General features: G+C 63.9%; 53 protein-coding genes (1 of these 53 cut by a window edge). 32 read left to right on the forward strand and 21 right to left on the reverse strand.

Going from position 1 to position 55,525, the window contains the following annotated elements:
- From cysT to BLR66_RS17830, 4 genes are all read left to right on the forward strand, one after another.
- Positions 1 to 3, forward strand: partial view of a sulfate ABC transporter permease subunit CysT gene (cysT, locus tag BLR66_RS17815; protein ID WP_093290000.1) — the end only. 834 nt of this gene lie to the left of the window's left edge; 3 of the gene's 837 nt are visible here — the last part of the coding sequence; the start codon falls outside the window, past its left edge; it ends in the stop codon at positions 1 to 3.
- A 1-nt stretch (position 4) separates the two neighbouring features.
- Positions 5 to 973 carry a sulfate ABC transporter permease subunit CysW gene (cysW, locus tag BLR66_RS17820; RefSeq protein ID WP_093290001.1) on the forward strand — a complete coding sequence of 323 codons (969 nt, stop codon included), beginning with the start codon at positions 5 to 7 and terminating at the stop codon, positions 971 to 973.
- Between the two features lie 10 nt (positions 974 to 983).
- Positions 984 to 2,033: a sulfate/molybdate ABC transporter ATP-binding protein gene (locus tag BLR66_RS17825; RefSeq protein WP_093290155.1), complete on the forward strand. Its 1,050-nt coding sequence runs from the start codon at positions 984 to 986 to the stop codon at positions 2,031 to 2,033.
- A gap of 164 nt (positions 2,034 to 2,197) precedes the next feature.
- Positions 2,198 to 2,980, forward strand: a complete 783-nt coding sequence (locus BLR66_RS17830; RefSeq protein ID WP_093290002.1) for a TorF family putative porin — start codon at positions 2,198 to 2,200, stop codon at positions 2,978 to 2,980.
- Between the two features lie 171 nt (positions 2,981 to 3,151).
- Here BLR66_RS17830 and tdh read toward each other — a convergent pair whose 3' ends face one another.
- Positions 3,152 to 4,186, reverse strand: a complete 1,035-nt coding sequence (gene tdh, locus BLR66_RS17835; RefSeq protein WP_176943958.1) for an L-threonine 3-dehydrogenase — start codon at positions 4,184 to 4,186, stop codon at positions 3,152 to 3,154.
- Positions 4,187 to 4,331: 145 nt separating this feature from the next.
- Between tdh and BLR66_RS17840 the strand changes: the two genes are divergently transcribed.
- The 7 genes from BLR66_RS17840 (at position 4,332) to BLR66_RS17870 (ending at position 13,084) form a co-directional block, all read left to right on the forward strand.
- Positions 4,332 to 6,497: a S46 family peptidase gene (locus BLR66_RS17840; protein WP_093290156.1), complete on the forward strand. Its 2,166-nt coding sequence runs from the start codon at positions 4,332 to 4,334 to the stop codon at positions 6,495 to 6,497.
- Positions 6,498 to 6,692: 195 nt separating this feature from the next.
- Positions 6,693 to 7,337, forward strand: coding sequence for a histidine phosphatase family protein (locus BLR66_RS17845; RefSeq protein ID WP_093290004.1), 645 nt, complete (start codon positions 6,693 to 6,695; stop codon positions 7,335 to 7,337).
- A 4-nt stretch (positions 7,338 to 7,341) separates the two neighbouring features.
- Positions 7,342 to 8,745, forward strand: coding sequence for a bifunctional folylpolyglutamate synthase/dihydrofolate synthase (locus BLR66_RS17850; protein ID WP_093290005.1), 1,404 nt, complete (start codon positions 7,342 to 7,344; stop codon positions 8,743 to 8,745).
- 68 nt (positions 8,746 to 8,813) lie between these two features.
- Complete coding sequence (locus tag BLR66_RS17855) at positions 8,814 to 9,824, forward strand: SPOR domain-containing protein (RefSeq protein WP_093290006.1); 1,011 nt, start codon at positions 8,814 to 8,816, stop codon at positions 9,822 to 9,824.
- Between the two features lie 69 nt (positions 9,825 to 9,893).
- Positions 9,894 to 10,652 (forward strand): CvpA family protein, encoded by a 759-nt coding sequence (locus BLR66_RS17860; protein WP_093290007.1) that lies wholly within the window; start codon positions 9,894 to 9,896, stop codon positions 10,650 to 10,652.
- 20 nt (positions 10,653 to 10,672) lie between these two features.
- On the forward strand, positions 10,673 to 12,142 hold the full coding sequence (gene purF / locus BLR66_RS17865) for an amidophosphoribosyltransferase (protein WP_093290008.1): 1,470 nt from the start codon (positions 10,673 to 10,675) through the stop codon (positions 12,140 to 12,142).
- Positions 12,143 to 12,277: 135 nt separating this feature from the next.
- Entirely contained in the window at positions 12,278 to 13,084 is an 807-nt protein-coding gene (locus tag BLR66_RS17870; RefSeq protein WP_093290157.1) for a ferritin-like domain-containing protein, read from the forward strand.
- Positions 13,085 to 13,175: 91 nt separating this feature from the next.
- Here the strand turns inward: BLR66_RS17870 and lpxH are convergent, their stop codons facing one another.
- Entirely contained in the window at positions 13,176 to 13,922 is a 747-nt protein-coding gene (lpxH, locus tag BLR66_RS17875) for a UDP-2,3-diacylglucosamine diphosphatase (protein WP_093290009.1), read from the reverse strand.
- A 151-nt stretch (positions 13,923 to 14,073) separates the two neighbouring features.
- On the opposite strand from lpxH, the gene gltX reads away from it, so the two are divergent.
- On the forward strand, positions 14,074 to 15,480 hold the full coding sequence (gltX, locus tag BLR66_RS17880; protein ID WP_093290010.1) for a glutamate--tRNA ligase: 1,407 nt from the start codon (positions 14,074 to 14,076) through the stop codon (positions 15,478 to 15,480).
- Between the two features lie 13 nt (positions 15,481 to 15,493).
- Entirely contained in the window at positions 15,494 to 15,979 is a 486-nt protein-coding gene (locus BLR66_RS17885; protein ID WP_093290011.1) for a transcriptional repressor, read from the forward strand.
- Between the two features lie 69 nt (positions 15,980 to 16,048).
- Here BLR66_RS17885 and BLR66_RS17890 read toward each other — a convergent pair whose 3' ends face one another.
- From BLR66_RS17890 to BLR66_RS17900, 3 genes are all read right to left on the reverse strand, one after another.
- The gene (locus BLR66_RS17890; RefSeq protein WP_093290012.1) at positions 16,049 to 17,299 is read right to left on the reverse strand and encodes an MFS transporter; all 1,251 of its coding nucleotides are present in this window, start codon (positions 17,297 to 17,299) and stop codon (positions 16,049 to 16,051) included.
- A complete protein-coding gene (locus BLR66_RS17895; RefSeq protein WP_093290013.1) occupies positions 17,296 to 17,742 on the reverse strand; it encodes a MarR family winged helix-turn-helix transcriptional regulator in 447 nt (148 codons plus the stop codon). The genes BLR66_RS17890 and BLR66_RS17895 overlap by 4 nt, the downstream gene beginning before the upstream one ends.
- A 112-nt stretch (positions 17,743 to 17,854) precedes the next feature.
- Positions 17,855 to 19,912, reverse strand: coding sequence for a TonB-dependent receptor (locus BLR66_RS17900; RefSeq protein ID WP_093290014.1), 2,058 nt, complete (start codon positions 19,910 to 19,912; stop codon positions 17,855 to 17,857).
- Between the two features lie 87 nt (positions 19,913 to 19,999).
- On the opposite strand from BLR66_RS17900, the gene BLR66_RS17905 reads away from it, so the two are divergent.
- Both BLR66_RS17905 and BLR66_RS17910 read left to right on the forward strand, forming a co-directional pair.
- On the forward strand, positions 20,000 to 20,413 hold the full coding sequence (locus tag BLR66_RS17905; protein WP_093290015.1) for a MerC domain-containing protein: 414 nt from the start codon (positions 20,000 to 20,002) through the stop codon (positions 20,411 to 20,413).
- Positions 20,414 to 20,476: 63 nt separating this feature from the next.
- Entirely contained in the window at positions 20,477 to 20,662 is a 186-nt protein-coding gene (locus BLR66_RS17910) for a 30S ribosomal protein THX (protein ID WP_093290016.1), read from the forward strand.
- Positions 20,663 to 20,830: 168 nt separating this feature from the next.
- On the opposite strand, the gene hutI is transcribed toward BLR66_RS17910, so the two are convergent.
- Entirely contained in the window at positions 20,831 to 22,066 is a 1,236-nt protein-coding gene (hutI, locus tag BLR66_RS17915) for an imidazolonepropionase (RefSeq protein WP_255402770.1), read from the reverse strand.
- On the reverse strand, positions 22,056 to 22,235 hold the full coding sequence (locus BLR66_RS17920) for a hypothetical protein (RefSeq protein WP_093290018.1): 180 nt from the start codon (positions 22,233 to 22,235) through the stop codon (positions 22,056 to 22,058). The genes hutI and BLR66_RS17920 overlap by 11 nt, the downstream gene beginning before the upstream one ends.
- A gap of 65 nt (positions 22,236 to 22,300) precedes the next feature.
- Between BLR66_RS17920 and BLR66_RS17925 the strand changes: the two genes are divergently transcribed.
- From BLR66_RS17925 to BLR66_RS17940, 4 genes are all read left to right on the forward strand, one after another.
- Positions 22,301 to 23,560: a formimidoylglutamate deiminase gene (locus BLR66_RS17925; RefSeq protein WP_093290019.1), complete on the forward strand. Its 1,260-nt coding sequence runs from the start codon at positions 22,301 to 22,303 to the stop codon at positions 23,558 to 23,560.
- A 116-nt stretch (positions 23,561 to 23,676) separates the two neighbouring features.
- Positions 23,677 to 25,302, forward strand: coding sequence for a serine hydrolase (locus tag BLR66_RS17930; protein WP_093290020.1), 1,626 nt, complete (start codon positions 23,677 to 23,679; stop codon positions 25,300 to 25,302).
- Positions 25,303 to 25,325: 23 nt separating this feature from the next.
- Positions 25,326 to 26,522, forward strand: coding sequence for a sensor histidine kinase (locus tag BLR66_RS17935; protein ID WP_255402771.1), 1,197 nt, complete (start codon positions 25,326 to 25,328; stop codon positions 26,520 to 26,522).
- A 13-nt stretch (positions 26,523 to 26,535) separates the two neighbouring features.
- Positions 26,536 to 27,297, forward strand: a complete 762-nt coding sequence (locus BLR66_RS17940; RefSeq protein WP_093290021.1) for a LytR/AlgR family response regulator transcription factor — start codon at positions 26,536 to 26,538, stop codon at positions 27,295 to 27,297.
- 86 nt (positions 27,298 to 27,383) lie between these two features.
- Here the strand turns inward: BLR66_RS17940 and BLR66_RS17945 are convergent, their stop codons facing one another.
- The 3 genes from BLR66_RS17945 to BLR66_RS17955 form a co-directional block, all read right to left on the reverse strand.
- Positions 27,384 to 27,905 (reverse strand): methylated-DNA--[protein]-cysteine S-methyltransferase, encoded by a 522-nt coding sequence (locus BLR66_RS17945; protein ID WP_093290022.1) that lies wholly within the window; start codon positions 27,903 to 27,905, stop codon positions 27,384 to 27,386.
- Between the two features lie 139 nt (positions 27,906 to 28,044).
- Entirely contained in the window at positions 28,045 to 29,541 is a 1,497-nt protein-coding gene (locus BLR66_RS17950; RefSeq protein ID WP_093290023.1) for a DNA-3-methyladenine glycosylase 2 family protein, read from the reverse strand.
- A 281-nt stretch (positions 29,542 to 29,822) separates the two neighbouring features.
- On the reverse strand, positions 29,823 to 31,079 hold the full coding sequence (locus BLR66_RS17955) for an alkaline phosphatase family protein (protein ID WP_093290024.1): 1,257 nt from the start codon (positions 31,077 to 31,079) through the stop codon (positions 29,823 to 29,825).
- 72 nt (positions 31,080 to 31,151) lie between these two features.
- On the opposite strand from BLR66_RS17955, the gene BLR66_RS17960 reads away from it, so the two are divergent.
- Both BLR66_RS17960 and BLR66_RS17965 read left to right on the forward strand, forming a co-directional pair.
- Positions 31,152 to 31,685 (forward strand): YybH family protein, encoded by a 534-nt coding sequence (locus BLR66_RS17960; RefSeq protein WP_176943959.1) that lies wholly within the window; start codon positions 31,152 to 31,154, stop codon positions 31,683 to 31,685.
- Between the two features lie 106 nt (positions 31,686 to 31,791).
- Positions 31,792 to 32,130 carry a hypothetical protein gene (locus BLR66_RS17965; RefSeq protein WP_093290026.1) on the forward strand — a complete coding sequence of 113 codons (339 nt, stop codon included), beginning with the start codon at positions 31,792 to 31,794 and terminating at the stop codon, positions 32,128 to 32,130.
- 154 nt (positions 32,131 to 32,284) lie between these two features.
- On the opposite strand, the gene BLR66_RS17970 is transcribed toward BLR66_RS17965, so the two are convergent.
- Positions 32,285 to 33,019, reverse strand: a complete 735-nt coding sequence (locus BLR66_RS17970; protein ID WP_093290027.1) for a ThuA domain-containing protein — start codon at positions 33,017 to 33,019, stop codon at positions 32,285 to 32,287.
- A 140-nt stretch (positions 33,020 to 33,159) separates the two neighbouring features.
- Between BLR66_RS17970 and hutU the strand changes: the two genes are divergently transcribed.
- From hutU to BLR66_RS17985, 3 genes are all read left to right on the forward strand, one after another.
- On the forward strand, positions 33,160 to 34,827 hold the full coding sequence (hutU, locus tag BLR66_RS17975) for a urocanate hydratase (RefSeq protein WP_093290028.1): 1,668 nt from the start codon (positions 33,160 to 33,162) through the stop codon (positions 34,825 to 34,827).
- 91 nt (positions 34,828 to 34,918) lie between these two features.
- Positions 34,919 to 35,203 carry a nuclear transport factor 2-like protein gene (locus BLR66_RS17980; protein WP_143014696.1) on the forward strand — a complete coding sequence of 95 codons (285 nt, stop codon included), beginning with the start codon at positions 34,919 to 34,921 and terminating at the stop codon, positions 35,201 to 35,203.
- 301 nt (positions 35,204 to 35,504) lie between these two features.
- On the forward strand, positions 35,505 to 36,731 hold the full coding sequence (locus tag BLR66_RS17985; protein WP_093290030.1) for a DUF1444 domain-containing protein: 1,227 nt from the start codon (positions 35,505 to 35,507) through the stop codon (positions 36,729 to 36,731).
- 97 nt (positions 36,732 to 36,828) lie between these two features.
- Here BLR66_RS17985 and BLR66_RS17990 read toward each other — a convergent pair whose 3' ends face one another.
- Entirely contained in the window at positions 36,829 to 37,281 is a 453-nt protein-coding gene (locus BLR66_RS17990; protein ID WP_143014697.1) for a hypothetical protein, read from the reverse strand.
- 285 nt (positions 37,282 to 37,566) lie between these two features.
- On the opposite strand from BLR66_RS17990, the gene BLR66_RS17995 reads away from it, so the two are divergent.
- The gene (locus tag BLR66_RS17995; RefSeq protein ID WP_093290032.1) at positions 37,567 to 39,090 is read left to right on the forward strand and encodes a M20/M25/M40 family metallo-hydrolase; all 1,524 of its coding nucleotides are present in this window, start codon (positions 37,567 to 37,569) and stop codon (positions 39,088 to 39,090) included.
- Positions 39,091 to 39,129: 39 nt separating this feature from the next.
- Here the strand turns inward: BLR66_RS17995 and BLR66_RS18000 are convergent, their stop codons facing one another.
- Entirely contained in the window at positions 39,130 to 39,921 is a 792-nt protein-coding gene (locus BLR66_RS18000; protein ID WP_093290033.1) for a hypothetical protein, read from the reverse strand.
- A gap of 567 nt (positions 39,922 to 40,488) precedes the next feature.
- On the opposite strand from BLR66_RS18000, the gene BLR66_RS18005 reads away from it, so the two are divergent.
- Complete coding sequence (locus tag BLR66_RS18005; RefSeq protein WP_093290034.1) at positions 40,489 to 41,286, forward strand: FKBP-type peptidyl-prolyl cis-trans isomerase; 798 nt, start codon at positions 40,489 to 40,491, stop codon at positions 41,284 to 41,286.
- A 381-nt stretch (positions 41,287 to 41,667) separates the two neighbouring features.
- On the opposite strand, the gene BLR66_RS18010 is transcribed toward BLR66_RS18005, so the two are convergent.
- The 3 genes from BLR66_RS18010 to BLR66_RS18020 all read right to left on the reverse strand — a co-directional run bounded on the left by BLR66_RS18010 (position 41,668) and on the right by BLR66_RS18020 (position 42,956).
- Positions 41,668 to 41,898: a hypothetical protein gene (locus BLR66_RS18010; protein WP_093290035.1), complete on the reverse strand. Its 231-nt coding sequence runs from the start codon at positions 41,896 to 41,898 to the stop codon at positions 41,668 to 41,670.
- A 141-nt stretch (positions 41,899 to 42,039) separates the two neighbouring features.
- Positions 42,040 to 42,456, reverse strand: a complete 417-nt coding sequence (locus BLR66_RS18015; RefSeq protein ID WP_093290036.1) for a VOC family protein — start codon at positions 42,454 to 42,456, stop codon at positions 42,040 to 42,042.
- A complete protein-coding gene (locus tag BLR66_RS18020; RefSeq protein WP_093290037.1) occupies positions 42,453 to 42,956 on the reverse strand; it encodes a helix-turn-helix domain-containing protein in 504 nt (167 codons plus the stop codon). The genes BLR66_RS18015 and BLR66_RS18020 overlap by 4 nt, the downstream gene beginning before the upstream one ends.
- A 156-nt stretch (positions 42,957 to 43,112) precedes the next feature.
- Here BLR66_RS18020 and BLR66_RS18025 point away from each other — a divergent pair, with 156 nt between their 5' ends.
- Positions 43,113 to 44,447 carry a tetratricopeptide repeat protein gene (locus tag BLR66_RS18025; RefSeq protein WP_143014698.1) on the forward strand — a complete coding sequence of 445 codons (1,335 nt, stop codon included), beginning with the start codon at positions 43,113 to 43,115 and terminating at the stop codon, positions 44,445 to 44,447.
- Between the two features lie 123 nt (positions 44,448 to 44,570).
- On the opposite strand, the gene BLR66_RS18030 is transcribed toward BLR66_RS18025, so the two are convergent.
- Positions 44,571 to 46,208 (reverse strand): trehalase family glycosidase, encoded by a 1,638-nt coding sequence (locus BLR66_RS18030; protein WP_093290039.1) that lies wholly within the window; start codon positions 46,206 to 46,208, stop codon positions 44,571 to 44,573.
- A gap of 317 nt (positions 46,209 to 46,525) precedes the next feature.
- Here BLR66_RS18030 and BLR66_RS18035 point away from each other — a divergent pair, with 317 nt between their 5' ends.
- Entirely contained in the window at positions 46,526 to 47,974 is a 1,449-nt protein-coding gene (locus BLR66_RS18035) for an MATE family efflux transporter (protein WP_093290040.1), read from the forward strand.
- A gap of 48 nt (positions 47,975 to 48,022) precedes the next feature.
- Here BLR66_RS18035 and BLR66_RS18040 read toward each other — a convergent pair whose 3' ends face one another.
- The 3 genes from BLR66_RS18040 to BLR66_RS18050 form a co-directional block, all read right to left on the reverse strand.
- Positions 48,023 to 49,087: a hypothetical protein gene (locus BLR66_RS18040; protein WP_093290041.1), complete on the reverse strand. Its 1,065-nt coding sequence runs from the start codon at positions 49,085 to 49,087 to the stop codon at positions 48,023 to 48,025.
- 155 nt (positions 49,088 to 49,242) lie between these two features.
- Positions 49,243 to 50,307, reverse strand: a complete 1,065-nt coding sequence (locus BLR66_RS18045; RefSeq protein WP_093290042.1) for a DUF1615 domain-containing protein — start codon at positions 50,305 to 50,307, stop codon at positions 49,243 to 49,245.
- 281 nt (positions 50,308 to 50,588) lie between these two features.
- Entirely contained in the window at positions 50,589 to 51,035 is a 447-nt protein-coding gene (locus BLR66_RS18050; protein ID WP_093290043.1) for an SRPBCC family protein, read from the reverse strand.
- Positions 51,036 to 51,236: 201 nt separating this feature from the next.
- Between BLR66_RS18050 and BLR66_RS18055 the strand changes: the two genes are divergently transcribed.
- From BLR66_RS18055 to BLR66_RS18070, 4 genes are all read left to right on the forward strand, one after another.
- Positions 51,237 to 52,094, forward strand: coding sequence for a TolB family protein (locus tag BLR66_RS18055; protein WP_093290044.1), 858 nt, complete (start codon positions 51,237 to 51,239; stop codon positions 52,092 to 52,094).
- Positions 52,095 to 52,310: 216 nt separating this feature from the next.
- On the forward strand, positions 52,311 to 52,925 hold the full coding sequence (locus BLR66_RS18060; RefSeq protein WP_093290045.1) for a hypothetical protein: 615 nt from the start codon (positions 52,311 to 52,313) through the stop codon (positions 52,923 to 52,925).
- A 99-nt stretch (positions 52,926 to 53,024) separates the two neighbouring features.
- Positions 53,025 to 53,918, forward strand: coding sequence for a hypothetical protein (locus BLR66_RS18065; protein ID WP_093290046.1), 894 nt, complete (start codon positions 53,025 to 53,027; stop codon positions 53,916 to 53,918).
- Positions 53,919 to 53,955: 37 nt separating this feature from the next.
- Positions 53,956 to 54,801 carry a glycoside hydrolase family 16 protein gene (locus BLR66_RS18070; RefSeq protein WP_093290047.1) on the forward strand — a complete coding sequence of 282 codons (846 nt, stop codon included), beginning with the start codon at positions 53,956 to 53,958 and terminating at the stop codon, positions 54,799 to 54,801.
- A gap of 88 nt (positions 54,802 to 54,889) precedes the next feature.
- Here the strand turns inward: BLR66_RS18070 and BLR66_RS18075 are convergent, their stop codons facing one another.
- Positions 54,890 to 55,261 carry a DUF1428 domain-containing protein gene (locus BLR66_RS18075; RefSeq protein ID WP_093290048.1) on the reverse strand — a complete coding sequence of 124 codons (372 nt, stop codon included), beginning with the start codon at positions 55,259 to 55,261 and terminating at the stop codon, positions 54,890 to 54,892.
- Positions 55,262 to 55,525 lie beyond the last annotated feature (264 nt).

A 55,525-nucleotide genomic window follows, 5' to 3' on the forward strand; every position in this document is an offset into this window, starting at 1 on the left:
TAAGATGAGCGAAGCTATTTCCGCCGTCATCGCCCTGCCGCCCGAGACCCTCTTGGTGACACCCGCCAACGCCCGTCGTACCAACGCGACTCCCGCGATCACCGAACCGCGCTGGGTGCAGCTGCTGTTGATCGGCGCCGCGCTGCTGTTCCTGCTCGGGTTCCTGCTGCTGCCGCTGGTGCTGGTATTCGCCGAAGCGCTGGGCAATGGCGTGCAGGCATTCGTGAATGCGATTACCGAAACCGATGCCCTGGCCGCGATCGAGCTCACCTTGCTGGTGACCGCGATCGTGGTGCCGCTGAACCTGGTCTTCGGCATCGCCGCGGCATGGGCGATCAGCAAGCACGAGTTCCGCGGCAAGCGCTTGCTGGTGAGCCTGATCGATCTTCCCTTCGCGGTCTCGCCGGTGGTGGCGGGCCTGGTGTTCGTGCTCATCTTCGGCGCGCAAGGCTGGGCCTGGCCGTTGATCGAGGAAGGCTGGCATTTCGACCTCCCATTGCTGGGCGCAACCACGCTGCAGTTGCCCAAGATCATCTACGCCGTGCCGGGCATCGTGCTGGCGACGGTGTTCGTCACCTTCCCCTTCATCGCCCGCGAGCTGATGCCGCTGATGGAGCAGCAGGGCACCGACGAAGAACTGGCCGCGTTGAGCCTGGGCGCCAGCGGCTGGCAGACGTTCTGGCGCGTGACTCTGCCCAACATCCGCTGGGCGCTGCTGTACGGCGTGCTGCTGTGCAGCGCGCGCGCGATGGGCGAGTTCGGCGCGGTATCGGTGGTATCGGGACATATCCGCGGCCGCACCAACACGCTGCCGCTGCATGTGGAAGCGCTCTACAACGACATCGGCCAGAGCCATGGCGCCGCGTTCGCGGTCGCCTCGCTGCTGGCCATCACCGCACTGATCACGCTGGTGGTCAAGGCATACCTGGAATGGCGGCATGGCGAATCGCTCGCCGCCAATCATCGTCATTGAGGCCGCACCCATGACCATCCGCATCGAAAACCTCAGCAAGCGCTATGGAGACTTCACCGCGCTGGACGACATCAGCCTGAACGTGCGCGATGGCGAATTGCTGGCGCTGCTGGGTCCCTCCGGTTCCGGCAAGACCACCTTGCTGCGCGCGATCGCCGGCCTGGAACAGGCCGATGGCGGCCGCGTGCTGCTGGGCGGCGAAGACGCTTCGCAGTTGAGCGTGCAGGCCAGGCGGGTGGGCTTCGTGTTCCAGCACTACGCGTTGTTCCGGCACATGAACGTGCGCGAGAACATCGCTTTCGGCCTGCGTGTGCGCCGCGGCGAAAAGCGCTGGCCCGACGCGCGCATCCGCGAACGGGTCAGCGAACTGCTCTCGCTGGTGCAGTTGGAAGGACTGGAATCGCGCTTTCCGTCGCAACTCTCCGGCGGCCAGCGCCAGCGCGTGGCGCTGGCGCGCGCGCTGGCGATCGAACCGCGGGTGCTGCTGCTGGACGAACCCTTCGGCGCATTGGATGCGCAGGTACGCCGCGACCTGCGCCGCTGGTTGCGCGAGATCCACGACCGCACCGGACTGACCACCGTGTTCGTCACCCACGACCAGGAAGAAGCGCTGGAACTCGCCGACCGCGTCGCCATCCTCAACCAGGGCCGCATCGAGCAGTTGGGCAGCCCGGCCGAAACCTACGACGAACCGGCCAGCCCGTTCGTGTATTCCTTCGTCGGCGCGGTCAATCGGTTGCCCGGGTACTCAACGCAAGGGCGCCTGCAGGTCGCCGGGCTGGATCTGGACCTTCGCGACAAACCGGAGTTGCAGGGTCCGATCGAACTTTATGTGCGCCCGGAGCATCTGGCGGTGACCGATTCGGGCGATACCTGGCTGGCGACCGTACTGGCCAGCCAGCGCAGCGGACCCAGGCAGCGGTTGTGGGCGCGTCTGCAGGAAGGCGATGCGGAAGTCGAGGTGGAACTGCCCGGAGGGGCGGGGCTACCGGCCTATCCGACGGGTTCCCAGATCCGGCTGGCACCATCGCGATTCGGCGTGTTCGCCGCGGAGAAATAGTTCCATCTGAAAGCATCCGAAGTTTTGCGAGAACTTTACGGCGCGGACACTTGACGACGCGAATGTTGCGTCGCAATATCAATTCGGTTAAAAAATCGTGAACCTGCGATTGCGCTTTTGTTTAAACCCGCGCCGAAGCCCACCGTCCACTTAGGAGAACCCGGATGAAGCCAGTCAAACTCAGTATTGCCCTAGCGGTCGCGTTGTTGGCGACGCCGTTTGTGTCGTTTGCTCAAGAAGCCGAGGCGCCTGCCGCCGAAGAAGAGGCTTCGTCGCCTTTCAGCGCCACCTTCGCGGTCACCTCCGACTACGTGTTCCGCGGCGTGTCGCAGACCGATGAAGGCCCTGCCTTCCAGGCGGGCGTGACCTACTCGGCGCCCTTCGGCCTGTATGCGGGTATCTGGGGCTCCAACGTGGATTTCGGCGATCCGGATCCGGAAGCCGGCATTCGCGGCCCGAACTATGAGCTCGACTATTTCGTCGGCTGGAACAAGGACCTGAGCGACGCGTGGAATCTCGATCTCGGCGTGACCCGCTACGCCTACGAGGACGACAGCAGGTTCTACGGCAACATCAACTACAACGAATACATCGCCAAGCTGACGTGGAGCGGTCCGGTGACGATCGGCGGCATCCTTGCCTATGCCGATGACTACGGCAATGCCGATATCGAAGAAGTCTATAGCGGTCTGTCTGCCTCGTACGACATCGGCGAAAGCGGATTCTCGCTGGGCGCCACGACCGGTTATACGTCGCTGGAATATCCAAGCGACGGCGGCCGTGTCGATTACTTCGATGGTTCGGTCACGCTCAGCAAGAGCTTCGGTCCGGCCACCGCCACGGTGGGTTACTACGACACCTTCGGTTCCGATGCCGACGAACTGAAAGATGGTTCGGACATCTACGACGATCGCGTGGCGGTGACCATTACCGTCGCGGTGCCGTAAGCGGTCGCTACAAACCGCTAGAGCAAAAAAACAGAAGGGCGCCGAAAGGCGCCCTTCTTTGTAGCCGTGCTGGTGAGCGCGGAACCTGCGTCAATTCCAGCAGCAGGTCGGGGCTACGCCCCCGACACCCGGGAAGGTCGGTTCACGCGTCGGCCACGTAGAGTCAACCGCTCAGTTCCAGCTCAATACCACCTTGCCGGCCTTGCCCGCTTCCATCAGGTCGAAGCCCTTCTGGAAATCGTCGATCGGCATCTGGTGGGTCAGCACCTTGCCCAGCGGAAAACCGCCCAGCACCAGCTGCGTCATCTTGTACCAGGTCTCGTACATCTTGCGGCCGTAGATGCCCTGCACGGTGAGGCCCTTGAAGATGATGCGGTCCCAATCCACGCCCGCACCCTTGGGCAGGATGCCCAGCAGCGCGATCTTGCCGCCGTGGTACATGCAATCGAGCATGTCGTTGAAGGCGGTCGGGTTGCCGCTCATTTCCAGGCCCACGTCGAAGCCTTCCATGTGCAGGTCGGCCATCACGTCCTTCAGCGACTGCTTGGCCACGTTGACCACGCGGGTGGCGCCCATGTCGGCGGCCAGCTTCAGGCGGAAATCGTTGACGTCGGTGACCACCACGTTGCGCGCGCCGATGTGCTTGCAGATGCCGGCGGCGATGACCCCAATGGGGCCGGCGCCGGTGATCAGCACGTCCTCGCCGACCACATCGAATTCCAGCGCGCAGTGCGCGGCGTTGCCGTAGGGATCGAAGAACGCGGCCAGCTCGCTGGGGATCTGGTCGGGAATCGGCCACAGGTTGCTGGCCGGCATCACCATGTATTCGGCGAAGGCGCCATTGCGGTTCACGCCGATGCCCACCGTGTGCGGGCACAGGTGCGGACGGCCGCCGCGGCAGTTGCGGCAATGGCCACAGACGATGTGGCCTTCGGCGGAAACGCGCTGGCCCAACGCATAGCCGCTGACGCCCGGACCCATCTCCACGATGCGGCCCACGAACTCGTGGCCGATCACCAGGCCCGGTTTGATGGTGCGCTGGCTCCAGTCGTCCCACAGGTAGATGTGCAGGTCGGTGCCGCAGATCGCGGTCTTCTCCAGCTTGATCAGCACTTCATTGGGGCCGGGCTGGGGCACGGGCACCTGTTCCATCCAGATCCCTTTGCCCGCTTCCCGTTTGACCAGTGCTTTCATCGTTTGCGCCATGACGGTGCAGGCCCTGCCTTGAGAGAGGGCGCGAATTATACGCCGCCGCCCATGACCGGCCGTTGGTCCTCCCTGCCATAATCATGGAGTCGCCGGCAAACAGGCTGGCTACAATCCAAAGTCCATGATCTGCAAGGAATTGCCCGTGCGTTTGAACCTGCTTGCCGTTTCGCTAGCCGTCGCCCTTGCGGCCCAGACCGGCACCGCCCAGGCCGCCGAAGGCATGTGGGTGCCACAACAGCTTCCCGAAATCTCCGGGCCGCTGAAAAAGGCCGGCCTCAAGCTCAACCCCAGGCAACTGGCCGATCTGACCGGCGACCCGATGGGCGCGGTAGTGGCACTGGGCGGCTGCACGGCAAGTTTCGTTTCCCCGGGCGGCCTGGTGGTCACCAACCACCATTGCGCTTACGGCGCCATCCAGCTGAACTCGACAGCGGAGAAGAATCTGATCAAGCAGGGCTTCAATCCGGCTACGCCCGCCGATGAAGTCAGCGCCGGCCCCAACGCGCGCATCTACGTGCTCGATTCGATCAAGGACGTCACCGCCGAGGCCAAGACCGCCATCGGCTCGGCCGGAGACGATCCACTGGCGCGGACTCGCGCGCTGGAAGCGTTCGACAAAAGACTCACCGCCGAATGCGAAGCCGAAGCGGGCTTCCGCTGCAAGCTCTACAGTTTTTCCGGCGGCAATACCTATCGCCTGTTCCGCAATCTGGAAATCAAGGACGTGCGCCTGGCCTATGCGCCGCCCAGCGGAGTGGGCAAGTACGGCGGCGAAATCGACAACTGGATGTGGCCGCGCCATACCGGCGACTTCGCTTTCTATCGCGCCTATGTGGGCAAGGACGGCAAGCCGGCCGCGTTCTCCAAAGACAACGTGCCTTACCGGCCGAAGCACTGGTTGAAGTTCGCCGACAAGGCGCTGGGCGAGGGCGATTTCGTGATGGTGGCCGGCTATCCGGGATCCACCAACCGCTACGCGCTGGCCAGCGAATTCGACAGTACCGCCAGCTGGACCTATCCGACCATCGGCAAGCACTACAAGAACCTGATCGCATTGGTGGACGCGGCAGGCAAGAAGAATCCCGATATTCAGGTCAAGTACGCCAGCACCATGGCCGGCTGGAACAACACCAGCAAGAACTACGAAGGCCAGTTGGCGGGCTTCGAGCGCATCGATGCCGCCTGGCAGAAGCATGCCGATGAAGAAGCGGTCCTGGTGTGGCTGCGCGGCCGCGGCGCGCAGGGAAATGCCGCGCTGGCGGCGCACGACAAGCTGATCGAACTCGGCGAGGCGGCCAAGACCACGCGCGAACGCGATCTGGTCGTCGGCCAGCTCAACAACACCGCGATGCTGGGTACGGCGATCCAGTTGTACCGCCTGTCCATCGAACGCGAAAAACCCGACGCCGAGCGCGAGGCCGGCTACCAGCAGCGCGACTATCCTTCCATCGAAGGCGCACAGAAACAGCTGGAGCGGCGCTACGTACCGGCGATGGACCGGCAGTTGCAGCAGTATTGGTTGCGCCAGTACGTGCAGCTGCCTGCAGCGCAGAGAGTGGCTCCGATCGACAAGTTCCTGGTCGGCGGCAAGGAGCAGAACCTCACCCGTGCGCTGGATCGCCTCGCCAAGACCAGGCTGGGCAGCACCGACGAGCGCATGAAATGGTTCAAGGCAGACCGCAAGGCGTTCGAATCCAGCACCGATCCCGCCATTCAATACGCCGTCGCGGTGATGCCTTCGCTGCTCAAATTCGAGGAGGAGCGCAAGACGCGGGCCGGCGAGGCCTTGCTGGTGCGGCCGGTTTATCTGCAGGCGGTGGCCGATTACCGCAAGAGCAAGGGCGAGTTCGTGTATCCAGACGCCAACCTTTCGCTGCGCATCACTTTCGGCAACGTAGTCGGTTACCAGCCGAAGGACGGAGTGGAATACACGCCGTTCACCACCGTCGAAGGCGTCGCCGCCAAGGCGACCGGCGCGGAGCCGTTCGACGCGCCGCAGGCCTTGCTCGATGCGGTCAAGGCCAGGCGTTACGGCGGTTTGGAAGACAAGCGCCTGGGCACGGTGCCGGTGGATTATCTGTCCAATCTGGACATCACCGGCGGCAACTCCGGTTCTCCGGTACTGGATGCGCACGGCAAGCTGGTGGGGCTGGCGTTCGACGGCAATTGGGAGTCGGTCAGTTCCAACTGGGTATTCGATCCGAAAATGACGCGCATGATTTCCGTCGATGGCCGCTACCTGCGCTGGATCATGCAGGAGGTCTACCCGGCGCCGCGATTGCTCAAGGAAATGGGTGTGGCGCGCTGACCGGCACGGGTATCGTCCCGCCAAGGGCAGTCGATTGCCTCAACTGCCGGACCTGAGCTTTGGTTTGTCGGCGCGCTGCGGCGCGTTCTTAGGTCATGGCGCTTTGGGTTTGTCGCGGCGCGGTATCATTCGCTCCCGTCGTCGTTTCAACCCTTGGAACGCCCGGCTTCACTTCCCCCACGGAACCACTCCCGCATGCGCATCCTGCTTGCCCGCCACGGCGAAACGCCGTGGAACGCCGAAGGCCGCTACCAAGGCCAGATCGACATCCCGTTATCGCCCATCGGCGAGTCGCAAGCCGCCGCGCTGGGCGTGCGCCTGGCGGATGTGGATATCACCCGCGCGGTGGCCTCGCCGCTGTCGCGCGCGCGCCGTACCGCAGAACTGGCCCTGGGCGAAGCGCGCGTGCCTATGCTCGCCCTGGATCCGGACCTGCAGGAAATCGCGCACGGCGAATGGGAAGGCTTGCTGGCCAGCGAGATCAACGACAAGGATCCGGCACGGCTGCGCGCGTGGCGCGAAGAGCCCGAAACCGTGCTCATGCCCGGCGGCGAATCGCTGCGCCAGGTGCTGGACCGTTCCTGGCAGGGCCTGGCGCGCGCGGCCGACGGCCTGGGCGAGGGCGACACGCTGCTGGTCGTCGCGCACGATGCGGTCAACCGTGTGATCCTGTGCCGCATTCTCGGCCTGCCGTTGTCCAAATTGTGGAGCTTCCGCCAGGCGCCGACCACGCTCAATCTGTTGGAAGGCCCCGACGTGGACCACTTGGAAATCGTCCGCCTCAACGATTGCGCACACCACACGCCGTTCTTCGGCGAAGCGGTGCACCGGGCGCTGTAAGTCCATGGCGCGCACGCTACAGGAGTGGCTCGATTACATCGAGCAGCAACACCCCAAATCCATCGAACTGGGCTTGGAGCGCACGCGCGAAGCGGCGGAGAGGCTGTCGCTGGGCAAACCCGCCGCGCACGTCATCACCGTTGGCGGCACCAACGGCAAGGGCTCCACGGTAGCGTTCATCGAGGCCATCGCCCACGCGGCAGGATTGAAAGTCGGCACCTACACTTCGCCGCATCTGCTGCGCTACAACGAACGCGTGCGCATCGAGGGACGCGAGGCCAGCGATGAAGAACTGGTCGCTGCGTTCGAAGCGGTGGAGGCGGCACGCTCGAGCCCCTCTCCCATCGGGAGAGGGGTTGGGGTGAGGGTACGGCGCAGCGGGGATTCCCCAGCTGTCGGACAAAAACCATCCTCACCCAACCCCGTATCAAGTACGGGGCAGGCTCCTCCCCTTGAAGGGGAGGGCTCAGACATACCGCTCACCTATTTCGAATTCGGCACGCTGGCCGCGCTCTGGCTTTTCCAACAATCGAATCTCGACCTGGTAGTGCTCGAAGTCGGCCTCGGCGGCCGCCTCGACGCGGTCAACATCGTCGATCCGGACGTCGCCGTCATCACCACCGTCGATATCGACCATGTCGACTGGCTGGGCAACGACCGCGAAAGCATAGGCTTCGAGAAAGCCGGCATCGCCCGCGCCTGGAAGCCGCTGGTGCTGGGCGAAAGAGATTCGCCTTCCAGCGTACTGCGCCACGCCTACGCCATTGGCGCCAATGCAGTGCGGCTGGGCAGCGACTTCATCCATGAGCCTGTGGATGAATCGCACTGGCGCTGGCGCGATGCCGGTTTCGAGATCGAACTGCCGAATCCGAAGCTCAGCGCGCCGGTGCAGCGCGCCAACGCGGCGACCGCAATCGCGGCATTGCGCGCGCTGGATATCGAGTTGCCAAGCTCCGCATTCGCCGCAGGTATTGCTTCGGCAACGCTCCCCGGAAGATTGCAACGCTTCGACCTGCATGGCACGCCGGTGATCGTGGACGTGGGCCACAATCCGCAGGCCGCGCGCGAACTGTCGGCATGGCTGCGGGCCGAACCTGTGCCTGGACGCACACTTGCCGTGTTCGCTGCGCTGGCCGACAAGGACGTGCAGGGCGTGGTTGCAGCGCTTGAGGGCGAAGTCTCGGATTGGTTTCTCGCCAGCTTGGAAAGCGTGGGCACGCGCGGGCAATCGGCGGATGAGCTGGCGTCGAAGGTCAGCGGCGCGGCAGCCGCGGGCTCGCGCCACGCCGACGTGCGTGCCGCGCTGCAGGCAGCTCGAGCGCAGGCGCATGCGGAAGATCGAATACTCGTATTCGGCTCTTTCCACACCGTTGCCGAAGCGCTGGCGATCCTGCATTCAGGTCAATGATGGAGAAGCCGTTTCGCGGCACCGTATAATTCGCACGGCATTCCCGCCGCGTCGTTTTGCGAGCCCGCATGGATACCGCCCTCAAACAACGCCTGATCGGCGCCGTCGTCCTGGTGGCGCTGGCGGTGATCTTCCTGCCGATGCTGATCAAGGGCCCGGCGCCCGACAGCGGCGTATCGGACGTACCGCTGGAGGTGCCGGCCACGCCAGGAGGGCAGTACGAAACCCGCGAACTTCCCTTGGTGGCGCCCGGCAACGCCCCGGCGGGCGGTGTGGTGGGCCTGGATGAGAAGCCGGCCGCCGCGCCGGCAAGCGCAAGCGAAGCCGTTCCGCTCGGTACTGCCCCAGCCCCCGCAGCGGGCGTCATGCTGCCGGCCAGCACCGCAGGCGGCAACTACGCGGTCAATTTCGGCGCTTACGCCACGCCGGCCGACGCCGACGCGGTGATCGCACGCCTCAAGCAGTCCTCGCTTCAGGCTTTCCGCGAACCCGCCACCATCAACGGCAAAACCGCCTACCGCGTGCGTATCGGACCTTACGCCGAGCGTGCCGATGCCGAAGCAGTGCGCTTGCAGGCTTCGCAAGTGCGCAGCGACGTGAAAGCGCAGGTGGTGACGCTGGATGCCGCTCCTGCAACGGCACCCGCATCGACCTCGGTGCCGCTGGCCGCGACCGCGCCGCCGGTAACCACGCAAACCTTGCCCGAATCTCCTAAACCCGCACAGACCCCGCCTGCGGCAACTCCGAAACCGGTGGCTACGGCGCCGAAACCGGCGGTCGTCACGCCCAAGCCGGCCGAGCCGGTGGCCAAGCCGGCAGAAACTCCCAAGCCAGCCGCCGCCAATGTAGGTTTCGCCGTGCAGCTCGGCGCCTTCTCCAAGGCCGCCGACGCCAATGCCTTGCGCGACAAATTGCGCGCCGGCGGTTTCAGCGCTTTCGTCGAACAGGTCAAGACCGACAAAGGCACGCTGAGCCGGGTGCGCGTCGGTCCGGTCGCCAGCCGTGCCGACGCCGACAAGCTGAAGGCGCAGGTTGCGGCCAAGGTGGGCATCAACGGCATGGTCCGTCCGCATCCGTGATCGCCTGACACGTGACCGGGGCCCAGGGATGAAAGGCCGACTCGCAGCAATCGGGGGATATCCGTCACGATGATCGACATCGTTCTATTGATCATCATCGGCGGGTCCGCTTTGCTCGGCCTGATCCGGGGGCTGGTGGGCACGCTGGTGTCGACGGCCGCGTGGTTGCTGGCCGGCTGGGTCACTTTCGAGTTCGGCGGACAGGCCGCCTCCTGGCTGTCCGACGACGGCAACCCCACCATGACCGAACTGTTCGGCGGCTACGCGTTGAGTTTCGTGGTGGTGATGCTGGCGGTGGCGCTGATCGGCGCCCTGGCCAAATCGATGGTCCGTTCGGTCGGCCTGTCGGGCGTGGACCGCATGCTGGGTACGGCCCTGGGCCTGCTGCGCGGAGCTTTCCTGGCCTGCATCCTGGTGCTGCTGATGGGCTTCACGCCTTTGCCGCGCGAGCCTTCCTGGCGTCAATCCAGCGTAGTGCCGGTGTTGCTGCCGGCCGCGGGCTGGATGCGTTCCAAGCTGCCGGACTGGTCCGTTCCGGAAATGGATTTTCGCAATCCCCTCCACTCAGGCGATAATGGCGCCCCGGATGAAGCGTCCGGGCCTTTGCTGGACGGTGTCGTTCAGCAAGTCATCGACAAGGCCAAAGGTGGCGTGTCGCAGCGGCAGGCGGTGGGAAGCGTCCCGGCAGGCAAGGATCCGGCGAACATCGAGGCCGGCGGGCAGGAACCCGCGAACATCGAAGCGAGCGGGCAGGCCCCGGCAAGCGGTCCCGCCAACCTCGAATCATCGAAACGTCCCACCGGCCAGAAACGGCCCAATTCGCAATAAGCAAGCGGAGTACGCAAACCATGTGCGGCATCGTCGGAATCGTCGGCAACCAGAACGTTGCGGGGCAGCTTTATGACGGGCTGACCGTCCTGCAGCACCGTGGGCAGGATGCGGCCGGCATCGCCACCGCCGACGGCACGCGCTTGCGCGTGCACAAGGACAACGGGCTGGTGCGCGATGTGTTCAACCCCAAGGCGATGAGCACGCTGGAAGGGCGCGTGGGCATCGCCCACTGCCGCTACCCGACCGCCGGTTCCGAAGGTCTGGACGAAGCGCAGCCGTTCTACGTGAATTCGCCGTACGGCATCGCCCTGGCGCACAACGGCAACCTGATCAACACCGACGCCCTGCGCCAGGACGTGTTCGCCGAGGATCGCCGCAACATCAATACCGATTCGGACAGCGAAGTGCTGCTGAATGTGTTCGCGCACGAACTAGACCGTCAGCGCACGCTTTCGCCCGAGACCGCGATCCGCGCCGTGGCCGGTGTGCACCGCCGGGTCAAGGGCGGCTACGCGGTGGTCAGCGTGGTGCTGGGCCTGGGCCTGGTGGCTTTCCGCGACCCGCACGGCATCCGCCCGCTGGTGCTGGGCAAGCGCGACCACAACGAAGGCACCGAATACATCGTCGCTTCCGAATCGGCGGCGCTGGACATTCTGGGCTTCCAGCGCGTGCGCGACGTGCAGCCGGGCGAAGCCATCGTCATCACCGCGCGCGGCGAGCTGTTCGCCGAAATCTGCGCCGAACCGCAAGAGCATGCGCCCTGCATCTTCGAGTACGTGTACTTCGCGCGTCCCGATTCGATGATCGACAACGTTTCCGTGCACAAGGCGCGCATGCGCATGGGCGTGAAGCTGGGCGAGAAGATCCTGCGCCTGCGCCCGGACCACGATATCGACACCATCATCCCGATTCCCGACACCTCGCGCGATGCGGCGCTGGAAATCTCCAACGTGCTGGGCGTGAAGTACCGCGAGGGCTTCATCAAGAACCGCTACGTCGGCCGCACCTTCATCATGCCGGGGCAGGGCGAGCGCGTTAAGTCGGTGCGCCGCAAGCTCAATCCCATCACGCTGGAGTTCCGCAACCGCGTGGTGCTGCTGGTGGACGATTCGATCGTGCGCGGCACCACCAGCCAGCAGATCGTGCAGATGGCGCGCGACGCCGGCGCGCGCAAGGTCTATCTGGCTTCGGCCGCGCCGCCGGTGCGTTTCCCCAACATCTACGGCATCGACATGCCGGCGGTGGACGAACTGGTGGCCAACGACCGCAGCATCGAGGACATCGAAAAGTTCCTGGGCTGCGACTGGCTGATCTACCAGGATCTGGAAGATCTGGAAGCCTCGGTGCGCGAAGGCAACCTGGATCTGCAGCGCTTCGATTCTTCTTGTTTCAACGGCGATTACGTGACCGGTATCGAGCCCGGTTATTTCGAGCGCATCGAATCGCTGCGTTCGGATGAAGCCAAGCGCAAGCGTCGGGTGTCGTGAAATCCGTTTTGCTCGAGTCGTCATCCCAGCGAACGCTGGGATCCACTTTGACTTTGCCCTTGAATGTCGAACAGCAAAGGCAAAAGCAAGATCAAAATGGATCCCAGCTTTCGCTGGGATGACGATTCATTTTTCATGTTTTCGTCGCTTTTCGACGCCGCTCGGGCATGCCTTGACACTGCTTCGCCAGACGACAAAGTCGCGCTGACCCAGGAGTACGCCGCTGCGTTCTCCCGTCGTGAACTCCGTGCCGCTCCCGATGCGCCAGCAACGCAGCCCATCCGCATGCCCGGCCGTCCTGAGCGGCCACGACTGGTGCCTGCGCGCGATCTTCCGCAACGCGGCATCGGCAGCGCCGAAGGCCGCGCTGCCTTCATCCACGCCATCGCCCATATCGAGTTCAACGCCATCGACCTGGCCTGGGACGCGGTCTACCGCTTCCGCGGCCTGCCTCCGCAGTTCTATGCCGACTGGGTGTCGGTAGCCAACGACGAGTCCCGGCATTTCGTGTTGCTGCGGGATCGCCTGCGCGATTTGGGTCACGACTACGGCGATTTCGATGCGCATAACGGTTTGTGGGAAATGGCCGAGAAGACCGCCCATGACGGTCTGGCGCGCATGGCTCTGGTGCCACGGGTGTTGGAAGCGCGAGGATTGGATGTCACGCCCGGCATGATCGCCAAGCTGCGCAACCTGGGCGACACGGCCAGCGTGGAAATACTGGAGCTGATCCTGAGCGAAGAAGTGGCCCATGTCGCCGCCGGTTCGCATTGGTATCGGTGGTATTGCGAACGCGAAGGCAGGGAACCGCGTTCGACTTTCCGCGAACTGCTGGCCCAGTACGCCGGACCCGTGCTGCGCGGTCCGTTCAACCATCATGCGAGATTGCAGGCCGGTTTCGACGCCGAGGAAATCGCCGCCCTGGAGCAGCTGGCCCCGTAAAGCTGCGGACGTGCCGAGATGCGTAGGAGCGACGTGAGTCGCGAATATTCACACGCGGAGGTTTCGCGACTTACGTCGCTCCTACGCGCCCCTACGGTTGCAGGGACTCCAGCCGATAGCCATCCGCATTCACGCGCAACACCGACCCTTGCTCATACCAGTCCCCAAGCACAATACGCGTGCAAGGGTGATCGCCCAGTTGCAGCTCGTGCACGGCAGGGCGATGGGTGTGCCCATGGATCATGGTGTCGATGCCGAAACGGGTGAATGTCGCCTCGACCGTGGCGGGAGTCACGTCCGTGACCGTTTCGAAGCGCACATCGTTGCCGCCTTCGCGCAGTTTGGCCTGATGCGCCCGACTGGCCGCACGTGCCTGCGTGGCGAAGGCCAGCCGCGCCTGCAGAGTCTGCGAGAGGAACTGCGCCTGCCAGGCCGGGTTGCGGGTCTGCGCGCGGAAGGCCTGGTAGGCGACATCGTCGGTGCACAGCAGATCGCCGTGCAGTAGCAGCGTCGGCTTGCCGTAAAGCACGACCACGGCAGGGTCCGGCAGGATGCGGAAGCCGGCATGCGCCGCGTAATCCTGTCCGACCAGGAAATCCCGGTTGCCGCGAATGAAATACACCGGCACGCCACCATCGGCCACTTCCCGCAACGCCGAGGCGACATAAGCGCCGACTTCGGAGGGGTCGTCGTCGCCGACCCAGGCTTCGAACAGGTCGCCGAGCACATACAGCGCGTCGGCCGATTTCCCTTCGCGCCGTACGAACTGGCCGAATAGTTCGGTGATGGCCGGCCGGGAGGAATCCAGGTGCAGATCGGAGATGAAAAGGGTGGTCATGGGTCAATTGTAGGTTCTTGTAGGAGCTGCGTAAGCTGCGACCGAAAACGGTCCGGTTACGGCAAGCCGTCCCCGCGCCCCATTCCTGCGGTCGCAGCTTACGCAGCTCCTACAAGGTAAAATTGCCGGATTCCGCTTTATTGGACCTCAAATGACCTGCCGTACCCGTTTCGCCCCCAGCCCCACCGGTTACCTGCACATCGGCGGCGCGCGCACCGCGCTGTACTGCTGGCTGGAGGCGCGCCACCGCGGCGGCGACTTCATCCTGCGCATCGAGGACACCGACCGCGAGCGCAGCACCCAGGGCGCCATCGACGCCATCCTGGAGGCGATGGAATGGCTGGGGCTGGACTACGACGAAGGCCCGATCTACCAGACTCAGCGCCTGGATCGCTACCGTGAAGTGGCCGAGCAACTGGTCGCCGACGGCAAGGCCTACTACGCCTACGAGACCAAGGAGGAGCTGGAAGCCATCCGCAACGCCGCTCAGGCCGCGGGCGACAAGCCGCGCTACGACGGCCGTGCGCGCGAACTGAACCTGCCGCATCGCGACGATCCCAACCGCGTGATCCGCTTCAAGAACCCGCAAACCGGCAGCGTGGTGTTCGAAGACCGCATCAAGGGCCGCATCGAGATAAGCAACAGCGAGCTGGACGATCTGGTGATCTTCCGCTCCGACGGTTACCCCACCTACAACTTCGCGGTGGTGGTGGACGACATCGACATGGGTATCACCGACGTGATCCGCGGCGACGACCACATCAACAATACGCCGCGCCAGATCAATATCTACCAAGCGTTGGGCGTGCCGGTGCCGCTGTTCTCGCACATGCCGATGATCCTGGACCCGGAAGGCGCCAAGCTGTCCAAGCGCACCGGCGCGGCCGACGTGATGCAGTACAAGGACGCCGGCTACCTGCCGCATGCGCTGATCAACTACCTGGCGCGGCTGGGCTGGTCGCACGGCGACCAGGAGCTGTTCACACGCGAGGAACTGATCCAGCTGTTCTCGGTGGAAGACGTCAATTCCAAGGCCGCGCGCCTGGACATGGACAAGCTGGGCTGGGTCAACCAGCACTATCTCAAGAGCGACGATCCGGCCGCCATCGCGCCGCAGTTGGAGTACCAGTTGCGCAAGCTGGGGTTGGAGCCCGCCAACGGCCCCGCACCGGCCGACGTCGTCATCGCCCTGCGCGACCGCGTGCAGACGCTGAAAGAGATGGCCGAACGCGCCGCGGTCTGGTACCTGCCGCTGGAAAATTACGACGAAGCCGCAGTCGCCAAGCATCTGAACGCCGCGGCTTCCGCGCCGCTGGCCGCCGCCCGCGACCATCTGGCCAATGCGGTGGAATGGACCGTCGAATCGGTCTCTGCGGCTCTCCACGACACGGCCGCCGCGCTGGGCCTGGGCATGGGCAAGGTGGCCCAGCCGCTGCGTGTGGCCATCACCGGCACACAGGTCAGCCCGGATATTTCCCAGACCGTGTACCTGGCCGGACGCGATCAGGCCTTGAAACGCATCGATGCAGCGCTTATCAAGATACCTGCGGATTCATAATCCTCATTCGACCATGGCCCAGAAGCACTCCTGCACAGATCCCAAGCACCACGTCGACGACGCCCACGGCTTCGTCGCGGCGGTGGAGCGCGCGTGCCAGGAACGCGGCTTGCGCCTGACCCCGATCCGCTCGCGCGTGCTTTCGCTGATCGCCGACGCCGGCAAGCCGATCAAGGCTTACGAACTGCTGGAGCTGGTACGCGAAAAGAAGGGGGTGGGCGCCGATGCGCCGCCCACGGTCTACCGCGCGCTGGATTTCCTGATGGCCAACGGTTTCGTGCACAAGCTGGAATCGGTGAATGCGTTCGTGGCCTGCCACCATCCCAACAGCGACCAGCACTCTGTGCCGTTCCTGATCTGCGACCGCTGCCATAGCGCCGTCGAGCTGGAAGACCGCGAAGTGGTCACGCAACTGGAAGCCCGCGCCAAAGCGCTCGGCTTCCAGCCGCAGGCGCAGACCTTGGAAGTGCACGGCCTCTGCGCGCGCTGCGCCGCGTGATTCCGTAGGAGCGCGTAGGAGCGACGTAAGTCGCGAACCCATACAGAATATTCGCGACTTACGTCGCTCCTACGCCACGGTAGCGGCTTGCAGGCGCGGCGACTTTTCGCGGATGGGCAGGTTCGCCGCCGCCGCGATCAACGCCAGCGCGATGTCCGCGTACCACATCCAGGTGTAGTCGCCGAAACGCTCGATCGCCACGCCGCCCAGCCATGCACCGAAGAATCCGCCGATCTGATGCGACAGCAGCGTCAGGCCGAACAGCGTGCCCAAATAGCGCGGACCGAACAATTTTCCGATCAAACCCGCCGTCGGCGGCACCGTCGCCAGCCAGGTGAAGCCCAGCGCGGCGGCGAAGATGTAGAACGTCATCGGCGTGGGCGGCGACAGCAGGTAGAGGGCGATCATCACACCACGGCTCGCATACATCGCCGCCAGTATCAGCTTCATCCGGTAGCGCTGGCCCAGTGCGCCCGCGGCCAGGCTGCCCAACACGTTGAACAGTCCGATCAAAGCGATCGAAGCGCCAGCGACGCCCGGTTTCAGACCGCAGAGCGCGATCTCGCCCGGCAGGTGCGTGACCAGGAACGCGATGTGGAAACCGCAGGTGAAGAAACCCAGGTGCAGCATCCAATAACTGCGGTCGCGCAAGGAGATACGCAGCTGTTCGCGCAAGGTGATTTCCGCCGGCGGTGCAGCGACAGCGCTGGCGCCGCTTGCTGCCGCAGCCGCAGGCTTGCGCCGCAACGGCCAGGCCAGCGGCAGTGTCAGCAGCGAAGCGGCGGCCAGTCCGAACATTGCCACGCCCCAGCCCGCAACGCTGATCGCCAGTTGCACCAGCGGTGCGAATACGAACTGCCCCAGCGAGCCTCCGGCATTGATGAAACCGGCCGCGAACGAACGCTTTTCCGGTGCCAGTCGCGAAGCGGTGGCGCCGATCAGAATGGAAAAACTGCCCGCGCCCGCGCCGGCCGCGGTCAACAGTCCAAGGGTGAACATCAGCCCCCACTGCGAAGACATGAAAGGCGTCAGCGCCATGCCCAAAGCAAGCAGGATGCCGCCGGCGACCAGGATGCGCGTCGAACCCTGCTTGTCGGCGATGGCGCCGAAGACAGGCTGCACCGCGCCCCACACGAACTGCCCGATGGCCAGCGCGAAACTGATCGCGGCGATGCCCACGCCGGTGGATTGGTGGATGGGCTGCACGAACAGGCCGGTAGTCTGGCGCGCGCCCATGGTGATCATCAGCATGGCCGCCGCGGTCAGCAGCAATCCCCAGTGCATCGCCGGTGCGGCGCGTCCTTTGGTAGCGGTATTCATGCGGCGATCCCCGATTCATGGCGCAATGCGGTGTCCAGCAGGTCCAGGTCGATGCGCAGGCGGTCGGTCCTGGCGGCGCCGTAGCTGGCTTCGATGCGCCGCTGCGCGCGCAGCCAATGCGGTTTCGCGCTGGCGATGCGCTTGCGCCCGCTGGCGGTGATGGAAATCAGCCGCTGCCGCGCGTCTTCGCCGCGCTCCTCCTTCAGCCATCCCGCTTCCAGCAGCGGCTTCAGGTTGCGGGTCAGCGTGGTGCGTTCCATGCCCAGCGAATCGGCCAGTTCGCCCAGCAGACGAGGGCCGCCGCGCTCGGCATGGCGCAGAATCGAGTATTCGTTGAGGCTCAGGGCCACCGCCGCGAGCTCGTGGTCGTATATCTGGGACACCTGGCGGGCGGCGCGGCGCAGGCGGAAACAGGTGCAGACGCTGTCGGAAGAAGAGGGCATTCGGATACGTCCGCAGTACGATCCGGCCATTTAAGTGCATATGCACCTATGCTGTCAATAAAAAGGCGGCTGTCCTTTCGGCCAGCCGCCTTTGCCGATCACGGCATGACCGTCAGAAGAACACCCGGATGCCGGTCGAGAAGTTGCGGTCCGGCAGCACCACCGAATCCTTCAGGAAGGAAGTGTGCACGCGCGCGGTTTCACCGGTCAGATTGCTGCCGTCCAGGAACAGCTCCCACGCGGTGTCGCCCTGGTCGTGGTGGTAGGCGACATGTGCGTCGACCAGCGTGTAGCCCGCAGTCGGAGTTTCATTGGCAGCCACCTTGTCCTGCTTGTCGTAGCGCACCGCGCCCAGCGAAGCGCGCCAGCCTTCGCGTTCCCAACGCAGCTGCGCGCCGAACCGCGAAGGAGCGATGCGCGGCAGGTTGCCGCCCGCCGCCAGCGTTCCGCGCACCGTATCGCCATACACGCGCAGGTCCCAAGTGCCGTTGTCGTTGTTGGCCAGATGGAAAGTGGCTTCGCCCTCGAAACCGCGGAAGCGCGCATCGGCCTGGCTCCATTGGCGGATCGGCAGGAATTCGCCCTCCTCGAATTCGGTTTCCTCGCCGGTATCGACCAGGTAGATGAAATCGTCGAAACGGTTGTAGTAGACCGAGGCCTTGGCGTCCATGAAATCGGACTGGTACTGCAAACCGAATTCCAGCTGGTTCGCTTTTTCCTTGCCCAGATTCGCGTCGCCGATTTCATAGGCCAGCGTCGCCAGGTGCGGACCATCGGCGAACAGCTCTTCCTCGGCCGGCGCACGTTCGGCATGGTCCAGATTGGCGGTCACGCGCCATTGTTCGTTGAGCCGCCAGCCACCGGCCAGCGACAGGCTCAGTGGTTTGAAATCGCGGGCGGTGCCGGTGACCGGATCGGCTTCGATACTGTCGATGCGTGCGCCGAGATCCAACTGGAAATCGTTCCAGTTCTTGCGGGCCACGCCGAACACGCCCAGCGAACGGGTACTGGTTTCCGGGACGAAGGATTCCTCGCCGATCGCGGCGAACGTCGACTTGCCGCCCTGTACGCCGACCGCGGTTTTCCATCCCGACATTTCCGCGAACGCTGCTTCCACGCGGCCTTCGTTGGCGTTCTTGGCGAAGGTGGTACCGACTTCCTCGCCTTCGAATTCGATGTGGTTGTAGTCGGTGTGGCCGAAGCTGTAGCGCAGGCTGCTGCCTTCGCCCCAGGGATCGGTCAGGCCGCCTTTCAGGTCGTAGCGGTTCTGGCGCAACTTCAGCCAAACGCCGCGTTCTCCCGCGGCCAGATCGCCCGGCTCGCCGGGGTTGCCGTAATCGTCTTCGAAACGCGAAGCCGACACGCCGATGAAACCCCAGTCGCCCAGCAACGAACCACCGACCGCACCGGTCTTGGTATCGATGAAAGTATTGGCCTGCTTGCCGTCGGGCGTGTCGTAGTCCTTGTTGTTGCGGTACACCGCGTCGGCGTGCAGGGCGAAGCGGTCGTTGCCGCCGTCGATGCGCACCAGGTCGGTATTGCCTTCGTTGACGCTGTCGAAACGCACTTCGGCGCGGCCGCTGAAACCGCCTTCGATGGCCGCTTCGGGAATCCGCCCGTCGACCACGTTGACGATGCCGCCAATGGCGCCGCTGCCGTAGAGCAGGGTGGAGGGGCCCTTCAATACCTCGATCTGGTCGGCCAGGAAGGCTTCCACGGCCGGCGAGTGGTCCTGGCTGACGGTGGACACGTCCTGGCTGGACAAACCATTACTCAGTACCGCAACGCGCGGGCCGTCCAGTCCACGCAGGATCGGGCGGCCGACGCCCGGGCCGAAGTTGGAGCTCTGCACGCCCGGCAGGCTGGAGATGGTCTCGCCCAGGCTGGCGGCGCGGCTTTCGTCCAGGCGCTCGCCGGTCAGCACCTCGGCGGGCTTGCTCAGGGCGTCGGCGGCATCGCGCAAGGGGCTGGCGGTCACCACCACGCTGTCCAGGTCCTTGACGTGACGGTCGCTGGGCTCGCCATCGGTATGGCGGGTATCGGTGGGCGGGACGTCGGCGGCGGTCGCCTCCGTGCTATCGGCGCCGGCGGCCCAAGCTAGGGCGGGGGAAAGGGCCAATGCCAGAGCAATGGCTAGCCTGTGGCGGGAATGCGCGGGGCTGGGATTCATCGGGGGGTTATTCCGGGAAGTGGAGGGGGTTGACGAATGTTATAATATACCAATATTGGAAAACGACCCCTCCCGAAAGTCATACTGATGCCCATGGATTCCCGCTTCCGCAGCTTGCTAGACCGTTTCGGCGCCACCGGCTCGATGATTTGCGCCGTGCATTGCGCCCTGACCCCGCTTTTACTGGCGGCGATTCCGTCGCTGGGGATATCGGCCTGGCTGGGCGATGGTTTCGAGCGCGGTTTCGTGCTGTTCGTGACCGTGCTGGGCCTGTTCAGCCTGCTCTGGGGCTATCGCCGCCATCGCGCTTTCCGTGCGCTCACCCTGCTGCTGATCGGTTTGGCGGTGCTTTGGGCCGGTGCCTACTACCCGCCGCTGCACCATCAGGTAGTGGTGCACGCTATCGTCATGACCCTGGGCGGTACGCTGGTGGGGCTGGCGCACATCATCAATCTGCGCCTGAACCACTGGCACATTCACGATGCCAGCTGTGCTCATTGAGGCCTGCGTGATAGGCTTTGCGGCCTCGCGCGCAAGGCGCTACAGCTAAATCAGGAGCAAACCATGGGCAAAGGTGATCGCAGGACCGCCAAAGGCAAGCGCAGTATCGCTAGCTACGGCAACGCACGCACGCACGTTTCCAAAGTCGCCGTCGGCCCGGCCGCGCCTGTCGCGAAGAAGACCGTGACCAAGGCGGCGGCACCGGCGAAGAAGGCCGTGGCCAAGAAGACGGTGGCCAAAGCCGGCTGATCGGCTCACCGCCGTGATGCGCAAAACGCGACGCCTGGCGTCGCGTTTTCGTTTGTGCCGCCGGCAGGCGATTCGTTTCAGTTTGTAGAGCCGAGCTTGCTCGGCTGCTCTTCGCGCAGGATCAAAAGCAGCCGAGCAAGCTTGGCTCTACAAAAAAACGGCGCGCTGCTAAAGCCGGTTTCCTGCCACGTAGGCGGCCATGAGCGGATCGCCGCCAAGCCAGTAGGCAAGTTCGGCCGGCTGGCGGATGTTCCAGTGCGCGAAATCCGCGCGCATGCCTACCTGCAGCGTTCCACGATCCCGCAAGCCCAGCGCGCGGGCTGCGTTGAGCGTGGCCCCACGCAGGGCTTCCTCGGGCGTCAGCCGGAAATGCGTGCAGGCCAGCGACATCGCCAGCCGCAACGATTGCAATGGCGAGGTGCCGGGATTGCAATCGGTGGCCACGGCCATCGGCACACCATGTTGGCGGAAAAGATCGAGCGGAGGCAGCACGGTCTCGCGCAGACAGTGGAAGGCGCCCGGCAGCAACACCGCCACGGTGCCGGCGGCTGCCATCGCCCGCACACCGGCTTCGGAGGTGTGTTCGACATGGTCGGCGGAAAGCCCGCCGAATTCGGCCACCAGCGCCGCACCTTCGCCATCGCTCAGCTGATCGGCATGCAGCTTGACCGGCAGGCCCAGCGCCCGCGCCGTTTCGAACACGCGCCGCGTCTGCGCAAGCGTGAAGCCTATGCGTTCGCAGAAGGCGTCCACCGCATCCACCAGCCCCTCGCCATGCAGGCGGGGCAGCCACTCGCAGACCGCGGCGATGTAGTCGTCCGCACGCCCGGTGAACTCGGGTGGCAGCGCATGTGCGCCCAGGAAGGTGGTGCGCACAGTAATTCCCAGCTCCGCGCCGATGCGCCGCGCCACGCGCAGCATCTTGCGTTCGTTGTCGAAGTCCAGGCCGTAGCCGGACTTGATCTCCAGCGTGGTCACGCCGTCGCCGCGCAAGGCGCGCGCGCGCGGCAGCGATTGGACGAACAGTTCCTCTTCGCTGGCTTGGCGCGTGGCGCGTACGCTGGAAACGATGCCGCCTCCTTCGCGCGCGATCTGCTCGTAGCTGACGCCGCGCAGGCGCTGCTCGAATTCGCCGGCGCGATCGCCCGCGAACACCGCATGGGTATGGCAGTCGATCAGGCCGGGGGTGATGCAACCGCCGGAAGCGCGGATCACTTCCCGCGCGCAGCGTTCGGCTTCGGCCGGCAGATCGGCGGCACGGCCGACGAACCGCAGCACGCCGTCGCTCCACGCCAGGGCGCCGTCCTCTATCGCGCCGTAGCCGCCGTCTCCCTCCAGCGTCACCAGATCCGTTCCGAGAATCAGACCGTCCCAGCGCGCACCCTGCGCCGTATCAATCGCCACCGCCGCCTCCATCGCCGCAGCCGCCGTCGCTGGAATCGCACGCGCTGCCGGAGTCGCCGCCATGACCGCTATCGCCGCCGCCGTCGGAACGCTGGCTGGGGCGGCGCGAGCGAGCGAGCAGCCAGGCCAATGCCAGCACGACCAGCAATGCGATCAGAAACAGTTCCATAGGTGTCAGGGAAGCGGCGACGCGTTAGCCTAACGCAATCCGCCTTCCAGCAATCGGGAATCCGCATGTCCACACCGCCAGCCAGTCCGTCGGCACTGTTGTCGCAAACCCCGCAGGGCCGCTGGCGCGTTCCCGGTATCGCCAATCTGCATTCGCATGCGTTCCAGCGCGCGATGGCCGGACTGGCCGAGCGCCAGACCCATCCTGAGGACAGCTTCTGGACCTGGCGCGAAACCATGTACCGGTTCGCCGCGCGCATGGATCCAGACAGCACTTATGCGGTCGCCGCCCAGCTCTACGCCGAGATGCTGGAGGCCGGTTACACCACCGTGTGCGAATTCCACTACCTGCACCACGCGCCGGATGGAAAACCCTACGCCGACCCCGCAGCGATGTCGCGCGCGCTGATCGCCGCCGCGCGCGATACCGGCATCCGCATGACCTTGCTGCCGGTGCTGTACATGACCGGTGGTTTCGACGGCCGTGCCTTGTCCGTGCGCCAGCAGCGCTTCGGTCACGATGTAGAGGGATTCCTGCGTTTGCTGCAGACCCTGCGCGCCGAGGAAAGCGGGCTGCTGCGCATCGGCTGCGCGTTCCACAGTCTGCGCGCGGTGCCCGAAGCGGCCATGCGCGAAGTGCTGGCGGCATTGCCAGCGGATGCGCCCTTGCACATCCATATCGCCGAGCAGATCGGCGAGGTGCAGGACTGTCTTTCGCTGCGCGGCGCGCGGCCGGTGGAATGGCTGCAGCAGAACTTCGAGGTCGATTCGCGCTGGACCCTGGTGCATGCCACCCATCTGACCCCGGTGGAGACCAAGCAGCTCGCCGCCAGCGGCGCCATCGTGGCGATCTGCCCGACCACCGAAGCCAACCTGGGCGATGGCCTGTTCCCGTTGCGCGCCTATCTGGACGCGGGCGGGGCCTGGGGCATCGGTTCGGACTCGCACATCTCGGTATCGCCGGTGGAAGAACTGCGCTGGCTGGAATACGGCCAGCGCCTGGTCACCCGCCATCGCAACATCGCGGTAAGCGCCGGCTCCAGCAGTGCCGGCGAAACGCTGTTGCATGGCGCATTGGCCAGCGCGCCGCAGGCGACGGGCCAGGACACCACGCCCGATTTCGTGGTGTTGGAGACCGACGCCCCGGTCTTGGCGGGGGCGCATGCGGACGACGTTATCGATCGCTGGATTTTCAGCGGCAATCGCCCCGCAGTACACGAGGTGCATGTCGGCGGCCAGCGGGTGGTGACCGATGGCCGCCACCTCGAGCGTGACGCCATCGCACGGCGCTATCGCCAGATCGTGGCCGGCCTGCTAGCGGACTGAGCTTCGCATACTCCACCGATCGTGGGTTCCGTCGTCTGGTGGCCGGGGTTCGTCGCAAGTCCGGGCGACTTCCGGGGGAATCCGCAATCCTGCAGGCTCTTGAAAGGGAGACCGCCATGAACCTTCGTTTCGCCACCCTGGCTCTTGCTCTGGCCGCCGCCAACGCCCATGCCATGACCGATACCGAACTGCGCAAAGTCGTCGACCAGCGCCTGCACGGCGACCGCACCGGCGCCTGCATGGCGGTGGCGGTGATCGAGAAAGATGCCGTTGCCCGTACCTTCGCCTGTGCCGACGACAAAGATGTCGCACGCATCGACGCTAACAGCGCCTTCGAGATCGGCTCGGTCAGCAAGACCATGAACGCGGCGCTGCTCGCCGACTTGATCGGGCAGGGCAAGGCTTCGCTGGACGATCCACTGGCCGACTATCTGCCGACAGGCACCAAGGTACCCGCGTTCGAAGGCAGGAAAATCCTGCTGCGCCATGTAGTCACCCATACGTCCGGTCTGCCGGCGCTACCGGCACGGCTTGGCGCAACGGACATGAACGATCCCTACGTCAACCTGACCGAGGACGCGCTGCTGGCCTCGCTCGGCGACGCCACGCTCTCCGCCGCACCGGGAACGAAGTTCGAATATTCCAACTTCGCCTCCATGGTGCTGTCCTACGCGGTCGCACATCGCGCAGGGGAGGACTACGAAACGTTGATCCGCCAACGCCTGTTTGCGCCTTTGAAGATGGATAACGCCTACATCAAGCAGTTGCCGGCTGGCGTGCGCGCGGCGCAAGGGCATTCGCCCAACGGCAAGGCGGTGTCGGCCTGGAATTTCAGTACCAATCTTGCCGGTGTCGGCGGCGTACGCGCCACGCTCGACGACATGATCGACTACGTACAGGGCGAACTCGGCAAACCTGCGGTTTCGATAACGCCCGCGCTCAAGCTCAGCCAGCAGGAAGTGTCGAAGACGCCGCCCATGGCGATGAACTGGATGCTGATGCCGGTGGCGGGGCGGACGGTGCACGTGCACGAAGGCGGCACGGGCGGCTTCTCGTCCTTCGTCGCATTCGACGTTGCCAGGCAGCGCGGTGTGGTGATCCTGTCCGACACTACCTGGAACTCGCTCGGCAGCCTGGGCACGCTCGGCCTGCATCTGGTCGATGAGAGCTTTCCGCTGGGCAAGCCGCGCAAGGCCGTCAAACCGCCGGCCGATTTGTTGGAGGGACTGGTCGGCGACTATCGGGTCGGCGCCATGAAGATGAAGCTCAGCCGCAAGGACGGTGCGCTGGTGATCCAGGCCGAAGGGCAGCCCGCCTATACGATGGCCTATGACGATGCGGGCGATTTCTACCCGTTGGATTTCGACGCGTTGCTGCGCCCGGGGCGTACCAGCAGCGGTTACGGCTTCACCTGGATGCAGATGGGCGGGGTGATGGCGGCACAGCGCGTGGATGGCGTGGCGAAGGCGCCGAAGATCGCGCTGCCGGCCGAAGAATTGCGCGAATACGCCGGCGAGTATCCATTGACGTCGGGATTCGGCCTGACCGTGATGGAAAAAGACGGCAGGCTTTTCGTTCAAGGAACCGGCCAGCAGGCGATAGAAGTGAGCGCGGTGAAAGCGGATGTGTTCGTAGCCGATATCGTGGCCGCGGAGATCCAGTTCGAACGCGATGCGTCCGGCAAAGTGATCGCGCTGACTCTGCTGCAGGGCGGCCAGAAGCTGCGCGGTGAGCGCAAGTGATCGGCCCGCGGCAGGACTATCCCTTGAGCGAGGCGCTACCTTCCGATGTGCTGGTCGGCAGCAACGCAGTGTGGAGCCGCTATCGCCGCTACCCGGTCTTCAGTTCGCACTGGCTGCTGGGCCGCAGTGCGATATTCGCGACGGCACTCCTGTTCGTCGCCGTGACGATCGGCACCGGCACCGGACTGGCGATGCAGGACTGGTGGGTCGGCGTGCGGATAGGCCTGACCGAGTGGGTCGCCTTCGTTCTGATGGCGACGATGGGCCCGGCCCTGGCTACCTGGGTCAGGCACCGGCGCTGGCCGGTGTCGCGCGAACGCAAAGCCGTGGTCATTGCCGTGTTGCTGGGCATGCTGATCAGTTTCTTCGTCGACCGGCTCGCTTCGGGCTATGTCGAACAACTGATGCGCCCCTTCATGGCGGCAAGAGGGATCGGCCCGGTTCCGCAGATGGGAGCGCTGGCCAAGGCCGTCGGTCTGGCCATGAATCTGGCGGTGCTGATCGTGGTGTATGGGTTGTTCGGCGGCGGTTTGTCGCTGCGGGCCTACTTCAGCGAACGACGGCGCTGGGATCGGCACAACAGCAGGCAACAGCTGGCTGCGGCGCTGGTGGAAGCGCGCGACGCCGACCTGCGCCTGGGCGTGTTGCAGGCGCAGGTGGAGCCGCACTTCCTGTTCAATACGCTGGCTTCGGTGCGTGCGCTGGTGCGTCAGGATCCGGCGCAGGCGGAAAACACGCTGGATGCGCTGGTGGATTTCCTGCGCGCCAGCATCCCAAAACTGCGCGATGGCGAATCGAAACTGCATTCCACGCTGGGGCAGCAATTGGATCTTTGCCGCAGCTATCTGGCCTTGATGCAGGTACGCATGGGCGGAAGACTGAGCTACGCGGTGGAAGCCGATCCTGCGTTGCGCGCTGCGGCATTCCCGCCGTCCATCCTGATCACCCTGGTGGAGAACGCGATCAAGCATGGCATCGAACCCAAGCCCGGGCCTGGATGCGTGCGCATTCTCGCCTCCCTGCATGAGGGCAGGCTGCTGGTGCGGGTCGTCGACGATGGAGTAGGCCTGCAACCAGGACTGGGTAGCGGCATGGGTCTGGTCAATGTGCGTGAACAGCTGGCAAGCCGCTTCGGTGGACGCGGAAGCTTCAACCTGCATCCGTTGCCCGGCGCAGGAGTGAGCGCGGAGATAAGCATACCGATGGAACACAGCACATGAAGGGACAGTCCGCATGAAACCCGTCACCGCTCTGATTGCAGAAGACGAAGCGCCGCAACGGATCGCACTGCAGGGACAACTGTCGGAAGCCTGGCCGGAATTGGAAATCGTCGCGGTCTGCGAGGACGGGCTGTCGGCGCTCGATGCGGTCGCCATGCACAAGCCTTCGGTGGCGTTCCTGGATATCCGCATGCCCGGCGTCAGCGGCCTGGATGTGGCCATGGCGGTGGTGGAGAACGGCGGACTGGTGGTGTTCACCACCGCCTACGACGACTACGCCATCCGTGCGTTCGAAGCCGGCGCTGCCGATTATCTGCTCAAGCCCGTGCAACCGGTGCGGTTGGCGCGGGCCGTCGAGCGCCTGCGCGAACGATTGCAGCAGGTGCCTGCGACCGGTCTGCAAGCGGTGATGGAGCGACTGGAAGCGCGCCTGCGCCCGGCCGGAGACAAGCTGATCCGCTGGATCACCGCCAGCATCGGCGACAGCGTACGCATGATCGGGATCGATGAAGTCCTGTTTTTCCAGGCGCAGGACAAGTACGTGCGCGTGGTCACTACCCAGGACGAATCCATCATCCGCACTTCGTTGAAAGAACTGCTGGCCGGGCTGGATCCGACGGAGTTCTGGCAGGTGCATCGCGGCGTGGTGGTGCGGGTGAAGGCGATCGACCGCGTACGCAAGGACGAATTCGGCCGCCACGTCTTGACCCTGAAGGGCCGTGGCGAAGCGCTGCCGGTCAGTGCCGCATTCCAGCAACGTTTCCGCGGCATGTAGGGTTGTAGGAGCGGCGCTGGAACGACGTAGGAGCGACGTGAGTCGCGACCGAAAGCAACGGCATGTGCTCGCGACTCACGTCGCTCCTACGCCGCTCCTACGCGCTGATGTGCGAACAGGTCGTCGGCACGCGCCAGCGCGCCTTCCAGTTCCAGCAGGAACTGCTTGGTCGGCAACCCGCCGCCGAAGCCGGTCAGCGATCCGTCGGCGCCGATCACGCGATGGCAGGGCAGCACGATGGGCAGCGGGTTGCGCCCATTGGCCGCACCCACCGCACGCATCGCCGTGGGCTTGCCGATGCGTTGGGCCAGTTGCGCATAGCTGATGGTTTGGCCGTAGGGAATCGTCGCCAGCGTGTGCCACACCTCGGTTTGGAACGGCGTACCTTGCGGTGCGAGCGGGAGGTCGAACTGCTTGCGCGTGCCGGCGAAGTACTCCTTCAGTTGCACGCGCGTCATATCGAGTATCGCGTCCTCTCCTTCCGCCCATTTTTCCAGACGTGCCATCGGATGGCGAGGCGAATGGAATTCGATCAGGCGCAGGCCATCGTCGTCCGCCGCGAGCAGCAGGGGTTCGACGGGGCTGTCCATGTACTGATAGCGGATCATTTCAATCCTCCAGCATAAAATAGATGAATCGTCATTCCCGCGAAGGCGGGAACCCAGCGACTTTCGCTCTTTGCAAGCAAAGGCACTGGATTCCCGCCTTCGCGGGAATGACGAGTAATTGTTTTGAGGTGTTCATCTTTCATTTCTTGCCAGTCGGCGGTTTGGCCGCGCCCATCGAATCCTTCCACACCTGGATCACCGCATACGCCCGCCATGGCCGCCACGATTCGGCCCGCGCGATAAGCGCCTTGGCGGTCATGCGCGATCCGTCTGTCGGCACCGCTTTTTGCAGAACCAGATCGTCGGCAGGGAACGCATCCGGATGCCCCAGCGCGCGCATGGCGATGTAGTTCGCGGTCCATGGTCCGATCCCGGGCAACGCGACCCAGCGTGCCAGGAAGTCATCCAGCATGCGTTCGCTGCGGAAATCCACCCGCCCGTCCAGCACCGCGCGGGCGACGGTGCGTACGGTGTCGGCGCGTGTGCGGGTCAGGCCGATGCGGGTGAGGTCGGCATCGGCCAACGCTTCGGGCGTGGGAAAAAGGTGACGCAAGCCGGGCGCAAAACCCTCGGCCATGGTTTCGCCGAATTCCTGCGCCAGCCTTGCCGTGAACGTACGCGCCGCCGCCACGCTGACCTGCTGGCCGATGATGGCGCGCATGGCGATTTCGAAACCGTCCCAGCCGCTGGGCAAACGCAGGCCCGGGCGCTTCTTCAGCAAGGGCCGCAGGCGCGCATCGTGCGAAAGCGCGGCGGCGATGGCGTGCGGATCCGCATCCAGGTCGAACATGCGCCGCAGCCGGTTGACGATATCCAACAGCCGCGTCGGTGCAACGCCGTGCAGCTCCAGCTTCAAGGCGTGTTCGCCATTCGGCCACGCGCTCACACGCAACCACCCCGGCGCACTGGCTGGGCCGATCACGCGCGCGTAGGCGAGATCGTCCACCGATTCCACGCCCGGCAGGGCGCGTCCGCGCAGGAAATCCAGCATGGCGGTGAAGTCGTACGGCGGCCGGTAGCCCAATCGCAGCACCAGCGTGCCTTCCTGCGTGATCACGGTCTGGCGGCGCAGATCGCGGGGCGCCATTCGGTACGCTTCCAGGAAAGTGGCGTTGAATCGCCGCAGGCTGCCGAAGCCGGAAGCCAGCGCCACTTCGGTGATGGGCAGGTTGGTTTCGGTAAGCAGTTGCTTGGCGAACAACAGTCTGCGTGTGCCGTGCACGCCGATGGGCGCGGCGCCCAAGCGATCGGTGAACAGTCTGCGCAATTGGCGCTCGCCCAGCCCCACGCGTTCGGCCAATGCCGACAACGGTTGTTCCGCCAGCAAACCCTGGTCGATCAGTTTCAATGCGCGCGCCACGGCTTCGTCGCCGCGCCGCCATGCGCCATCGCCAGGCGCCAGTTCCGGGCGGCAGCGCAGGCAGGGACGGTAACCGGCGGCTTCGGCTGCGGCCGCATTGCCGTAATAGGTGATGTTGATCGGTTTGGGGGAAGGCGCCGGACACATGGGCCGGCAATAGATGCGGGTGCTTTTCACCGCAACAAAAAACAGCCCGTCGAAACGCGCATCGCGGCTCAGGCGCGCCTGTTCGCAGACGCGGGGATCCAGTGCAGTAAAGGCGCCATTGCTTTCCATGGGGGCAGGTTAGCACCGGTTTGTGGGCCGGACTCGCCGTTTTCGGACATCAATGCTGAGGGCACGAAACGGATATCAAATCCGTGTGAAAAACCCGTTCGTGGTGAGCCTGTCGAAAGCCCGGCTCGTGGCGAGTTCTTCTAATCCGTTCGTGGTGAGCTTGTCGAACCACGCTTTTCGCGGAGTTTTTCAGCAACGGCAAACAGCCGCCAAGAGCATGGTTCGACAAGCTCACCACGAACGGAATTGAGGGACGATTACCGGGCCGATATCCGGAAGCTCTATTTATCCGCTTCCAGCGCAGGCAGCAACGGAGCGATATCGCCGTCGTTCTCGCGCGCCGGTATGTCCAGCAATCTGGCCATCAGCGGATACACATCCACATTGTCGAAGGGAGCGATCACCACGCCTTTGCGGAAGGCAAGCCCGTGCGCGATGAAAGTCGCGCGCATCGAGGCGAGCGCGGGGTCGTAGCCATGCGAGCCGCGAGTGCCGGCGAGTGCGCGTTTGGCCATGCCGGCTGCCGGAATGGCATCCCAGCCTTCGTCCATCTGGCAAACGATCGGCGGTACGCGTGCGTTGCGGCCGTAATGCCAACGCGCGGGCAGTTCGCTTTTGCGCCAGCACTGGTAGTGGTTGTGGCGGCCGAGCAGGCGCTTTTCCGCCGCTTCCACGTGTCCGGCGCGCGGGGCGATGCCGACCGACTGGCCGATGCTGACAACAATCGCGTCTTCCACCGGCACCATGTCCTCCACCGCCACCACCTGGCCGGGCGGTACTACTGCCATGCCATGGTCGGACACCACGATCACGTTCATCCGCTCCAGAAGGCCTTTACCTGCCAGCGAATCGAGCAGGCGGCCGACGGCGGCATCGGCCTGGCGCACGGCCTGATGCGTCTGCGGCGCATGCGGTCCGTGTTCGTGGCCGGCGCCATCCACCATTTCCAGGTACAACGCGGCGAATCGCGGGCGGGTGGCGGCGGGTTCTTCCAGCCAGCGGGCCACTTCGTCGGCGCGTTGATCGGCGGGTATGGATTCGTCGTACGGCTTCCAGCGGGTAGGGCGCACGCCATCGATCTCCGCCGCACTGCCGGGCCAGGCCCAGATCGCGGTCGGCAGGCCGGCTTTTTCGGCGCCTACCCAGATCGGTTCGGCACGCCACCAGCGTCCGTCGCCTACCGCGGCCAGATCGGCCACCCGGAAATCGCCCAGCCCTTCCTCGCGCATCGTGTTGTGCACCACGCCGTGACGGTCGGGGCGCAAACCGGTGACCAGGGTGAAATGGTTGGGGAAGGTCAGGGCCGGGTAGGAGGGGTTCATCCATTCGGCGCGGACTCCCTGTCGGGCCAGGCGGTCCAGATGCGGTGTGTCGCCCTTGCCCAGATAGTCGGCGCGCAGGGCATCGATGGAAATCAGCAGCAGCGGTACGGGCTCTGAAGCGGTTCGGGTGGCAGTGGTTCGGGCCGGGGTGGTGGTGCAGCCCGCCAACAACAGCAAAGCGGCCAGCCACGCAAGCCTGAAGAATGGCGGGTGCATAGGCGATCGTCGTGAGAATCTTATGCGTGAAGCTTGGCAGACTCGGGAGTAACGTGCATGACACAGGCCGGCATGACACAGATTCGAAGGATCAGCTGCATCGCCGCACTGGCCTTGTCCTGGCCATTGGCATCGGCCGCAGAAGCGCCGTCTACCGCGCCCGCTGCCGATCCTGCGCAGTGCCAGGTCTGGCAACGTGAGCTCAGTTTCGCCAGGTCGGTCGCCGAACACGATGCCTCGGCCTTCGCCGAGCACCTGCATCCCCGGGCAGCGTTCGGCGTGGAGCGCCAGCCCAGCATCGGCCGCGAAAAGATCGCTGAGGAATGGAAGGGCATCGTCGACGGCAGTGCGATCAAGCTGGAGTGGTATCCGGACCGGGTCGTGGTGGGTGGCGACGGCCGTACCGCTTTTTCCACAGGCCCGGCGCTGTACCAGGATCCGGCCACGGGCAAGTTCCGGCACGGGCGTTTCAGATCGGTGTGGCAGCAGGAAGCCGATGGCGCGTGGCGGGTGATCTTCGATGACGGCAACCGTCCCGAACCGGCCGACGAAGCTGCGGTGCAGGCGTTCCGTGCGGGCAGCGGCAAGGCGTGCGGCGCTGCCTGAGGCGTTTATGAATGCGGGCGATGGGGTTGCGACCGGTAAATGCCCGTGCGCGTATAACCGATGCATTCCACTTTTTTTGGTGCGCTCACTGCGCAGGAGATCCCCCATGAAACGTCTTGCTCTTACCGCAGCCTTGCTGAGTCTGGCATTCGCCACTTCCGCACAGACCGCTACGCCTGCTGCCGCAGATACGCAGACCACAGCCACGGCTCCTACCGGAACATCGACCGAAGCGTCGGGCAATCGGAACAAGGCCGACGCCAAAAACGAAGCCGCCGACCACAACTGCCTCAAGCACACCGGTTCGCGGCTCATCCGCGCCGACAGCAAGGGCCGCAAGTGCGCCAATGCTACCGGTCGGGCGTACAACCGCGACGATATCGATCGCACAGGCGCCGTCGACCTGCGCGATGCGATCCGCAGGCTGGATCCGGCGGTGCATTAAGGGCGCTGCACTAAAGCAGTGTCATCCAGGGCAATGTCATCCCGAGCAAAGCGAGGGATCTGCTTCATCGCTCGCAATAGCAGGTCCCTCGCTACGCTCGGGATGACAAGTTTGGAGGGATGACGGGTCGAGTACGGTCGCTTTGCGCTGCCCGTCAACACTCGTCCGAAAACCGCACCACATAACGCAGCCCGCGCTTGAGCTGCGCTTCGAACTGCGGGTCCGCATACAGCTTGATTTCGTGCCCCAGCCCGGTATACCACGCGCGTCCGCCATCGTAGCCGTGGCACCAAGCGATGGGGTGGTCGGCGCCCATGGTGCCGCCTTGGTAGTCGCGTTCGTCCACCGTGGCGGTCACCTGCACCGCACTGCGCGGGTTGCTGCGGTAGTTGTAGATCTCGTCGGTCACGGTCCACGCGGGCACGGCGGTCGGAATGCCTTCGTGTTCGAACACCACTTTGGTGGTCTGCAACCCCGGCGGGTGGCTCTTGAACCACGCGCCCACCAATTGCCCGTACCACGGCCAGTCGTATTCGGTATCGGCGGCCGCATGCACGCCCATGTAGCCGCCGCCGGCGCGCACGAAACTTTCCATTGCCGCCTGCTGGGTCGCGTCCAGCACGTCGCCGGTGGTGCTGGCGAAGATCACGGCGCGGTAGCGCTGCAGGTTCTTGTCGTTGAAATCGCCCGCGTCTTCAGTGTGGTCCACCGCCAGGCCTTCCTGCGCGCCCAGCCGTTGCAGCGCAGCAATCGCCGTGGGAATGGAATCGTGCCGCCAGCCGGTGGTCTTGGTAAAGACCAGCACGCGCGGTTGCGGCTGGGCCGCGGCGGCGTTCAGACAGAGGGCCATCGAGAGGGAGATCAGCAGAGTCGGGATAAGTAGGCGCATGGGCCAAGTCTGCCACGACACCTGTCATTTCTGTGGGAGCGCCGTCCCGGCGCGAGCTTTTGCCTTACCGGGCGGGGAGAGCTCGCGCCGGGACGGCGCTCCCGCCGATAATGGGGTTACATCTGCAACTGGATTTCCTCATGACCGACCCGCGCCACGACCCTTCCCGCGTCATCCGCGCACCGCGCGGCTCCCGGCTCACCTGCAAGTCCTGGCTGAGCGAGGCGCCGTACCGGATGCTGCAGAACAATCTGGATGCGGAAGTGGCCGAAGACCCGACTTCGCTGGTGGTCTACGGCGGCATCGGCCGCGCCGCGCGCGACTGGGCCTGCTACGACGCCATCCTGCAATCGCTGCGCGATCTGGAAGACAACGAGACCCTGCTGGTGCAGTCCGGCAAGCCGGTCGGCGTGTTCCCCACCCACGCCGATGCGCCGCGCGTGCTGATCGCCAATTCCAATCTGGTGCCGCACTGGGCCACCTGGGAACACTTCAACGAACTCGATAAGAAGGGTTTGATGATGTACGGGCAGATGACTGCCGGCAGCTGGATCTACATCGGCAGCCAGGGCATCGTGCAGGGCACCTACGAGACCTTCGTGGAAATGGGCCGCCAGCATTACGGCGGTTCACTGAAAGGGCGTTGGATCCTCACCGCCGGTCTGGGCGGCATGGGTGGCGCGCAGCCGCTGGCGGCCACGCTGGCCGGCGCCTGCAGCCTAAACATCGAGTGCCAGCAGAAGAGCATCGACATGCGCCTGCGCACGCGCTACGTGGACGAGCAGGCCACCGATCTGGACGACGCGCTGGCGCGCATCCGCGCGTACACGGCGGCGGGCGAAGCCAAATCCATCGCGCTGTTGGGCAACGCGGCGGAAATCCTGCCGCAGCTGGTGCGCATGGGCGTGCGCCCGGACGCGGTGACCGACCAGACCAGCGCGCACGATCCGGTGCATGGCTATCTGCCGATCGGCTGGAAGGTGGAGCACTGGCTGCTGGAGCAGAAGACCAATCCTGACAAGGTGCGCGATGCGGCCAAGAAGTCGATGCGAGTGCACGTGGAGGCGATGCTGGAATTCGAGAAGCAGGGCATTCCGGTGTTCGATTACGGCAACAACATCCGGCAGATGGCGTTCGACGAGGGCTGCAAGAACGCGTTCGATTTCCCGGGTTTCGTGCCGGCCTATGTGCGGCCGTTGTTCTGCCGGGGCGTGGGTCCGTTCCGTTGGGTGGCCTTAAGCGGCGATCCGGAGGACATCTACAAGACCGATGCGAAGGTGAAGGAGTTGATTCCCGACGATGAGCATCTGCACCGGTGGCTGGACATGGCGCGGGAGCGCATCAGTTTCCAGGGTCTGCCGGCGCGCATCTGCTGGGTGGGCCTGGGCCTGCGCCACAAGCTGGGGCTGGCGTTCAACGAGATGGTGCGCAACGGGGAACTGAGCGCGCCGGTGGTGATCGGGCGCGATCATCTGGACAGCGGCAGCGTGGCTTCGCCCAACCGGGAGACGGAGGCGATGAAGGACGGTAGCGATGCGGTCAGCGATTGGCCGTTGTTGAATGCGATGTTGAATGTGGCGGGTGGGGCGACGTGGGTGTCGCTACACCATGGCGGCGGGGTGGGGATGGGTTATTCGCAGCACTCTGGGGTGGTGATTGTCTGCGACGGTACGCCGGAAGCGGACAAGCGGATTGCGCGGGTGTTGTGGAATGATCCGGGGACCGGGGTTATGCGGCATGCGGATGCTGGGTATGAGATTGCGAAGCAGTGTGCGCGGGAGATGGGGTTGAAGCTACCGATGGTATAACCTTACAACGGTCAGCAAGCCATGCGGGACATCCCAAATGTTTAGCCTTGTTCAAGGGAATGAGAAGGACGCTGGAGCGCGAGAGTCCTGGTTGAACCGCGTCTACCATGAGCGGGTCAGGCTGTACGAGCCGGACAGAGAGGAGGCGATCGAAGGCATCGGCGCCATCGCAGCCACCGTGACCAAGGTGATGGGTGGTTTCCCAGAGGACTTTCGCTTCGTTGTTCAGGGCAGCCCTTCCGGGCACCATGGAATCGGCGTTGCACGCTGGCACGGCGAGTCACAAGGAAAGGTGCTTCTGACCGGATCAGATGCCATCAAGGTAGAAAATGGACTCATCGTTGAGCAGTACATCTTCATTGATCCAGCCCCCTAAGCACTCCGTCGCACTGTGGTGACACGCCTCAAGGCCCCGTAGGTCGGGCATCATGCGGCGGGCTTGAGCCCGCCCTATGTACGGTTGGTTGTGGATTCATAGGGTGGGCCCGGGCCCACCGCATGCGATGAGGGAGCAATACGTCTAGGAATCGCGATGATTACCTGTCACCGCGTGCCCGTAGGTGCGGCAATCCGCAGCCGCCTCGGATCATACCCCTTGCTTGAGATGGATTACGCCGCCTTGTGTGCTGGCGCGTAGATCGGAGAAGATCGCGTGTCCCCCTGCTCAGGTATAACCGGTGATTGCTAACCTTTTGGACAAGATTTCCGGCCATCCCCCTAGTCAAGCGGGCTTTGCCGAAATCGTTCAGCGGGAAGCCCGGAAGATCGGCTTCAAGGAAACGCTCAAGTTTGAGCCCGATCAATTCAGGCTCGCCCATGGGTCAGGGCAGTGTCTGTTCCTGGCTAACGCTTACAGGGACTACATCGCATCCAAGCGATCCGAGCGCACCGCTGTGGTTAGGCGATATGTCCAGATACTCGTCGCGAACTCGGTACCTTATGAGCCAACCCTGGACGAAGCCCGCCCCATGATGATCCCAATCATCAGGAATCTGGCAGGTATCCTCGATATGGGGCGGAGCCGCATTGAAGAACAAGAAAATCCCGACGCGGGGTTCCGGTATCGGCATTTCGGTGAAGATTGCGTCGAACTCCTGGCGCTGGACCAGCCTGACACGATAAACACCCTGACCTGCGGACCGCCGGAAGAGTGGGGCCTGACTTTGGATCAGGCACTCGTCATTGCGCGTGAAAATCTCCGTGACGCGACCAGCGAAGGCTGGGAGGAAGTCGCGCCCGGAGTCTTTCGTGGTGCCTGGGGCGATAGTTACGACCCGAGCCGTGCGCTACTTCCGGACGTGCTGGAGCGTGCGCCGGTTAAGGGCCGGCCTGTATTCATGATCCCGACGCGCGACGTACTTCTAGTAACTGGAGATCGCGATGAAAACGGCGTCCTAGCAATGACCGAGCTTAGCCATCAGGCATTCGAGGCCAGCGGACGCTGGGTATCGGCATTGGCCTTCACTTATGACGATGACGGAAAGACCGTGACCTTCGCCGCTCCTTGGCCAAAACATCGAGAAAGGCAACTGGATCTCAACCGCCTCTTGCGCAACGATGAGTACGCAGAGCAGAAGAAATCCCTGGAAGCGTTGTACGAACGGGAAGGACGCGATGTCTTTGTAGCCAGCTATTTTCTGCGCGACCAGGCAGATGGGATGCACACCGTATCGTGGAGCGCGTGGACCGAAGGCGTCGATGCTCTCTTGCCCAAGACGGACCGATTGGTGCTGGACACAGTCGACCGCCGAGATAAGGGGGATTTATTGGTAGTTGATTGGGATGCTTCGTTTCCCATGATTGGACACCTGCTGAAAGAGGAGCACGGGCACTACCCACCCAGATTCCGGACGCAGGGTTTCCCCGACGCAACTGTCATCGCCCAGCTGAGTTCTATCGAGTGATGTAGCCTGGGTAGAGCCATAGGCGAAACCCGGGGCTCTTGCTGGCATAGACCCCCAGGAACGGCGCAGGGCCGACAGACGTTCGGGGCCGCGGCAACTAGTCCTGTGGAGAGCAAACCAGCTGGACGCCATCTCCGTAGTCGATCATCGGGGCGAAGGTGCCCGCCGGCACGACCCCATCCTCGTTCGCCAAGTCCACGACAACGCCCTTGCCTGCAGCCCAGCCCACGAACACCGCAACCAGGTGCCCGCGAGCGTCGAAGAGGGTCCGTTGGTACAGAGGCTTTGACCCCACTGCGTTGAACTCGGGCGCGACAGCGACACCGTACCTGCCGGGAAGGTCGGGCGGCGTGCCTGGCCTCACCAGCGTGTTGATCTCACCGAGCTCCCCCGCATCGAACAAGCGCTGGACAGTCGCCCTCAATTGCTCGCGATACGCAGTATCGGAGAGCGCTTCACCGGCAGCCGTGCAGTCGGGATCTTCCCGCGTACACCCAGCGAGTGCGGCTGTCAGCAGGACTGCGCAGGTCAGGTAGACGATCCGGTTCAACATGGAGTTCCTCGCAAGTTGGGTAAGAATGGGAAGCAGACACTAAGTTGCGGCTGCACGCCAGGCCCTGTAGATCTCGTGGGTCGGGCATCATGCGGCGGGCTTGAGCCCGCCCTATGTGCTCCGAACATCGTTCCGATGTACGCATCATCGAACGATAACGCGGCATCTGGAAACGCCGGTTCGCATCTTCAGTTTTTTTGGCTTATCCCGGTACGAGGTTCACGGTCCACTCGGCCAGTCCGACGGTAGACTCAGACCACTATCACTACAGGGGAACTACGTATGGAAGCACCGGTTCTTGCGCGGCGTGCGCGTCGCAGCACACTGGCAATGGCCGCACTGGCCCTGTTGACGGCGGGCGCGGTGCAGGCTGCCGAGCCTGACCGCGCCGCGATCCAGGCGCAGATTGCCCAGCGTCACGATGCGGCAGTGAAGACGTTGCAGGACTGGATCGCATTGCCATCGATCGCGGCCGAAGACCGTAATGCGAAGCAGGGCGCCGAGTACATGGCGAAGCTGGCGCGCGAAGCGGGCTTCCAACGCGTCGAGATCGTCGAAACCAGCGGCAAACCGGGCGTATACGCCACGCTGGATGCGGGTGCGCCGACCACCGTCGGCTTGTACTTCATGTACGACGTCAAACAGTACGACCCCGCGGAATGGTCATCGCCTCCGCTGGAAGCGCGCATCGTCGACAAGCCGGGCCTGGGCAAGGCGATGGTCGGCCGCGGCGCGACCAACCAGAAGGGGCCGGAAATGGCCTTCCTCACAGCGCTGCGGGCGATCCGCGATGCCAATCAGAAGATGCCGGTAAACCTGGTTCTGGTGGCCGAGGGCGAAGAGGAGATCGGCTCCCCCAACATTCGCGAACTTGTGCTGCGGCCGGACATCCAGGCCGCGCTGAAGAAGAGCGTTGGCGTATTCATGCCCATGGGATTGCAGGGTTCCGACGGCTCGGTGACGGTCAACCTCGGCGCCAAGGGGGTGATCGAACTGGAGCTGGTTGCCGATGGCAACGCATGGGGCCGTGGGCCAGCGAAAGACGTGCATTCGTCGCTGAAGGCGATGGTCGACAGCCCAGCGTGGCGCCTGATCAAGGCGTTGGACACGCTGGTATCGAAAGACGGCAACACCGTGACGATCGACGGTCTGCCAACGCCCACGCCGCTGACCGCCGAGGCACGCGCCATGATCGCGAAATCGGCAGCCGCGCGCGACGAGGCCACGACCAAGAAATCGCTGGGCGTGCCGCACTGGATCGACGACCTGTCGTGGGAAAAGGCCAACGAGCGTCTGGTCGCGCAGCCGACGGTCAACATCCAGGGCTTGGTGGGTGGCTACACGGGCGTGGGCGGCAAGACGGTATTGCCGTATCGCGCGGTGGCCAAGATCGATATGCGGCTGGTGCCGCCGATGACGCGGGACGGCGCAGTCGCGGCGCTGAAGGCGCATCTGGCCAAGCGCGGCTACGGCGATATCGCCGTCAATGTCAGCGGCGGCTACGACCCCACCACCACCGATGCCGACTCGCGCCTGATCCAGGCGCAACTGGCGGTGCTGCGCCGCAGCGGCGTCGAACCGCTGCTTTGGCCGCGACTGGCGGGCTCCTACCCGGGCTTCGTGTTCACGCAGCCGCCGCTGTCGCTTCCGTCCGGCCACTTCGGCCTCGGCCACGGCGGCGGCGCGCACGCACCTGACGAGTTCTTCCTGATCGAATCGAGCAACCCGAAAGTGCAGGGCTTCGACGGCGCAGCGATGTCGTACGTCGATTACCTGTACGAACTCGGGAGTACGGCGAGCGAGTGACGCAGCACGGGTAGAGCGCAGCGAATCCCGGGCTACGTGCTAATTCAAATCATCGTCGAGCGTGAAGCCACGCTGCGCAGGATCCCAGCGGATAAACACGCGCTCGCCCTTTGGCAGGGGCTCTTCGTCGGACGGGTCGCAGTCGCCGCTGCACAACCCCATCATCAGCTCGGCCTCGCACTCCCACTCGCCAGGCTTGGCGCTGGGAAGCCGCCGGCAGGATTCCTTGCGTGCATCGAATACCTTGGCGTGGAGGACCGCCGACTGCCCGGTGGCCGTCATGGTCACGGGAAGACCACCGGCTTGTTCAAGCCGCTCGTATCTCTCAATGGCGATGCGGCGCACGTCCGCGGCGGACGGCTCATCGTCGGGCACGGGCCCTTCCGCGACCGGCGCTTTGCCAGCCGCGGCCGCGGCCGTGACTACCAGTGTTGGCGACTGGGCGGAGTCGATGGTCGCAAAGCTACGCCCGCCGAGCTGCGATTGGATGGCTGCAGCCCACTGCATCTCGAAACCGTCGGGCGCCTTGACCAGCAGCCAGCCTTGGGAGCTGCGACCTTCCAGCGTCAGCCCATAGCGCTCGATGAGCGTCAGGGCGTCGTCTACATTGTCATCATCCGGCTGCACCACGACGCGTCCGGGAAGGAAGGTGCCGGGCGGGTCCATCGTGTTTTCCCGTTTGAACTCGGTGCCCTCGACGACAAGGGTGGTACCGTCATAGTTCACGTACTCGTTTCCCTTCGGACCGCTACCGCAACCGGTCAGCAGTGCGAAGCACAGGATCCAGCCCACCACTCGCCCGGCACAGGCAGCCCGCTGTACGAAATGCATCGGTGTTTTTCCCTTGGCGCCGTCGTGGCACCGTCCCCGCAGATAGCTTGCCACGAAGGGGAGGGTCCTTGGCAAGCTGCAGGTCGGGCATCCTGCGGCGGGCTTGAGCCCGCTCTGTGTGCTGGCAATACGCAGAAAATCGCGAATGGCATAGCCCGGGTAGAGCGCAGCGAAACCCGGGGTTTTTGATCTGGCACATGGGCGCTTCGCATTACCGATGCGCTTCGGCGGATATCTCTCGAATTGGGCGTCCCCACTTCGGCGTCTCGGATTTCGCTGCGCTCTACCCGGGCTATGGTTTTTTTTACCCGACATGCCGGGTTTTGACCCCATGCACCGGCCTTTTTACCTCGAGCGCCGCAATCGGCACTTCATGCGCCGACGCTACCGGTTGCTGAACGCCGATCCCGGCGTTTAACCGGCAGACCAGGTAGGTCGCACATCATGCGGCGGGCTCGAGTCCGCCCTATTGGTCCACGTAGACGGTTTTGCGTATCCCGCAGGTGGCCGGCCCCGGTTTTCTTAGTCCACTATTCACCCCCTTGCCAATACCTGGAGTTTTTCTTGATGAAGCTATCCCGCACCCTGACCCTCGCCGTGGCCGCAGCCTCATGTGCCCTCGTGCTCGCCGCTTGCAAACCGTCCGAAAAGGATCCCGCAGGCACCGAGGCCAGTGCCGATGCCGCCGCCAAGCAGGATGCGGCCGGGAAGATCCCCGGATTGGCGACCGACAAGGAGCAGGTCAGCTACATGATCGGCATGGACATCGGCAAGTCGCTCAAGCCGATGAAAGACGAAGTCGATCTGAAGACCCTCAATCGGGCTATCGAAGATGTCATCAACGACAAGAAGCTCCTGTTGAACGAAGAGCAGGTGGCGAAAGTGATGCAGACCTTCTCGGTCAAGATGCAGGCCAAGCAACAGGAAGAGATGGCCAAGAAGCAGGCTGAGATGGCAGTGCAGGGCAAGAAGAACGTGGAACTGGAAAAGACCTTCCTGGCTGCGAACGGCAAGAAGCCCGGCGTGGTCACCACCGCCTCTGGCCTGCAGTACCAGATCATCACGCAAGGCACGGGGCCGAAACCGAAAGTGGAAGACCGCGTGAGCGTGAACTACGCCGGCACGTTGCTCGATGGCACCGAGTTCGACAGCTCGTACAAGCGCAACGAACCCGCCCAATTCGTGTTGGGTTCGGTGGTGCCGGGCTGGAGCGAGGCGCTGCAGCTGATGCCCGTGGGCAGCAAGTACAAGCTATGGATCCCGGCCAAACTGGGCTATGGCGAAACAGGCACGCCGGGCGGCCCGATCCCGCCGAACAGCACCCTGGTGTTCGAGATCGAACTGCTGCAGATCGCCAAGCCGTAAGGCGGTTCGGCCGCTCCGTGCACGAGAAATAATCGGAAGTTCCACCTCTCCCCTTGTGGGAGAGGTCGACGCGCCTACGCGGCGGGAGAGGGGTGGAGCGGAGACCGAGAGCTTCAGGCCGCTTTTCCCGGCCACGGTCGAGTCGCTTCTTGTGTTGACCCCGGCGTTCAATTACTTCCTCTCCGCTTGCCCCTCTTCCGGCGCTGCGCGCCCCCTTCTCCCGCGAGGGGAGAAGGGGTGCTTCCACACAGCGCATACCCCCGCCACAACAATGGCTTGGCCTTGCTGGTCTGGACGCAGATTGGTGCGGAAACAAGCAGCGAGATATCGCCGGGCCATACGCAACTGGTCGCGCCGTAAGCCAGTACCTATTCGCCGACGTTACTCAGCCGCATGTGGCGCAACGCCCGTTTTTCGCACGTACGGCAGCACGAACATGTACAGGCCGGTGAGCGTGAGCAAGGCGAGCGGCAGCAGCGGGGAGTAGGTGATCCAGGGCGGCGGCATCGCACCACCACTCTGTGCCAGCGCGACAAAGTTGGCGATGACAGTCAACGTGAAAGCTATGGCCACCCAACGGTGGAATTGACGAATCCATTTGTTCCAGTTCATTGGGAATTCCTCTGCAGATTCACGGATGAAGAAGGAGGCGTGGGAGCGGCGTCCCGCCGCGAGCTTTTGGCGCAAACTCTCACTCAGAGGAAGAGCTCGCGGCGGGACGCCGCTCCCACGAACGGCGCCCCCACGACCTGTCTAGCTTGATGCGCGGCCGGACTGAATCATCTTCCAGCCATTGCCGGAAGGGTCGCGAAAGTTGGCGTCGATGTTGCCATAGCGCTCCTCCGGTGCCTGGGTGAACTCCACCCCGCGGGTGCTCATACGCTCGTACGCACCGCGGCAATCGTCCACGTTGAGCACCAGCGGCGGCATGGCGCCCTTGGCGACGATCTCGCGCACGCTCCGCGCCGTCGATGCGTCCAGCTCCGGCGCCTGCGGCTTGAACAGGCCGAGCTGCAGGGAGGGCTGGTCCGGGTGTTGCACCGTCAGCCAGCGGTAATCGCCGTTGCGTGCATCGGTATGCACGCGGAATCCCAGCTTCTCTACATAGAACTCAAGGGCTTCGTCCTGATCGCGAACGTACAGCCCGACTACTCCAATACCTTGACTCATGGAACCTCCGGTTTCTGCGGGGGCTCTTTTGTAACACCGGCCTCCTGCCGCCGCTTCTCCGAAACTGCGGTTGTGAGTCCGGGCCGGTACGCGGCGCTGACGTAGCAGGCCGGCACCCGCTCCAGTTCGTGCCGGGCGGCCCGTTCGCGCGCACGCAACTCGCTGGGGCTTTCCCCGGTGACGTCGCGGAAGGTACGCCCGAACGTGCCCAGGCTGTTCCAACCGGTCTGCAATGCGATCTCAAGGACGGGCGTATCCGTGTCGCGCAACAGCGCCTTGGCCCGCTCGATCCGTCGCGTCAGCAGGTACCGATGCGGCGGCAGGCCGAAGGCTTCCTTGAAGGATCTCGCGAAATGGGCCTCGGATACACTGCTGACTTTCGCCAAACGCTGCACTGGCCACGCCTCGTGCGAGGCGGCATCCATGCGGTCCTTGGCGCGCAGCAGGCGGCGCAGCAGCTCTGGGTCCTGGCTGTTGCGTCCTGATGCTTGTTGGCTCATCGATCATGCTCCGGGTAGCGGTGCATGGGAGTCGATTCGCAGGTGATGTCTTGGTATCGGGTTTGCGGCCCATCGCTTGACAATCGTCCGCCGTCGGCCAATCTAGACTGTATTCGCAACGGGGGTACACGAATGCAGAGCCGAGCGCAGCATTGCTTGCGGCACTTCTTGTGGCTGGCGATGGCCGGTTTCACGGCCGCGATCATACCGCGGGTGGTCGCCGCCGCTGAGGGCGCCCCGGCCGGCGCCCCGGCTTCATCCGAAGCGCGCCTGCAGCGCGCCGAGTCGCTGCTGGACGCATGGGAAGGGCAGGGGGAAGGTAAGGACGACGCCAAGGCAGAACTCGACCGGGTGTTGCGCGACGATCCGCGCTCGGCCAATGCCTACCGTCTGTATGCACGCTACTACCTGATCGATGGACACATCAGCGGGGATTCTTTCCGTGCGGGCACTCTGGAAGCCGCCGACCAGGCGTTGGGCAAGGCCCTGGAAATCGCGCCGGACTACGCTCGTGCTTTTGTCCTCCAAGGCCATGTCTACCGGCTGATGGGCAAACCGGCGCAGGCGACGGCCGCACTGCAGAAAGCAGATCGACTGGGCACGGACGATCCTTGGCTGCACCTAAACTGGGCGGAACTGTTGATGGACGAGAATCGCCACGAAGAAGCGGTGGCGCGCTACCGGAAGGTGCTGGCGGACAATGACCCGCGCATCAACACCGCGGCGCGGGAAGGCCTGATCCGGTACTACAAACGGACCAAACGCCTGGACGACGCCGAAGGCGTATACCGGGCCGATGTGGCGGCCAGGCCAACCAGCGCTTGGGCGCACGGCAACTACGCGTCATTCCTGCTGTGCTGGCGCGGCGATGCCGATGCGGCGATCGTCGAAGCGACCAAGGCGCGCGAGCTGATGGATTACGGTATCGCCCGGTTGACCCTGGCAGGTGCCCTGTATCGGAAGTGGGCCGTGTTGGCGTTGGATGGTAACAAGCACGCCGATGAGCCGATGATGGCGGCGGTCAAGCTGATAGGCCAGGGGCCGGCGTCGACCATCGATGCGAGCTGCGGCGGCGGCGTGGCCGTACTGCCGGTGCTGGAGGCGATGCTGCTGACCGGCGAAGGCGAGCGCATCTCCGCAAAGGTTGCCGGCGTGTTGGCCGCCGAGGAGGACGGCAGTGTGCCAGGCCTGTTCGTGATGAAAGTGCAAGCGAGTGGCCGCGACCGCAATTACCTGTATCTGAATTCGGAAACCGATTATCGCGACGCGCGTAATCTTTCGGTGGTCTTCGCTCCCGAAGTGGAGGCTGCTTTCACGCGCAAATACGGCAGTGCCCCCGATCAATTCCTGAAAGGAAAAGACATTACCGTGCTGGGATACGCCACGCAGGTCAAGATCCATTTCATAGAACGCGGCAAGCCCACCGACAAATACTATTACCAGACGCAGCTGATGCTGGCCAAGCCGGATTACCTCCGCGTTTCGGAATGAGTGGCTTGGCGAGAAGCTGCTTGGGGCGCCAGCATCGCGATTAATTCGCAGCCTGCAACGGGCCCCGTAGGTCGGCCATCATACGGGGGGGGCTTGAGTTCTCCCTACGCATCGGTTCGTCCGTCAGCGTACCTTCCGGTCCTGAAGCAAATCCCGCAGCTTCAGGTACACGCCATTGCTCCAACCGAAGCCGATTACGTTCTCGCTATAGCCAGCGCTGACCTTCACGTCGGCATCGCCAGTGGCCATGTTGTATTTCTCGCGGATGGTGCCATCGTGGGCCAGGCTGCGGTCGATGGTGGCGACGAACTTGCCGCCGACACGCCGGGCGTCTTCATGGAAACCGTAAGCGTCCAGGCCGGCGACTGCCAGCCAGTTGGTCGGCGCCCAGCCGAAAGGCGCATCCCACTGCGCGCCGCTTTCGTCCGCGCTCATCGCCAGGCCGCCCTTGCGCTCGAACAACGGCAGCTTTTCACGCACCGCCTGCGCCTGCTGCTTTGAGGCCGCGCCGGCCCACAGCGGGTAGAAAGTGGTGATGTATGGATCGGCAGCGGATTTTCCGGCAACGAAATCGTAGTCCTGGTACATGCCGGGACCAGGCTTCCACAGGTACTTGTCCATCGCGGCCTTGCGCGCTTCGGCCGCTTTGGCGAAGCGCTGCGCGTCGTCTTTCTTGCGCAGGCGCAGGGCGAAATCGCGCAGGGCGATCTCGTAGCGGTAGAGCAGGCTGTTCAAACAGACCGGCGCGTAATGATGGGTGGAGCCGGCGAAAGGCCCGAAGTGGAAGTTGACGTCGAAGCCGGACTCGCGCATCGCACGGTCGCCCAGATAATAATCGGCGCTGAGCCGGTGGCCTTTGGCCCAGGCCTGGGCGCAGACTTCGGAGGCGCGCACGTCGCAGCTGGTGGTCTTCAGCCGTTGCGCTTCGGCGTCGTCGGGATATTCGGAGGCTTCCACCAGATAGCCGGGGTCGCGCCCGGGATGGGCGAGCAGCCATTCGATCACGCCGCGCAAATAGTCGGCATCGTGCATTTCCAGCACCGGACCGGCACCGTAGTCGAAATAGCGCGCCAGGCCGGTATCGCCGGCGCGATGCTCGGGGCGGTCCCAGACCGCGTAGTCGCGCAGCGCCAACGGGTACGCGCGCGCCAGCCAGGCATCGGCATCGCGCCGGTCGGCGAAACTGGCGGGAGCGTCCAGGATTTCGCGGATCATTTCACCCAGGAACGGCGGCTGCGAGCGGGTGAGGTAATAGGTGCGGTTGGCGTTGAGTACGCCGCCGTAATGCTCGGCTTCGAACAGGAAGTTATCGACCATATCGCGGGCCAGCTTTTCGCGCTTGTCGGCGACCAGGCCCAGCACGATGAAATAACTGTCCCAGCCATACATCTCATTGAAGAATCCGCCCGGCACCACATAGGGGTTGGGCAGGTACAGAAGACCTTGTTGCGGCAGCGTCGAGGGATCGAGTTCGCCGATCTGGGTAATGGTCTGCGGCAGCACGCGCACATCGACCTTGCAACGCTCGGCTATCGCATCGATGGCGGCGCTGCGCTTCAGGTCTGCAGGCAGATAGAGGACCGGCCGGGTCTTGACCTTGTCGTCGTGCAGCGAAGAGCAATCTTCCATGGAACGGGTCAGCGTGGTCCATCCCTGGTCGATGTAGGCGAGGGTTTTCGCAGGATCCGGCTCGGCGGCCTTGGCGCCGAAGGCCAAGACCAGCGAAAGAGCGAGCGCGGTGGCGTGAGGCAGGGTGGGCATGGGAGGTTTCCTATGATCAGGTCCTGACTGTGGAAGCCGGGGTTTCGACTGTAACCCATGCGAGAACGGCGCTTGCAGACCAGATGCGCTGTTCGGCCATGTCGATTCCGGGCCGGCCCGTTCGTCGCAATGGGAAAGGCGGTGGGCATGGGCCCTTCTCGCCCATCCTCAGGAGGAGCCATGTCCCACATCGAGAGTTGCATGTCCGTTGAAAGCGTTCGATGCGGCGCGCTGCGTGCGAGCAGCGCTCAAACGCGGAACAGAACCCGTTCTGCGGTTACCATCGGCGTTTTCGCGAATCAGGGAGCCATGCGCGCATGAGTACCGAACCGCAACCCACCGGCCAGATCGAAGCCAGCGCTGCGGAGGCGCCAGCGCCCGCGCAATCGCTATGGGCTGAACTGCGCGACGCGATCCGCGGCACCAATGCGGACTACACCAAGATTCCGATGCGCAAGGCGGTATTCCTGCTCGCCGTGCCGATGGTGCTGGAGCTGGTGCTGGAATCCACCTTCGCGGTGGTGGACATCTTCTTCGTTGCCAAGCTTGGCCCGTCTGCGGTGGCCACGGTGGGGCTCACCGAGAGCCTGCTGTTCCTGCTCTACGCCATCGCCATGGGTCTGGCGATGTCGGTGACGGCGGTGGTCGCGCGGCGCATCGGCGAAGGCAACCGCGAGGGAGCGGCGGTGGCCGCGGTGCAGGCGATCGGGGTCGCGGTGCTGCTGGCGGTGCCGTTCGCGGTGGCGGGAATTTTCTTCGCCAAGGATCTGCTGCGCCTGATGGGCGCCGACCCCTGGACGCTGGAGCACGGCTATCCCTACATGCAGTGGATGCTGGGCGGCAACGTGGTGATCATCCTGCTGTTCGTGATCAACGCGATCTTCCGCGGCGCCGGCGATGCGGCCATCGCCATGCGCGTGCTGTGGCTGGCCAATGGCCTGAACATCCTGCTGTGCCCGCTGCTGATCTTCGGCATCGGCCCGTTCCCCGAGATGGGCATCGAGGGCGCCGCCCTGGCCACCGTCATCGGCCGCGGAACGGGTGTGTTGTATCAGTTGTGGGTCCTGTTCCGCGGCGGCAAGCACATCCGCGTGGCCGCCTCGCAACTGGCCTGGCACGGCGCGATCATGTGGAACATCGTGCGCACCTCGCTGGGCGGCATCGGCCAGATGATCGTGGCGATGACTTCGTGGATATTCCTGATGCGCATCCTGGCCGGTATCGGCAGCGAGGCCGTGGCCGGCGCGACCATCGCCATCCGCATCATGATGTTCACGCTGATGCCGGCCTGGGGCATGTCCAATGCCGCAGCCACCCTGGTGGGGCAGAACCTGGGCGCCGGCCAGCCGGGCCGCGCGGAAGCGTCGGTATGGCGGATCGGCTGGTACAACATGGCGTTCACGCTGCTGATCTCCGTGTTGTTCTTCTTCCTGCACGACCGCCTGATCGCCATCTTCACCGACGATGCGCAGGTGATCGCCATCGGCGGCCAATGGCTGCGGATCCTGTCGTATTCGTATTTCGTCTACGGCTGGTGGATGGTAGCGGTGCAGGCTTTCAACGGCGCCGGCGACACGGTCACGCCCACCAAGATCAACGTGGTGTTCTTCTGGCTGCTGCAGATACCTCTGTCGTACGTCCTGGCCATCACCCTGGGCTGGCAGCACACGGGTGTTTTCTGGGGCGTGTTCGTTTCCGAAACGTCGGTGGGGCTGTTCACCCTGTGGCTGTTCTCGCGCGGCAAGTGGAAGACGGCGCAGGTGTAGCGACCGAAGGGCGGGCTCTGCTTGTCGTGCGGCGGGCTTGAGCCCGCCCTATGTGCGATCGGGAATCCCCTGACGATCCGGAGGCGGCAGCTGCTCAAGCACTTCGTTGCCGAAGTAGGGCTCATCTTCCACCCAGAAAATATAATCCAGCCCAAGATACCCTTCCGCGAAAGCGAGCAGGTCCTGCACCGTATTCTTCTTGCCGGTTTTGGGATTGGTTTGGCGAAGATTTCCGTCCTGCACCGCCATGCCTTTTACCAGCTCGTCGGGATAGTCCTTGAAGAAGCCGTAAGTCTGCGACATGTGGCTTTTGCGGTATGGCATGAGATCAGGCCCGCCTATCCCCATTTTCAGCTTGCTGGCTTCGGCGAAAAGGGTGCGCATATAGCCCTTGTCGTTCCATGGCAACCACTCGCCGGGCACGAAATTCAAGTAGACCATCGGAATGGACTCTTTGAAGGAATCGGCGAGCACACGCATGTTGTCTTGAATCGCATCCACATAAGCTTGCGGATCGAAATCGACGGGAAAAGTGGTGCTGCCGTCGGCGTTCTCAGTGCCGATATCCATGGAGCTCTCGCTGAAGTTGATCCCAACTACTTTTCCGTCGAACTCGGCGCCCAATTGCCGGATCAGCTTCTGGTAGCGTTCGCGGACGGGGGCCTGCCACATCTTGGCTGACCAGCCATACTCGTCCTCGGACAATGGTTTGTCCGGATCTCGCTCTGGCGCGCTAAGCATGCTCTGCTTGATTACGCCGCCCTGATAAACCGGGTCATTCAACAGGTAATCAGGCACATTGCGGCGTGGAGTAAACGATTTTTCCTGGATTTGAATCCAGAGCCGCTTGTCGATTGAATCAAGGTAGGCAAGGTCCTCTTTTATCGCGCTGAAATCATACCGGTCCTTGGAAGGCTCAAGTTCGCGCCATGTATAAACAATTTGAGCCCCGCTGAAGCGGGGATCGCGCAGGGCTTTGTCCGTCTTGACGTCGGCGCCATCCGTTCCCCGCTGGTACATATAAATATAGTTCTTCGGTGGGTTCTCGGCAGCGATGAGAGACGTGTTTGCGGAGAAAAGAAAAAGAAAACACAGGAACCCGATGCATTTCATATCTCTGCTCTTTTCCGATGAGGTCGATTGTGCGGTGAGTGCGTCATCAACCGAAAGTACGCGGCTCTATATTGTTGATTCCGCAGAGTGCGGCTACCGCGCGGAGAAGATCGACTTATACGACGCCCATGCTGAACCAGCGCCCTGAACTCCCGCTACCGGCGCATGCAGCGCTGGTAACGCTCGTCCACCCGAGTGGCGAACCAGGCGGTGGTCAGTTCGCGGGTGATCTTGGGGCTTTCCAGTTTGATGCCCGGAACGATCGCGCGTGGCAGCGGTTTGCGCTCGTGGGCTTCGGCCAGCGCGAAAACCCTGGTGTAGAGATCGGTGTCGTCGAAATCCAGCCGGTCGCCGCGTTCCAGCGCATTGCGGATCGCCCGTTCGTCCAGGCCCAGCTGTCCGCTCAGCGCACGCACCGCCGACTCGGTCTTGCCGGGACCGTCCATGCGCGCACCAGGCCGCAGCAGATCGCCATCCAGCGCAAGCGGAATGCCCGAAGCCAGGCTGACCGCGTTCTGGAAGGCGGCATTGCGGCTGGCGTACCAGCCGGCGTTGTAGTCGGCGAAACGGTGTAGCTTGCGGTTGTACGGCGTGCGATAGCCCAACAGATGGGCGATGCCGAAATACAGACCGCCGCGGCGCGTGAACGCTTCGTCGCGGATCGAGCTATCGATAGGGTAGGGATAGCCGCCGGCGTGCGATTCGGCGAAGGCAATGCTCACCTGCATCGGTCCGGCGGTCTGCACCGGGTTCATGTCTGCGAACAGGCGCTTGCCCAGCGGCACGCGGCCGATCATGTCTTCGTAGATCTCGCTGAGCTGGCGTTCGGTGCGCGCGGCTTGCAAACGTTGCGCATACGACCTGCCGTCGGAAGACTTGAAGTTGAGCGCAGCGTCCACCAGGAATTTGGGAATGTGTTTGGAAGCCGCGCGCCGGTCGATTTCGCCGCGCGCGATTTTCGGCAGGCCGGCCACCACAGGATCGGCCTGATAGCCGGATTCCTGTTCGGTCACGGCGAGCACGGCACAGATGTTTTCGCTATTGGGCTCGATGCGTTGGGCGGCGAATGCGCTCTGGATATCGGCCGCCCAGCCGGCCCGGTCCGTGGCCGCTGGGATCCGCCGCGCAATCTCGGCGCGCACATCGGTGGGGCGTTGTCCTGGTTGCAGCGGCCCTTGCGTCGCGCAGGCGGTCAGCAGGACGGGCAGCAGGCATGCCATGCGCCGTAATAGGCGTGGCCTCCAATTGCGTGGCGAAGTAGATACAGCCGCGTGTGTGGGCAATGGGTGCGACTGCATCATCGGTAATTTCCGCTCATGCCGGCAGCATACGATCGACTTTGGGTTCATGCCACGCCAGTGCCCCCTCTTTGCAAAAGAAAGCATGCAAGTGCCCCCTTTTGCAAAAGGGGGCGGGCATGGACGCCGGCTTTCGGTGGCACCGGTAAAGTCGTATCGCCTTCATCCCCCGGAACTGAGTTCGGGGTCCGGATGCCGCATTCTCAGTCCGGAATTTCGGCTTCCACCAATTTCCCCAACAATACCAGCGACTCCTGCCAGCCCAGATAGCACTGTTCGGCCGGAATGACCTCGGGGATGCCTTCCTGCACCACATGCAGTTCGGTACCGCAGGACACTTCGGTCAGCGAGATGGTGGTCTGCATTTCGCCGGGCAGATTGGGATCGTCGAAGCGGTCGCTGTAGCGGATAAGCCGGTTCGGCGTCAGTTCCTGATAGGTGCCGCCGAAGCTGTGGCTGTTGCCCGTGGAGAAATTGGTGAACGACATCTTGTAGGTCCCGCCAACCTGCGCGTCCAAGTGATGGACCCTGCAGGTGAAGCCGTTGGGCGGAAGCCATTTGGCCAACGCGTCCGCATCCAGGAAGGCGCGGTAAAGACGCTCGGGCGTGGTTCGCAGTACACGGTGCAGCCGTACGGTATTGGCGGTCATATCGGATTCTCGTTGGCAGAGGAAAGCCCTCTGTCTCCACGACGACCGGGAAGGCCCGGATTCGACAAAGACCGATCATCGCATCGCAATGGACTGCCGGTTTGATTTTCGTTCAACCCTGGTTTGTGGAATATTCACTTCCCGCATTCCGTGTGCGCATCCAATATCGCGGCTTCCGATCCGACCCGAGGGAGCGAAAGCATGCCGCTGCAATCCGTTTCCGCTTCGGCCATGACCCTGGGTTTGCTGCTTGCCGCGATGGGTGCGCCCGAGCGGTGGACGCCGGCGGAGATTTCGACCGATCTGTACGAATCTTCGCCGACGCTTTCGCCCGACGGCCGCGAGTTGTTTTTCTTTCGCGCCGACCGCCAGTTCGACCATTACCGCCTGTTGTCCACGCGCTGCGTAGGCGGACGCTGGTCGGCGCCGGCCGAGCCCGCTTTCGCCGCAGCGCCGGGCGTGCTCGAAACCGATCCTGCCTTCAGTCCGGATGGCCGCCGCCTTTATTACGGCACCGACCGGCACCGCAAGGACGATCTGGATATCTGGAAGGTCGAACGCAACGCCAGTGGCGAGTGGGGCGCGCCGACCCGCTTGCCGGAGCCGGTCAATTCCATCCACAGCGAATTGTTGCCGCGCGAACTGGCCGACGGCCGCCTGTTGTTCGGATCCAACCGGCCGGGCGGTCCCGGTGGCCGCGACCTGTATCTGGCGACGCCGCAGGGCGACGGTGAATGGCGGGTGGAGCCGCTGCCCGGAGGCGTGAACACGGCGGGCGACGAGTACGAGGCCGACATCTCGCGCGATGGCAGGGTAATGGTGGTGGTGGCCAACCGCGGCGAACGTTCGCACCTTTACCGCTACGAAAAAGTGGACGGCGTGTGGCACGAACGCGGGCAGGTGCCGGCGCGGCAGGATGTCTTCCAGGTCGGGCCGTTGCTGTCGCCGGACGGCAAACGCTTGTTGTTCGCGCAGGCCGACGGTCAGAAGTCGGGCGAGCTGTTTCTGGTGGACTTGGAACCCGGCGCGGATCCGGCCTGGCCGCGCGTCTGCGACTGAGCGGAGCGGAAGAAGACGCCGCCAACGTGACCGTCCGCACAATCGGGCGAAGCGAACCCTCCTGCGCACGTGCGCGAATGCGCCGGGAATGGCAAGCTGTGCGCGCTAAGCTATGGCGGGGAAGCCGAACGGCCTAGCGTTTCGACGTCGCGACACACTGGGGAGTGTGATGAAGTCAGGATTCAACTTACCGGCCGTCAGCCTGGCGGCTGTCTGATGCGTATTGCTTTCCTGGCGATCGCGCTGGCGATCGCTGCGCCGGTTTCCGCCCAGAACGTCAGTGAGACCTTCGACCGGATCAGCGGCGAGCGCGCCATCGCCTATACCGCCGACGGCAGCATGGATACGAGCATGCCGGTCTTTACCTTCGAGGCCATTCTGGTTGGCGATGCGTCCTCATCGACGATCAATCTGGCCTTCGTTTCAGCCAATGGAGGATCAGGTGCTGCGGCGTCGCGGTTCTCCGCATGTCACGACATCGACTGGTTGGTGGATGGCCGGCCCTTGCCCGCCGGGCCAACGTCGTACCGCGGCAAAGTCGTGGATGGGGAAATGATCGAGTTGATCGGCCAGAACGTCACTCCGCAATGGGCCAGCGCGGTCGGCGGTGCCCAGGATGTGCGCTACCGTGTTTGCCGGAACGAATATTCCTTCACTCACAACGATATCGAAGCCTTCGCAAGGATCGCCGCCAAGTTGAAAAGCTTGGTGCTTTCGTCCTCCGCGGCTCAAGCGGACGCGCCTGCCGCCGCCTCGGCCAAGGAAGTCGAATACAAAGGCATGAACTGGCGGCCCAAGCACCAGCAATCGTTGTTTCCCGGCAGGCCCTGATTACTACCCGCGCTTTGCAGTAGGGAAAGGCCAGAGCGCCCCGGCGTGCGAGCCTGTGGCACCATCGCACCTTCGAAACGCACAGAGCCGCGTGTCTGCATGATTGCTGTTGCCGCCATCCTGGTCCTCATCGTCGGTCCGCTGCTGCTCGCTTCGGCGGGCTGGTTCCGCACGCGCACCGAACCCGTGACACCGGTCGTTGCCTGGGATACGCGGCTCACGTTGCTGTCGGTCCTGCTCTACACGTTGGCCTTCAATCTGGTTTTTTTCGTGCAGGAGCTTTTCCTGGTGCTGCCCAAGGCGTTCACTCCCGGGTTGCAGCCGACCCTGTTCCACAACAACCATCGTTGGGAAGGCGAACATGCGCTGGCCGGTCTGTTCCAGGGCACCGGCGCTTTGGCTACTTTCATGCTCGGATTGGGTTGTTTGTTCCTGCTGCGGCGTGGAGTGGGGCGCGCCACGCCTCCGCGCCTGTTCCTGATCTGGTTGGCGTACTGCGGGGTGTTCATGGCGTTGCCGCAGGTCGTGGTAGGCGCGCTGAGTTCCGGCAGCGATGTGGGCATGGCGATGGATTACTTCTGGCTCAGCGCCAACGCCAAAAATATCGCCGCGCTGCTGGCCCTGGCGGCCATTCCCCTTTTCGCGCGGCAATTCTCGCGGCACCTGTTGGGTCTGGCCTCCCAACCCGCACAGTTGGCGAGCGCAGGCGCATGCAGCCGTTTCATTTTCCAGACGGCCACCGTGCCGGCGCTGGTGGCGATCGTGCTGATCCTGCCGTTCCGCGTGCCGCGCGAATGGATCGAGGTGCTGTTCCTGCCGGTCATCGTCGCCGGGGTCGGCATGTTTTGGATCCAGTCCGGCGCCTGGCGCCTGCGCACGGTCAAGGCGACCGGACTGCCGGTGGCGATTCCGCTGGCCTATCCGCTAGGGGCGGCCATTGTGTTGCTGCTGGTCTTCCAGCTGTTGTTGCGCCCTGGCATCCCCTTCTTCTAAGAATGATTGACTGCTTCCAGACCCCAGGAGTCGTCCGATGAAACGCTCAAGAATGCCGCTTGGTGCATTGATCCTTTGGGTCGGAGTGCATGCCGCATCCTGTTTCGGTCAACAGGCCGACACTACCCAGGTGTCGCAGCAGAAGCGCTGGGAGTTCGAGGCGACTCCCGCGTGGCAGGACGAGTTCGATTACACCGGCGCTCCGGACCCGGCCAAGTGGGGCTACGACATAGGCGGCCACGGCTGGGGGAATAACGAACTGCAGTACTACACCGACAGCACCAGCAATGCATTCGTCGCCGACGGCGTGCTTACCATCGCCGCGCGAAAGGAGAAAAAGGAAGGCCGCGACTACACTTCCGCCCGGGTGATCTCGAATGGAAAAGGCGATTTCCTCTACGGGCGCTTCGAAATAAAAGCGAAGCTTCCTTCCGGCAAAGGCACTTGGCCAGCGTTATGGATGCTGCCCACGGACCAGGCGTACGGTGGTTGGCCGAAGTCGGGGGAGATAGACATCATGGAGCATGTCGGCTTCGATCCGGACCGGGTGCATATCACCACGCACACAGAAGCCTACTACTTCCAGATCAAAACGCAGAAGACCGCCACTAAAGTCATCGACGGCGCCATGGATCGGTTCCATCTCTATCGCGTGGACTGGACTCCCGACGCGATCCGCGGGTATATCGACGATGCGCTGGTGCTCGAGTTCCCCAACGAAGGCAAGGGCTACCAGGTGTGGCCCTTCGACAAGCGTTTCCACCTGTTGATGAATATCGCGGTCGGCGGCGACTGGGGCGGACAAAAAGGCGTGGATGACGACAGCTTTCCCGCACGCATGCAGGTCGATTACGTCAGGGTCTACAAGTTGATCGAAAAATAAAGGCGGCCGGCTTTAGCTTGAATCTCGCTATTCGCGGATATGGGCGAGCCGTTTCGGCCCGCCCATTCCTGCCTGATGATTCAATCGATCAGTGCTTGGTCTTGGGACCGAGTTCGACCACCGGCGAGAAGCCGCCGAAGATCATGCGCGCGCCGTCGAACGGCATCGGATTCTGGTCGGGCGACAGTCTGGGGTCCTTCATCGCCTTCTCCATGCCGACGTCGCGGGTGGCCTTGTCGGGCCACTCGACCCACGAAAACACGACCGTCTCATCTTCCTTGGCTTTCACAGCGCGGCGGAAATCCGTTTGCTTGCCGTCCTGCACATCGTCCCCCCAGCACTCCAGGATACGGGTGGCGCCGTGCTCCACGAACACCGAATCTCCGTCTTTCGCATGCTGAATGAATTTCTGTTTGTTGGCGGTAGGTACTGCAATTACAAATCCGTCGATGTAAGGCATCTCTGGTCTCCTTCACGCGGTTGGGGAGCCGCATCGCGCAAGATGCGCTTGGCGAGGTTAATGCGGGGTCACAAAGACGTTCGCCTGGTGTTCCAAGCCCGGGAAACCCGTCGTCCCCGCGCAGGCGGAAGTCCAGTGCCTTTCGTCCCGCAGCCGTACGGTTTGCAGAAAAGCCTGGAGCCGCCGGATCCCCGCATGCGCGGGGACTGGGAATCCGTTCCAGATCATCCGCAGAAAAATACGATGTCTTCAGGCAGGTCGTCT

Origin of the sequence: Pseudoxanthomonas sp. CF125 (assembly GCF_900104085.1) — a bacterium.
GTDB lineage: Bacteria > Pseudomonadota > Gammaproteobacteria > Xanthomonadales > Xanthomonadaceae > Pseudoxanthomonas_A.

Coding starts and splice junctions, on each gene's coding strand:
- BLR66_RS18075 (WP_093290048.1), bottom strand. CDS start 55,261: ATGCCTTACATCGACGGATTTGTAATTGCAGTACCTACCGCCAACAAA.
- BLR66_RS17960 (WP_176943959.1), top strand. CDS start 31,152: ATGACACAGATTCGAAGGATCAGCTGCATCGCCGCACTGGCCTTGTCC.
- BLR66_RS18035 (WP_093290040.1), top strand. CDS start 46,526: ATGAGTACCGAACCGCAACCCACCGGCCAGATCGAAGCCAGCGCTGCG.
- BLR66_RS18030 (WP_093290039.1), bottom strand. CDS start 46,208: ATGCCCACCCTGCCTCACGCCACCGCGCTCGCTCTTTCGCTGGTCTTG.
- BLR66_RS17910 (WP_093290016.1), top strand. CDS start 20,477: ATGGGCAAAGGTGATCGCAGGACCGCCAAAGGCAAGCGCAGTATCGCT.
- BLR66_RS17930 (WP_093290020.1), top strand. CDS start 23,677: ATGAACCTTCGTTTCGCCACCCTGGCTCTTGCTCTGGCCGCCGCCAAC.
- BLR66_RS17940 (WP_093290021.1), top strand. CDS start 26,536: ATGAAACCCGTCACCGCTCTGATTGCAGAAGACGAAGCGCCGCAACGG.
- BLR66_RS18045 (WP_093290042.1), bottom strand. CDS start 50,307: ATGGCATGCCTGCTGCCCGTCCTGCTGACCGCCTGCGCGACGCAAGGG.
- BLR66_RS17995 (WP_093290032.1), top strand. CDS start 37,567: ATGGAAGCACCGGTTCTTGCGCGGCGTGCGCGTCGCAGCACACTGGCA.
- BLR66_RS17830 (WP_093290002.1), top strand. CDS start 2,198: ATGAAGCCAGTCAAACTCAGTATTGCCCTAGCGGTCGCGTTGTTGGCG.
- cysW (WP_093290001.1), top strand. CDS start 5: ATGAGCGAAGCTATTTCCGCCGTCATCGCCCTGCCGCCCGAGACCCTC.
- BLR66_RS18015 (WP_093290036.1), bottom strand. CDS start 42,456: ATGAGTCAAGGTATTGGAGTAGTCGGGCTGTACGTTCGCGATCAGGAC.
- BLR66_RS18070 (WP_093290047.1), top strand. CDS start 53,956: ATGAAACGCTCAAGAATGCCGCTTGGTGCATTGATCCTTTGGGTCGGA.
- gltX (WP_093290010.1), top strand. CDS start 14,074: ATGACCTGCCGTACCCGTTTCGCCCCCAGCCCCACCGGTTACCTGCAC.
- BLR66_RS18040 (WP_093290041.1), bottom strand. CDS start 49,087: ATGAAATGCATCGGGTTCCTGTGTTTTCTTTTTCTTTTCTCCGCAAAC.
- hutU (WP_093290028.1), top strand. CDS start 33,160: ATGACCGACCCGCGCCACGACCCTTCCCGCGTCATCCGCGCACCGCGC.
- BLR66_RS18005 (WP_093290034.1), top strand. CDS start 40,489: ATGAAGCTATCCCGCACCCTGACCCTCGCCGTGGCCGCAGCCTCATGT.
- BLR66_RS17845 (WP_093290004.1), top strand. CDS start 6,693: ATGCGCATCCTGCTTGCCCGCCACGGCGAAACGCCGTGGAACGCCGAA.
- BLR66_RS17925 (WP_093290019.1), top strand. CDS start 22,301: ATGTCCACACCGCCAGCCAGTCCGTCGGCACTGTTGTCGCAAACCCCG.
- BLR66_RS17860 (WP_093290007.1), top strand. CDS start 9,894: ATGATCGACATCGTTCTATTGATCATCATCGGCGGGTCCGCTTTGCTC.
- BLR66_RS18000 (WP_093290033.1), bottom strand. CDS start 39,921: ATGCATTTCGTACAGCGGGCTGCCTGTGCCGGGCGAGTGGTGGGCTGG.
- lpxH (WP_093290009.1), bottom strand. CDS start 13,922: ATGACCACCCTTTTCATCTCCGATCTGCACCTGGATTCCTCCCGGCCG.
- BLR66_RS17905 (WP_093290015.1), top strand. CDS start 20,000: ATGCCCATGGATTCCCGCTTCCGCAGCTTGCTAGACCGTTTCGGCGCC.
- BLR66_RS18060 (WP_093290045.1), top strand. CDS start 52,311: ATGCGTATTGCTTTCCTGGCGATCGCGCTGGCGATCGCTGCGCCGGTT.
- BLR66_RS17855 (WP_093290006.1), top strand. CDS start 8,814: ATGGATACCGCCCTCAAACAACGCCTGATCGGCGCCGTCGTCCTGGTG.
- BLR66_RS18055 (WP_093290044.1), top strand. CDS start 51,237: ATGCCGCTGCAATCCGTTTCCGCTTCGGCCATGACCCTGGGTTTGCTG.
- tdh (WP_176943958.1), bottom strand. CDS start 4,186: ATGGCGCAAACGATGAAAGCACTGGTCAAACGGGAAGCGGGCAAAGGG.
- BLR66_RS18020 (WP_093290037.1), bottom strand. CDS start 42,956: ATGAGCCAACAAGCATCAGGACGCAACAGCCAGGACCCAGAGCTGCTG.
- BLR66_RS17970 (WP_093290027.1), bottom strand. CDS start 33,019: ATGCGCCTACTTATCCCGACTCTGCTGATCTCCCTCTCGATGGCCCTC.
- BLR66_RS18050 (WP_093290043.1), bottom strand. CDS start 51,035: ATGACCGCCAATACCGTACGGCTGCACCGTGTACTGCGAACCACGCCC.
- BLR66_RS17950 (WP_093290023.1), bottom strand. CDS start 29,541: ATGGAAAGCAATGGCGCCTTTACTGCACTGGATCCCCGCGTCTGCGAA.
- BLR66_RS18065 (WP_093290046.1), top strand. CDS start 53,025: ATGATTGCTGTTGCCGCCATCCTGGTCCTCATCGTCGGTCCGCTGCTG.
- BLR66_RS17920 (WP_093290018.1), bottom strand. CDS start 22,235: ATGGAACTGTTTCTGATCGCATTGCTGGTCGTGCTGGCATTGGCCTGG.
- BLR66_RS17895 (WP_093290013.1), bottom strand. CDS start 17,742: ATGCCCTCTTCTTCCGACAGCGTCTGCACCTGTTTCCGCCTGCGCCGC.
- BLR66_RS17825 (WP_093290155.1), top strand. CDS start 984: ATGACCATCCGCATCGAAAACCTCAGCAAGCGCTATGGAGACTTCACC.
- BLR66_RS17885 (WP_093290011.1), top strand. CDS start 15,494: ATGGCCCAGAAGCACTCCTGCACAGATCCCAAGCACCACGTCGACGAC.
- BLR66_RS17965 (WP_093290026.1), top strand. CDS start 31,792: ATGAAACGTCTTGCTCTTACCGCAGCCTTGCTGAGTCTGGCATTCGCC.
- BLR66_RS17890 (WP_093290012.1), bottom strand. CDS start 17,299: ATGAATACCGCTACCAAAGGACGCGCCGCACCGGCGATGCACTGGGGA.
- BLR66_RS17900 (WP_093290014.1), bottom strand. CDS start 19,912: ATGAATCCCAGCCCCGCGCATTCCCGCCACAGGCTAGCCATTGCTCTG.
- BLR66_RS18010 (WP_093290035.1), bottom strand. CDS start 41,898: ATGAACTGGAACAAATGGATTCGTCAATTCCACCGTTGGGTGGCCATA.
- purF (WP_093290008.1), top strand. CDS start 10,673: ATGTGCGGCATCGTCGGAATCGTCGGCAACCAGAACGTTGCGGGGCAG.
- BLR66_RS17850 (WP_093290005.1), top strand. CDS start 7,342: ATGGCGCGCACGCTACAGGAGTGGCTCGATTACATCGAGCAGCAACAC.
- BLR66_RS17870 (WP_093290157.1), top strand. CDS start 12,278: ATGTTTTCGTCGCTTTTCGACGCCGCTCGGGCATGCCTTGACACTGCT.
- BLR66_RS17955 (WP_093290024.1), bottom strand. CDS start 31,079: ATGCACCCGCCATTCTTCAGGCTTGCGTGGCTGGCCGCTTTGCTGTTG.
- BLR66_RS17945 (WP_093290022.1), bottom strand. CDS start 27,905: ATGATCCGCTATCAGTACATGGACAGCCCCGTCGAACCCCTGCTGCTC.